Origin of the sequence: Chitinophaga sp. CC14 (genome assembly GCF_048957795.1) — a bacterium.
Classification (GTDB): Bacteria; Bacteroidota; Bacteroidia; order Chitinophagales; family Chitinophagaceae; genus Chitinophaga; species Chitinophaga ginsengisegetis.
Map to the genome: position 1 here is coordinate 2,076,174 of NZ_JARBFY010000001.1, position 57,671 is coordinate 2,133,844.

The window sequence follows — 57,671 nt, forward strand, 5'->3', positions numbered from 1 at the left end:
CATTAAAAATACGGCAGATGAAGAGCAGGTAAAACAACTAAACCTGGTACAGCGTAACGCAAAACGCCTGTTAAGCCTTGTTAACCAGCTGCTCGATTTCAGGAAGATGGAGGTACAGGAAGTAAAACTGCATCCTTCCATAGGCGATATTGTCCGGTTTTGCAGGGAAACCAGTTACTCTTTTACTGATATTGCAGAAAAAAAGAAGATCGGATTTTCATTCTCATCTGACATTGATAGCCTCGAAATTTATTTTGACAAAGACAAAATTGAAAAGATTTTATTCAACCTGTTGTCCAACGCTTTTAAATATACGCACGATGGTGGGATGGTGAGCGTTAACTTAGTGTATAGGCAGCCGGCGGATAATGGTTCCGATGGAACGCTTGCTATCGAAATAAAGGATTCTGGTATTGGCATCCCGGCCGATCAGCATGAAAAGATTTTTGAACGGTTTTTTCAGACAGACGTTCCGGAGAGCATGGTAAACCAGGGAACCGGTATAGGATTGGCCATCACAAAAGAGTTTGTAAGATTACACAACGGGATCATCACTGTAAAAAGCGAACCGGATCAGGGCACCTGTTTTACTGTATTGCTTCCTGCAAAGAAAGTGTATGTTTCTTCCGGCCGGACCTCAACTACGCCCACATTCCCGGAGGAAACGGAGCAAATAATAGTGGAAGAAAAAAAGAAAGGGGATAAGAAGAAGACAATAATCGTAGTGGAAGACAATGAAGACCTGCGCTTTTATTTAAAAGATAACCTGAAAGGGCAGTACCATATTGAAGAAGCCGCAAACGGGAAGGAGGGCTGGGAGAAAATAAAGCTGTTAAATCCTGATCTTGTGGTAAGCGACATCATGATGCCTTTAATGGACGGCGTTGAACTTGCGAGGAAAATTAAAACCGAAACACTCACCGCTCATATTCCCGTTATTTTGCTTACCGCTATGGGAAGTGAAGAAAAACAGCTGGAGGGATTGAAAGCCGGCGTGAACGATTATATTACCAAACCCTTCACCTTTGAGATCCTGGCTTCGCGGATCAATAATTTGCTGGCACAACAAAAATTATTGCAAAAGAGGTTCCAAAAGCAGATTGAAGTCAACCCCGGGGAAGTGACCATCACCCCTGTAGACGAAAAATTCCTTAAACAGGCATTGGACATTATCGAAAAACAAATAGACAATCCGGAATTTTCCGTAGATGAGTTCAGTAAAGAGATGTACATGAGCAGGGTTACCCTGTACAGAAAGATACAATCGTTAACCGGTAAGTCGCCGTTAGATTTTATCCGTTCAATCCGTTTGAAAAGGGCTATCCAGTTATTAGACAAAAGCGGCATGTCTATTTCAGAAGTTGCCTACCAGGTAGGATTCAATGACCCCAAAATATTCCGTAAACTTTTCAAAGAAGAATTCAAAACCACCCCTTCAGAGTACCTGGCAAATCTTAAAAATAAAGGCCTTTAATAACCCGCCTCCCGAAATCCTACCAGTGATATTCAGGTATTTGTAACATTTGAACCCCTTGGTTGAATCATTTGACGCCCCGGTTTCTGGCGCCATAGCAATAGTTTTACGGCATCTAATCCACGTATATGAAATTACGATTGCTGCTGCTTAGCCTGCTGACTTTTACGTTATTTAATAATTTATTGGCGGCGCCACCTGCTTACATTAAACTTCCGGATGGGGTTATAGTTTTTACAGACTCTCTGCTTACAGGCGCTACAAATGCTGTTAAACTTGAAGTTGTTTCGGATGATATTATAAGAGTGATCGCTGCTCCCGGAAAAGAAATAGTAGCCGGTAACAGCCTGGTAACCGTTTATCATAAACAAACAGGGCTTACCTGGGATATCAGTACTTCCAAAGAAACACTGACGCTCAAAACAAAGAAATTGATTGTCACCGTCGACCGGGGCACAGGAGCCGTTACTTTCACGGATCTGGCAGGCAAAAAGATCCTGGCTGAGAAACAACCCTTCGGGCGGGATTTTCAATCCGCCATATTCGACGGCAAACGGTATTACACGATTAGCCAAACATTTCAGACGGCTGCCGGAGACGCATGGTATGGGCTCGGGCAACACCAGGACGGGATTATGAACTATCGTGGCCAACAGGTTACCTTCTTCCAGAACAATACAGAAGTGGCCGTTCCTTTTATGATCTCCAATAAAAACTATGGTATTCTGTGGGACAACTATTCCCTCACCAGGGCCGGCGATATCAGGCCACTTCATCCACTTTCTTCTATGCAGCTTTTTTCAAAGAAAGGCGAAGCCGGCTGGCTTACTGCCTCTTATTCCAATGATGCGCATAAACCGCAGGAAATAAGTACCGAAAGAGCGGAGACCAATATTAATATGGAGTTCCTGGGAGATTCAAAAGTCCTCTTGCCACGGGAATTTACACCTGCCTCCGGCATGGTGACCTGGGAAGGAAGTCTTTCCAGTTATCTCTCCGGTCTTCATCAGTTCCGTTTCACTTATGGCGGCTCGGTGAAAGTATGGCTGGATGGAAAACTTGTTTTGGATCGCTGGAGAAAAGCATGGAACCCCGCATCTGCACTGGTTTCCTGGAACTTCAAAAAAGCAGAAAAAGTACCTGTCAGAATTGAGTGGATACCTGAAGGCGGCGAGTCCTATTTTTCTTTGAAATGGCAGGAGCCATTGAGCGAGGAGCAGCAAAACAGTTTTGGTTTCTGTTCCGAAGCCGGCAAACAGGTTGACTACTACTTCGTGTATGGCAATAATATGGATGAAGTGATTTCGGGTTACCGGTCGCTTACAGGTAAGGCGCCTATTGTTCCCAAATGGGCATTAGGCTTCTGGCAAAGCCGGGAGAGATACAAAACACAGGAGGAGTTACTGAACGCCGTTGCTGAATTCCGCAAAAGAAAGATTCCCATTGACAACATTGTGCTGGACTGGAGTTATTGGAGAGAAGCCGAATGGGGCAGCCAGGAGTTCGATGAAAAACGCTTTCCTTCTCCCGATAGCATGATTGATTTGCTGCATAAAAAGTACAACACTCAAATCATGATATCAGTATGGCCGAAATTTTATGATGGCATATCAGCTTACCATGAATTTGATAAAAAAGGATGGCTTTATAAAAGAAACATCGCTGATCAACAAAAAGACTGGATAGGTAAAGGATACGTTTCTACTTTTTATGATGCTTTCAACAACGCGGCCCGGAAAGGCTTCTGGGAGCTGATCAACGAAAAAATATATAGTAAAGGAATTGACGCATGGTGGATGGACGCCAGTGAACCGGACATTGTTTCCAATGTAAATCCGGAAAAGAGAAAGCTGCAAATGACACCCACTGCTTTGGGTAGCGCGGCAGAATTTCTGAATGCTTATCCCCTGCAAAATGCAAAAGGAATTTATGAAGGACAACGTTCAACGGATCCGGATAAAAGGGTCTTTTTGCTGACACGTTCCGGCTTTGCAGGTTCGCAGCGCTATGCTGCCGCGATATGGAGTGGTGACATTGGCTCTACCTGGAATGATATGAAAGCACAAATAGCTGCAGGCGCTAATTTCTCTATGTCCGGACTTCCTTACTGGACGATGGATATTGGTGGCTTTGTGGTGCCCCGCAAATTTGAAAACCCGGACGCAGCGGGACTGGAGGAGTGGAGGGAATTGATGACCCGGTGGTCGCAGTTTGGCGCTTTCGTTCCTTTGTTCCGGTCTCACGGGCAATTCCCTTACCGCGAAGTATTCAATACTGCTCCTGAAGATCATCCTGCTTATGAGAGTTTCCTCTATTACGATAAGCTGCGTTACCGTTTACTGCCATACATATACTCGCTGGCCGGGTGGACTTACCACAATGACTACACTATTATGCGGGGACTTGCGATGGACTTTGCAACAGATACCGCCGTATTGAATATTACTGATCAATATATGTTTGGTCCTTCGTTGCTAATAAATCCCGTATATGAATACCGACAAACGAAACGCGCCCTGTATCTACCCAGGAGCGCAGGATGGTATGACCTCTATTCCGGGAAGTGGTATGCAGGTGGTCAGAAAATTACTGCCGACGCGCCATACGAACGGATGCCTTTATTTGTAAAAGCCGGATCCATCGTTCCCTTCGGACCCGGGTTACAATACACCACAGAAAAACAGGCCGACACCCTGACATTGAACATCTACACCGGTGCAGACGCGTCTTTCAACCTGTATGAAGATGAAGGGGCCAATTACAATTATGAAAAAGGCGCCTTTTCCATTATCCCGGTAAAATATACCCAGGCAACAGGAACTGTTACTGTCGGAGACCGGAAGGGATCATTCAATGGCATGTTACAGAAAAGAACTATCCGTATCAATATTATTGCGCCCAATGAACCCAGGCGTCTGGATCTTGATGCAAAATGTGATAAGGAAGTAGTTTATGAAGGAAGAAAAATAGATATAAAAAAGTAGTCAGTTAAATCCACAATTATGAAATCAGCCAAACTTTTTTACTTGCGAGTATTGCTGCTGTGGGGCGCGCTTTGGGTCTTCGCCCCGGGCAAAAATGCCTATGCCCAAACTTCAAAGGTGAATGGAACGATCACCAGTCAAAGTACTTCCGTTCCGGTCCCTGCAGCATCAGTAACCGTTAAAAGCACCCGTGTCTCCACCATTGCGGATGATGCAGGAAAATTTACTATTGAGGCATCAATTGGTGATGTGATAGTAATTACATCCGTTGGTTTTGTTGAAAAAGAGGTAAAAGTTACCTCGCGCGAATTGAAAGTTCAGTTGCAGGACGCCGAAAGCCAGCTGGAAAATGTAGTGGTAATTGGTTATGGCGTACAGAAGAAAAAACTGGTTACAGGCGCTAACATACAGGTAAAAGGCGCCGACATCCAGAAACAGAATACTACCAGTGCAATGCAGGCTTTGCAGGGACAGGCACCCGGTGTGCAAATCACTTCCTATTCGGGACAGCCAGGTTCAGGAATGAATGTTATCATTCGTGGTAAAGGTACTGTTGGTAACTTTGCTCCTTTATATATTGTGGATGGTGTTCAGACAGGTGACATCGCCTACCTGAACCCGGCGGACATAGAATCCATCGACATCCTGAAAGACGCTGCATCTGCTGCTATTTATGGTTCCCAGGCCGCCAACGGCGTTATCCTTGTTACCACAAGAACAGGAAAAGCCAACCAAAAACCACAGGTCACCCTGGATGTTTTTTATGGCGCCCAACAGCTTGCCCGCAAAGCAAAACTGTTGAATGCAAAAGATTATGCTACCATTATAAATGAAGCCGCTGTTAACTCCGGTAAGGCGCCTTATTTCAGCAATGAGGTAGTCAACAACCTGCCGGTAAACACAGACTGGCTTGACCAGATGTTTAAAAAGAATGTACCGACTCAAAACTATGTATTGGGTGTACAGGGTGGCGGACCGGCTTCCACCTATTCCTTATCCCTGGGATATACCAGCCAGGGCGGCATCGTGGGCGGATCTGATATCTCTTACCTTGACCGCTACACGTTCAGAATAAATTCTGAACATAACTTATACCAGAATATCGTTAAGCTGGGAGAGCATCTTACGTTCAACTATCAAAACAGCCACGGAATTGCTGTAGACGGTCAGTATAATAATACACTACGTTCTGCTTTTACTACCAGCCCGTTCCTGCCAATGTATGATACAGATGGCAGTTATTTCAGCAGTGATAAAAAAGGCTGGTATCCGGGAAAACCTGATCAGGCATGGAATAATACAGAAGCCAATCCGTATGCAGTGATGGACTATAACACGCGCAACCGGAACAGCAGCCAGGGCTTATTTGGCGATGTGTATTTACAGGTGGAACCTGTTAAAGGTTTAAAATTCCGCTCCAGCCTCGGTTTAAATTATTCCGCTAACCAAAGTCATGGTTATACACCGGTTTATCATCTTTCTATTTATTCCTTGAATGATACCGCTAAGGTGAGTCAATCAATGGGTAATGGACGGACTATCCAGTTCGACAATTTAATCAGCTATGATTTTGATGTTGCGGCTGATCACCATTTCGGCGTAATGGCGGGTAGTTCTTCGCTGAAAACACAAACTGTTGGTATGAATGGTTCCAACTGGGATCTGCGTGTTGCCGACATGCAACATGCCTACCTTTCTGTTGCTCAGAATGTGACCAGGGGCGCTCCTTATATGAGTCTTGGCGGCGGTCCGTCCGAAAATGCATTGATGTCTTACTTCGGACGGTTGCAATATAACTTCCGGGAAAAATACCTGGTTAATGTAACATTCAGGGGTGATGGATCTTCCAAATTCGCTCCGGATCATCGCTGGGGATATTTCCCTTCCGTGTCTGCAGGATGGGTAACTTCTATGGAGAACTTTATGGAGGGCGTACAATGGTTGAATTTCCTTAAACTTCGCGGCAGCTGGGGCCAGGTTGGCAATCAGAACGTAGCGGCGTACCAGTTTGTATCTCCCATCAGTTTCAGTAATGCAGGTTATATATTCGGACCGGTAGAAGGAGCCAATACGCAGGGCGCTTATCCAAGCCGTATTGCCAATCCGGATGTAAAATGGGAAACATCCGAGCAAACCAATATCGGTTTTGACGCTACCATATTACAGCGCCTGAATGTGACATTTGATTATTATGTCAAAAAAACAAAGGATTGGTTAATTACAGTGCCTATTCTGGCTACTGCCGGAGCAGATGCACCGCTGATCAATGGGGGTGATGTGAAAAACACCGGCGTTGAACTGGCGCTGAATTACCGTAACAGCATCGGTAAAAACTTCCATTATTCAGTTGGTGTAAACGGCGCCTATAATAAAAACAGGATAGGAAATATTCCTACAAACGATCATGTGCTTCATGGCAATACCAATGTGCTGTATGCCAATGCCGGTGAGTTTTACCGGGCAGCAAACGGCGAACCGGTAGGTTATTTCTGGGGATTTAAAACTGCAGGCGTTTTCCAGTCGGATGATGAGGTAGCGGCTTATAAAGGCAAAACAGGAACTCCGATTCAGCCCACCGCTAAGCCCGGAGATGTTCGTTATATCGATTTGAACAACGATGGTGTTATTGATGCCAATGACAAAACCAATATCGGTGATCCCAATCCTGATTTTACCTATGGTTTTAATATATCGCTCGATTACAAAGGGTTTGATCTCCTGGTACAGGCCTCCGGTGTAACAGGTAATCAGCTTGTTCAGTCGTACAGAGGACCGGGCGGCTTTGGTAACTATACTTCAGAAATACTGGACCGCTGGCATGGCCCGGGAACTTCCAACAGAATTCCCAGGGTAACAGAAGATGGTGCTAACTGGGCACAGTTCTCTGATCTGTACGTTTATAAAGGAGATTATCTGCGTATCAACACTATTACCCTTGGTTATGATTTTTCTAACCTGATCAAAAAAAATTACCTGGGCAAAGTAAGATTATATGCTTCCGTGCTGAATGCTTTCCTGTTTACCAAATACAATGGTATGGATCCTGAAGTTGGGTATAACGAGGGCTTTTCATCGGGAGTGGACTTAGGATATTATCCCAGGCCCAGAACATTTATGGTTGGAGCAAACATCCGGTTTTAAATTAAAAATGAATTGGCGATGAAAAACTTGAAATTTTATATACTGGCTTCTGCATTGTTGACATTGATTGCCTGTAACAAGGACTTTCTGGATTCAGAAGATGTAACGGCTGCCACAGAGCAGAATTTTTACAAAACACAGAATGATGCCTGGAAGGCATTGGTGGGCGTATATGATGGATTACAGCGTGTTTGGTCAGGTGGCGTTGCTTTTCCTGTTGCGTCGGAAATCATGTCTGACGATGCATTTGGAGCCACCGGTAATGCTGACGGCTTCGGCTTTCAGATGATGGACGAGTTTGACAAACTCCGTTCGCCCTCAGATCAAAATATGTTTGGAGATAGCTGGGCGCTTTACTACAAGGCTATCTATCGCGCCAATATGCTTTTGTCGCACCTCGACGGAGTGGATTGGAAAGGAGATAACAATTTGCGTAAGACATATGAAGCGGAAACAAGGTTCATACGCGCCTATTGTTATTTTGATATGGTCCGGTTATGGGGAAATGTCCCACTGATCACCGTACCTACCACCGATAATGTGCCGCAGGCCAGCGCAGACAGCGTTTATAAACTCATTACTGACGACCTGATATTTGCAGCTTCCAATCTTCCTGCTACTGGTTATGGTGCACAAAGCCCCTCTACCCGTGGACGGGTAACCAAATGGGCTGCTGAATCACTGATTGGTCGTGTGTTCCTTTGCTATACCGGTTATTACAATAAGCCCGACCTGGTAGGAACTGTTTCAAAAGCCCAGGCGCTTGCTTACCTCGAGGATGTTATCAGTAATGGAGGATTTGGGTTGGTTGACAAATTTGCCAATTTATGGCCTGCTGCCTCTCTCAATAATTATGTAGGAGAAGATAATAAGGAAACGGTGTTTGCCATCAAGTACACTTACACCAGCGATTGGAATGGAAATGTGGATGGTAACCAGTGGATGGTGATGTTCGGTATTCGCGTTCAAAGTATTTATCCGTATGGAATGGGCTGGGGCGGCGCCACCGTGAATCCAAAACTTTGGAAAGCTTTCCCTGCCGGCGATAGCCGGAGAAATGCCTCTATCATTTCAATAGTGGACGAGGGGCTTGATTTTCAGAACATAAAGGATCAACGGGAGTATACCGGCTACTGCATTAAAAAATATACCCCCATGGCTGATGAGGCAGGAAGAAGTCTTGCAGAAAAAATGGGCGGCGCGAGCTTCATGATCAGCCAGTACCAGGATTATGTATCTATCCGCTACGCTGATGTTTTGTTAATGGCGGCTGAATTGGGCGCCGGCGGTGCGCAGGGTTACTTTGATGATGTGCGCAGAAGGGCGCTGGGAACCAGCTTTGTGCAGGTTCCGGTGAGCCAGGCAAATATTATAAATGAAAGAAGGCTGGAATTTGCGGGAGAAGGGATCCGTTACTGGGATCTTCTTCGCCAGGGGCTGAATGTTGCGGCATCAGCTATTGCCGAGTCGGTGACCCTTCAAAATGGCGGTGTGAATACCACCAAAACCATTTTGGCATCGAAGGTAATAGAAACAAAGGGCTTCGTGCAGATCCCTTATTCACAAATTACATTATCGAATAACGTATTGAAGCAAAATGCAGGATGGTAATAGGCTAAACCATTCTATAATATTATCAGGAAGACCGGGTAGGTAGAAAATGTGGTTGTTGGATGAATGCAAGATGGTGGCCCCGGTTTTCCTGGTTTTAAATTCAAGCGCTGTCAAATCATTGACAGTGATATTCACCGAATTGTAACATTCGGGTCTCATGGTTGAATCAAATGGCCCCCTTGATTCAGGCAACATAGCAATAGCTTTACAATATTCAATCCACGTATATGAAACTACAATTGCTGCTACCTTGCTTGCCGGCCTATGTCTCGTATGGAGACTTATTGGCAAGTCCTTCTGCTCATAGTGCAGATCCTGACCACCTGTTTACTTTTTCAATCCCTCTACTTAGTCATTCACCTCAGGCTGTTAAACCTGAGGTCGTCACCAATTACATTAAAAAAGTGACTAATAGGAACTATAGAAGTTACTGAAAAAGAATTGGCGCTTAACAATTGCCTGGTTCCTGTTACGAGTATTCTGGCCTTATGAAATATCATCCTCGCTGAAAATGCCGCTGAGGATCATCTTCCGCACACGTTAAAATGAAAAAAATGAAGTCAACCAAAATGATTCGCTTGCGAATACTACCGCTATTGGGTATCCTTTTGGGATTCCTTTCCAGCACAAACCTCTCCGCACAAACAACAAAAATAAGTGGTAGAATCATCAATAAAAGTAATTCCTCCCCGGTTCCGGGTGCAACTGTTACCTTAAAAAACACCAGCCGCTTCACTATTACCAATGGAGAAGGAAAGTTTACGATCGACGCTCCCACCGGAAGCGTATTGGTAATTACCATGATAGGTTTTCAGAAGAAAGAAGTGGTGGCCAAAACACCGTCCCTTGAAATAGAAATGAGTGAGAATATTTCACAACTGGAAGATGTGGTGGTGATTGGTTACGGTAAAGCCAAACGGAAGGACGTTACCGGCGCCATATCTTCTGTTTCCGGTGATGAGCTCCGTAAAACACAGCCTGTAACCTTTGACCAGGCTTTGCAGGGAAAGGTTCCCGGGTTAGTGGTACAACAAATATCAGGTCAACCAGGTGGAGCTGTATCGATACAGATCCGTGGCTTGTCTTCTTTTGGGGGAGGTTCGCCTATGTATGTAATAGATGGAATCATTATTGGTGGCACCGCCACATTGGGCTCAGGCGTGAATCCATTGGCAGGTATCAATCCTTCTGAAATTGAAACCATTGATGTATTGAAAGACGCATCAGCCACGGCCATTTATGGTTCACAGGCAACAAATGGTGTAATAGTAATAACCACCAAGAGGGGGCAGGTCGCTCCGCCAAGCATTTCCTATGATATGTATACAGGCTACCAGCAAATACCTAAAAGGTTGCCTGTAATGAATTTAAGGGAATACGCCACTTTTATAAATGAAAGAAATACCGGGTTAGGATGGGGATTTGATACCCGCCCGGAATTTGTAAATCCAAAGTACCTGGGCGAGGGCACCAACTGGCAGAAAGAACTTTTCAGAAATGCCCCGATGACCAACCATACATTATCCATTAATGGAGGAGATACAAGAACACAATACCTCCTGTCGGGCTCCTATTTCAACCAGGAAGGCATTGCGCTCGGTTCCAATTTCCGCAGGCTTTCATTAAGACTCAATCTCGATAATAAAACAACCAACTGGTTAAAGATCGGTACCAGCCTGCAATTGGTTAATATCAAGGAGAACGTGAATTCAACCAGCTCGAATGTAATTAATACCGCATTAAGCCAAACGCCGGATATAGCCGTAAAGAATGAGGATGGCAGCTGGGGAGGAGCCTATAATCCGAATGGATGGGTGAACAGCACCGTGAACCCATATGCGATCGCCCTTATTAATAAAGATGAGGCAAAAAGAAACCAGCTCTTTGGTAATATATATGCGGAAATTGCTTTTACCAAAGACCTGACCCTCCGGAATGAAGCAACAGGAAGTTTTTCAATGGCAACGCAGGACAGGTTTAATCCTTCCTATACATTTGGCCTTGTAAAAAACAATACCAACAGCGGGTCTTATGAATTTTCGCAAAATTTATTTACAACTTTAAGAAACTTCCTTACCTATTCACATCTGTTTAAAGAGAGATACAATGTAAACGTATTACTGGGGCATGAGGCACAGCTAGGCACCAGTGAAGGTTCCAGCGCGTCCAGGTCAAATTTCCCTTCAAATAGTGTGCAGGTAATCAGCAGTGGTGATCCTACCACCGCCACCAATAGCGGCAGTAAAGGACAAAGTGCCCAGGAATCGTACTTTGGCCGTATTAATTTCGGCATCAACGACAAGTACCTGTTTACCGTTAATCTCAGGGCAGATGGTTCTTCAAAGTTTGCTCCTGAAAACCGCTGGGTGAATACCTACTCAGGTGCATTTGCCTGGAAATTGAATAACGAAGAATTCCTGAAAACGGTAAAGGAGGTTAATGAGTTAAAGCTGCGCCTGGGTTATGGATTAACCAATAATCAGAATATCCGGGATTATGCCTATACCTCCACACTGGCCACTGTGGCTACCGGGTTAACGGGTATCGCACAACTTACCCAGAATGTGGGCAACCCTTACGTACAGTGGGAAAAAACAAAATACGCCAACATCGGACTGGAAGGAACGCTTTTTAACTGGAGATTGAATTTCTCTGTTGATTTTTATAACCGAAAAACTGATGGTCTTGTCCTGCAGATCCCTTTACCTATGTATTCCGGAACGGCGATTGGTTATTCGCCAGGCGCGATGGAAGCCCCATATGTCAATGTTGGTACTGTTAATAACAAGGGCTTTGATTTCAGAATCAGTTCCACCAATATTAAAACCAAAAATTTCAGCTGGAAAACTGATGTGACGGTTTCCCGCAATATTAATGAAGTGCTTAAGCTCAATACCGATGGCGCTTCACTGAACAGGCAATATAGTAAAACGGTTGTAGGCAGATCTATCGGCGAGTTTTATGGCTATGTCATTGACGGTGGCGTATTTGCAACGAAAAAAGATTTTGAAACCCACGCATTACCCACTAAAAATGGTGTGCCTTTGCCAGTAGGGGCTGCAGGTGGAAGTATCTGGTATGGTGATCTGAAGTTTAAAGATTTTAATGGCGACGGCGTTATTAATGAATCCGATCAAACCTTTCTTGGTTCACCCATACCTAAATACCAGATTGGTTTCAATAACACTTTCTCCTATAGAAATTTTGATGTGAATATATTTTTCGCAGCAAACATTGGCAATAAAGTATTTAACCAACTTCGCGTAAATGGGGAATACCCAGGTACCAGCTTTGGTTATTTCAAGTCATTAAATGACTATGCGAAACTAACCCTGATTGATCCGAAAGGAAGTGCCACTGATATTAATAATATACAGGTCACTAACCCGGAAACAAGGATAGTCGGCATTAGGAATGATAACACTAATGATAATAACAGGAATTCTGACAAGTTCGTAGAAGACGGAAGCTTTTTGAGATGTAAGAATATTTCCTTAGGATATACCCTCCCCGAAAAGCTGCTTGCTAAAGCCAGCATTAAATATCTGAGAGTTTATTTCAATGTTTCAAATGCATTCATTATTACAAACTATAAGGGAATGGACCCGGAGATTGGATCATGGGACCCGCTGAGTGCTGGTGTTGACGGCGGTTTTTATCCGCAACCCCGTGTGTTTACCATTGGTGCGAACATTAAACTGACTAAATAAAATATTCATCTGTTAATATAAATAGTTATGAGATTAATATTGGATAAAATAATTGCCTTCCTGCTGGTTACGATAGCTATAACAGGATGCTCCAAAAGTTTTTTGGATCGTCCGCCCTTGTCGCAGATAAGTGCTGATAATTTTTATCAAACTACGGGTGATCTCAGGTTGGCAACAGCTGCATTGTATGCTGGTACACCCTGGGCCGACTGGAACTATACTTGTTATTTACCTGTTGGCGAAGTGCTGAGTGGAAATATGGCGGTTGGTTATTGGGGAGATGCTGTGCAGCTGAATACTTTTACAGTTACCGGTTTAAATGGTATCATGATTTCCAATTGGAAAGGAATGTATAATATCATTGCACACTGTAATGTTACCATCAATGCCATCGCGCAAAAAGCGCCGGCTTCCATCACTGATAAGGACAAAAATGCTGCTATCGCTGAAGCCCGCTTCATACGTGGATTTGCTTATTATAACCTGGCAGTATTATGGGGGGCTGTACCCGTTATTGAAGATAACAGCCAGCTGATTGTATCTCCATTGATTAACCGTATAAAAACGGAGGACGTATATAAATTCGCCATTAACGACCTGGCTTTTGCAGCTGCAAATCTCCCGCCTACCGATGCTGCCGGAAGGGTTACTACCTGGTCCGCACAAGGTATGTTAAGTAAGGTGTACCTGACAGTAGCCGGATTAAATCAGCAGGGAGGTACCAGAAACCAGGCTTACCTGGATAGTGCAAAAAAATACGCCGGGAATGTGTGTAAAAACAGTGGCCGGGCACTGGTAAATAATTATGCCGACCTCTTTAAAACCCAGTTTAACGACAATCCGGAGTCATTGTTTGCATTGCAGTGGGCCCCGGGTGGAGGTTGGTTGGAAGGAAATATGCTGCAGATCTATTCTCCGGGAGGTGTAGAAATATCTGCCAATGGCTCGGCTGGCTGGTTTGCTATTAGCCCAACCATAGATATGTACCAACTTTACAAAGCAAAGGATTCTGTAAGGCGTAAAGCCACTTTTATGATTAACGGGGATTATTACCCGGAGTTGAACGCAGCAGGCGGAGGATTTAAGTATACAGGCAGTTCTGGATTGAAGAAGCATATTATCGGCACGAACAAGGATAATAGTGCCCCAACTATGACGCTGACTTCCTCCACAGAGCATAATGCATTATTAAGACTGGCGGATGTTTACCTCATTTACGCTGAAGCCATACTCGGTAACAGTGGTTCTACTGCGGATGGCGAGGCGCTTCACTACTTTAACGAAGTTCGTACAAGGGCCGGGATGGCTCCTGCCCCCAGAATAGATATTGACTCCGTAATTATTGAGAGAAGAATTGAACTGGCGGGAGAAGGACAATATTGGATAGACCTGGTTAGATTATCTTATTATAATCCAGTCAAGGCAATCAGCAAATTAAATGGAGAAAGGCGTGCACCATTTACCATTTCGAATGGTGTTATAACACCAGGAGATCCATATGGTATTGTTACGCCTGCAACTATTCAAAGTTTCACTTTTCCAATACCTTCTTCTGAGGTTACGGCCAATCCAAAATTGTTGGAAGCTCCGGTGTCATATTATTAAGAACTACTAAAAACATTATACCGTGAATAAAATACTATTCAACCAACGCTATTGGAGGTTGCCGTTTTTGGCGCTTGCTGCTGTTTTTGCACTGATGCAATCAGCCTGTAAGAAAGATGTAACTGAAGCAGCTCCTGTTATAACCAGCGTTAGAAATTATGCAGCTTCTCCTGCCGATACGCTTGTTAATTCAATCATTACCGGGCAATGGGTGGTGCTCGTCGGGCATAACTTAAAGGATGCGGTACAGATCTCTTTCAACGGCGTACCCGCTACTATCAACAGCATCATGTTTTCAGATACCAGTGCTACCGTATTGGTACCGGCTGTGATACCATTTCCGTCGGTACCTGCAGAAAGTCTGAATACCATCCGTTATGTTACCAGGCATGGGGCTACTACTTTTACATTCGGCATCGTGGCTCCAGCACCTACTATTACCAGCATTTCCAATGAAAATGCCAAAGCAGGCGATTCCGTTTATATCTATGGGTTAAATTTATTTTTTATAAACGAATTGACTTTTGCCGGCACGCCAATAACCGATTATGCTGCCGCCGGCGATGGTACGTCCATCGGATTTAAACTGCCAACGCTTACACAAAGCGGCCCCGTAGTGATCAACACAAAATCCGGCACAGTTTCCACCGCCTTTAATGTAAACGATCCTACGACTGGTGTTCTCTGTAATTTTGATGATATCAATACTTTCAGTTGGGGCACCGGCACTGATAACAGCAGCACCAATTTCCCCGGCAACAAGGGCTATTATGCAGTGTTAAATAATGACGTGCTGCCTGCAGGCGATGGTAACTGGTGGAACTGGCAGCGGAGTATAAACACCAACGACGTGCAGTGGATTCCGGTTGATAGTTTAAACGTTCCTATTGATCAATATGCCATTAAGTTTGAAATCAGTGTTCCCACTGCATGGACCGGCACTTCTATTTATGTACTAAAAGGTAACTCATTTGATTATATGGCCCGTTATGAGCCGTGGCAAGGCGCCGATGGCGTTATTCCCTTTGTCACGAAGGGTTGGCATACAGTAACCCTTCCGTTATCAGAGTTCAGGGGCAGTGACGGTAAAGGTACGGCAGCGGCAAGTTTGACCACTTTACTGGGTAGCTCAGCTAAAGGTTCTGTAAATATTCATACTAAAAACTTTTCTGCCTCTCCTTCGGCTTCCGGTTTAAAAGCCGCTATAGATAATATCAGGGTGGTAAAAATTAAATAGCAGGAAAAATTTTTAACCAAATATCATGATTATGAAAACCAGAAACTTGTATGGACTTATCGGACTTGTGGTGTCCGCCGTAATGTTTGCTTATTGTAGTAAGAAGAGCGTCGTCACGCCTGAATTGTCGGTTTCTTCATCTGAAATTGCTTTTCAGGCAGATGGGGGCGCTTCCGATGTAACCATTGCCAGTAATGTGGAATGGAATATTAATAACCCGGCTTCTTCCTGGTTGCAGGTAAGCCAGTCGACCGGTAAGGGCAGCACGGCTGCTATCCGGTTGACCACCGTTCCCAATACCACAGGCGCAGCGCGCTCTGTTGTACTGGAGGTGAATGCCGGAAGTAGCCAGCTGCGCAGGGTTAAAGTAACGCAGGCCGCCAGTATATACCCGGGCTACAATACATCGCCGGCGCCGGCCAATTCAACCGGCATGGGAAGTAACGCCGTGCAGTTGGCTGCTAAATTTAAACTGGGCTGGAATATTGGCAACACCCTGGAAGCTATCGGTGGGGAAACCGCCTGGGGAAATCCTTTGATCAGTGAAAGTTATATACAGTCTGTAAAACAGCAGGGATTTACTGCCATCCGCCTTCCATGTGCATGGAACCAGTACTCCGACCAAACTACTGCTAAGATCCAGGATACCTGGCTCAACAGGGTAAAACAGGTAGTTCAGTATTGTGTGAATAACGATATGTATGTTTTACTCAATATCCACTGGGATGGTGGTTGGCTGGATGCCAATATCAACAGCGCAAAGAAGGATTCCGTTAATGCCAAACAGAAAGCATTCTGGGAACAAATTGCTACTACCATGCGTGATTTTGATGAGCATGTGATGTTCGCCAGCGCCAATGAACCTCCCGCTGAAAATGCGGAGCAGATGGACATCCTCAACAGTTATCATCAAACCTTTATCAATGCAGTCCGTTCCACCGGCGGACGTAACAGCTACCGTGTACTGGTGGTGCAGGGACCGTCAACCGATATTGATAAAACCAATAACCTGATGAATACGCTCCCCACAGATGCAGTGAGTGGTCGCATGATGGTGGAAGTACATTATTACACGCCATACCAGTTCTGTTTAATGGATGCTGATGCTTCCTGGGGTAAAATATTTTACTACTGGGGCGCCGGACATCATTCTACCATTGAACCTGACAGGAACGCCACATGGGGAGAAGAAGGTGATGTAAATACCGCCTTTGGCAAAATGAAAACCAAATTCACAGACAAACAGATTCCTGTTATAATGGGTGAATACGGCGCTTACAGACGTGGCGGCAGCAATTATGTGCCCAAAGATCTGGCCACCCACAACGATGCCGTGGATTATTGGTTGACCTATGTAACCAGGCAGGCAATCGCCAATGGTATTAAACCCTTTTTCTGGGATACAGGTGGCGCTTTGGACAGACGAAATAATACCGTGCGTGATCAACGCACCATTGATGCGCTTGTAGCTGGTGGCAGATAATTCACCGGCAGATAAATTGTTTCCGGAATGTATAAGGGATGAAGTTTAACGAATCCCTTATACATTTCTTTCGTAAAAACAGGTATGGTTGCGATTGAACGTATTGAAACAGGAAATTAACATAAATGAAAAAAATAGCAAGGCAGTTAGCACTCGGTTTTACCGGCATAATGATGACAGGTATAGCCAGTGCGCAGCTGGTGGTAAACGACAAAATGCAGGAGGAGAAGATCCACTCATTAATCAGCCGGATGACCCTGGAGGAGAAAGTTAGTCTCCTGCACGGGAATTCAAAATTTTATGTATCAGGAGTAAAAAGATTGGGTATTCCTGAATGGGCATTGAGCGACGGGCCTCATGGCGTGCGGGCAGAAATAAACCGGCACGACTGGGCTTATGCAGGATGGACCAATGATTCGGCCACCTGCTTTCCTCCGGGCACAGCGCTGGCTGCCACCTGGAATCCCAGGCTGGCTTATGAGCGGGGAATTGTATTGGGTGAGGAAGCGCGCTTCCGGAAAAAAGATATTTTACTCGGACCGGGTATCAACATTATCCGTTCGCCGCTTTGCGGAAGAAATTTCGAGTATATGAGTGAAGATCCGTTTCTTATCTCAAGAATGTCGGTTGCTTATATCAAAGCGTTACAGTCAAAAGATGTGGCGGTAAGCGTAAAACACTGGCTGGCCAATAACCAGGAGGAGCACAGGGATTCTATCGATGTATACATGAGCGAAAGAGCATTGCGTGAAATTTATTTGCCAGGATTTAAGGCATCCGTAACGGAAGGCGGCGCCTACACAGTAATGGCGGCGTACAATAAATTCAGGGGCGACTGGTGTTCTGAAAATAAATACCTGGACAGGGAACTCCTTCGTAAAGAATTTAATTTTAAAGGGGTGTTAATGACGGATTGGGCGGCTGCACATTCCACTGTAAAGGCCGCGTTAGCCGGGCTTGACCTGGAAATGGGCACGGATAAAAAAGATTACAACGAATGGTATTTTGCGAATCCGCTGATCAGGGCAGTAGAGGAAGGAAAAGTGCCTGTTGCTGTTGTTGACGAAAAGGTTGCCAATGTGTTGCGGGTAATGATAAAAACAAAAATGTTTGATGAAGGAAACCGGGAGAAAGGGAAAATGAATACGCCGGAACATCAGCAGGCGGCATATAACGATGCAGCGGAAGCAGCTGTATTGTTACAAAACAACGGAAACATACTTCCACTTAATTTCAGTAAAATAAAATCAGTGGCAGTTATTGGCGATAACGCCACCCGCAGGCATTGTGACGGAGGGCTTAGTTCCGAAATAAAATCGTTGTATGAAATTACCCCGCTCGAAGCCATCCGGGAAAAATTTGGAGCTACCGTGAAAGTGAATTTTGCACAAGGATACGCCAGACAATCCACTTTCAAAGAAGGCAGTAATGCCGGCCAAACAAGCGCAGATAGGATTGATTGGAAATTGATTGAGGAAGCTGTTGAAGTTGCAAAACAGTCGGAAGTAGTGATCGTTTTCGGAGGATTAAATCATGATTTTGATACAGAATCTTTCGACAAGCAGAATATGGATTTACCTTATGGACAAGATGTTTTGATTCGTGAGGTTGCCAAAGCCAATCCTAATACAGTGGTTGTTATTATTGCCGGATCACCGGTAAAATTATCAGGCATTGTTCAGCGGGTACCTGCTATATTGTGGTCGTGGTTTGGTGGCATGGAAGGCGGCAATGCAGTAGCCGATCTGTTGAGTGGTAAAATAAATCCCTCCGGTAAACTCCCTTTCACATTACCGGTATCGCTGGACCAGTCACCTGCACACGCATTGGGTAATTTCCCTGGTAGAAATCTTATTGTAAATTATGAAGAAGATATCCTGGTAGGATATCGTTGGTTTGATACAAAGAAAATTGTTCCCCAGTTCCCATTTGGTTTTGGTCTTTCTTATACAGGCTTCTCGATCAATAATTTTTCTACAGACAAAAGTAATTACGGGAAAGGAGAAACTATTCATGCAAAATGCACGGTGAAAAATACGGGTTCCCGCGCCGGAGCAGAAGTGGTACAGCTGTATGTCAGTGACCCGGTTTGTTCTGTGTTGCGGCCTGAAAAGGAATTGAAGGGTTTTGAGAAGATTTTCCTGCAGCCTGGCGAATCAAAAACGGTGGAGCTGATAGTGAAAATTTCAGATCTGGCGTTTTATGACGAAACAAAAAAAGCCTGGAATGTAGAAGCAGGCGATTTTGTATTACACATCGGGAATTCATCACGTGATATTTCAAAATCGGTGAAAGTTTCGGTTAAGTAGTTAAATACAATGGCCCTAAATAAAAAACAATGAATCTTCAGATGAATAAACGTGCAATACTTGTTATTATAACCATTTTAATCTCAGGATTGAATGCAACCTCGCAGGTGGCCAATCGATTTTTTCCTGAGAAGGATCTCACCACTACCGGCATCTATTACTATCCTGAACACTGGAACGAAAACCAGTGGGAACGGGATATAAAGAGAATTGCAGATATGGGCTATGAGTTTGTACATCTGGCCGAATTTGCCTGGTTTAAAATGGAACCAGAAGAAGGGAAATTTGAATTTGCCTGGCTCGACAAAGTGATAAGCCTATGCGCTAAATACAATTTGAAAGTACTGATGTGTACTCCTTCCGCAACTACACCGGCCTGGATGAGAGCGAAGTATCCTGAAACTTTTGTGATGGATGGCCATTACATCCGTGGTGAGCACGGCACACGCGGATTAGGATCTATCGTTAATCCGGCCTATCGCAAATTTGTAGAAATAGTGGTGGCTGAAATGGCCCGCCGTTATGGTCAGAACAAAAATGTAATTGGTTGGCAACTCGATAACGAGCCTGATGCCAAACCAGATTATAGTCCGTCTTCGCAGGAGGTATTCAGGCAGTGGCTGCAAAACAAATACAAAACGGTAGATGCGTTAAATGCTGCCTGGGGAACCGCTTTCTGGAGCCAGTGGTATAATAATTTTAGTGAGGTTATTATTCCCAATACCAACCTGGTAGGCTGGTGGGGCAATAATCCGCATGCCTTGCTTGATTTTAAAAGATACTCGGCAGATGCCCAGGCGGAGTTCCTCGATTTTCAGGCAGCCACATTACGGCGCTCCATTTCGAAGGACCAGTTTGTAACGACGAATTATACGGCCGTTTCCACAGGTGCTGATCCGCGGCGGACAAAACAGCTTGACTTTGCAACCTATACGGCCTATCCCAACGGAGGTACCAACAATATCGGTGACGTCGGATTCAGGCTGGGAAACAGCAGGGTTATCCTGTTTGCTGCCGAATATTATAAAGCAGTTGGCGGCGTATCCGGCGTCATGGAAATCCAGCCGGGCCCGGTAAACTGGGGCAATTACAACCCGTTGCTTTTACCAGGTACCGTACGTATGTGGCTGTACCACACATTTGCAGCAGGCGGAAAGCTTGCCAGTTCCTACCGGTTCCGTCAGATCAATTATAGTTCGGAGCAATATCATGCCGGCGTAATGCAAACAGATGGTGTAAGTCCTTCGCAGGGCGGTGTGGAGTATATGCAATACATGAAAGAAATAAAAGAGCTGCGGAAACAATACAAACCCGGCGCTTCAATGCCGGAAAAACTGGCTGCACGGTCAACGGCTATTCTTTGGAACCTGGAAAATTACTGGACCATCGACCGGCAAAAACAGACCTGGCAATGGGATACCTGGAATTACCCGATTAAATTCCTGGAGATAGCAAAATCATTTGGTGCGCCCGTAGATCTGGTCGCGGAAACGGCTGATTTGTCGAAATACAAATTTGTGATTGTCCCGGCGTACGAAATGGTTGATAGTGCTTTGGTGAAGAAGTGGAAGGAATATGCCGCAAACGGAGGACACCTGATTATTACCTGCCGCACAGCCACCAAAAACCGCATGGGACATTTCTGGGAGGCAGAATGTGCCGCTCCCATATCCACGCTGATAGGAGCGCAGGTGAAAGCAACCGATATGCTCTCAGGCAGCGCCAAAGGAGATATCCTTATGGGATCTACCCATTACAGCTGGAACAACTGGGCCGACTTACTGGCGCCGGATAAAAACACGGAAACCCTTGCCGTATTTGATAACCAGTTTTATAAAGGAAAAGCAGCGGTGGTAAAACATAAGGTTGGTAAAGGGGCTGTTACCTATATCGGCGTGGATACAGATGATGCTAAACTGGAAGCGGACATACTGAAACAGATTTATACCAGCGCAGGTGTTACCACTGAAAATTATCCGCCCGGCGTATTTGTTTACTGGCGGGATGGTTTTTATGTGGCCGTAAATTATTCCTCGGATAATTATGAAATGAAAATACCCGCCGGAGCCAAAATACTGATCGGGAGCAAAGTACTGGAACCAGCGGGTGTATTGGTTTGGAACGAATAAAAGTAACATTATGAAAAATAAAATGAGTAACAGGTATTTATTTGTTTTGATTGTATTTATTGTGGCCGGTCATATCTGCCTGGCACAAACAGGTAAGGGTTCTTTTAAAACGGACTCTGTTCCCACGTTTCCTGATCCGCCAGCCGGATTTAATGTGCAACGTAGTAATGTACCTCACGGAAAATTAACCATCGTTCAGTACGATTCAAAAACGCTTGGGAAACGCCGGGAAATGAATGTATATACGCCTCCGGGATATTCTGCTGACAAGAAATATCCTGTGCTGTACCTGTTGCATGGTTTGGGAGCAGACTATCGTCAATGGACGGAATGGTGCCAGGCAGATAACATTATGGATAACCTGATTGCAGATGGTAAAATTCAGCCTGTAATAATGGTTTTCCCAAACTGTGATTCAAAGCTGACAGTGACAGATACATCAACAGCAAACCGTTCCGGGAGAGCGGATGGTTTTGAAGGGTACAGGAAACCATTTGAAGAGGATTTATTGAAAGATATAATTCCTTACATCGATGCACATTATTCCACTATTAGTGACGCTGAACATCGTGCTATAGCAGGTTTGTCGATGGGTGGAGGACAGTCGTTGAATATAGGTTTGTACCACCTGGGAACTTTTGCCTACATCGGCGGATTTTCTTCTGCACCCAATACGAATATGTTCGGTGGCATGTATACCGATGTGAGATTTGTGCCAGATACTAAAGTGGCCCGGGAAAAGTTGAAACTGCTATGGATAGCATGTGGCAACAAGGATGGTCTTTTTGGGATTAGTGAAAAGGCCCATCAATATCTTAATGAAATAGGTGTCACCCATGTTTGGAATGTAGATACTAACGGACATGATAACACGGAGTGGGATCGTAACCTGTATCTATTTTCTCAGCACATTTTTTAACGGTTATAAGAAAGGTAAATATACTTAAAGATGAAAAGAATTTTATTACTGTTAATGCCGCTGCTTTTATCCATTTCAGGAATACTGGTAGCTCAAACCACAAAACAAAAGAAGCCGGCCACACAGGAAAGGATTATCAATATTGACTTCAACAAAACATCCGGAAAGCTGAACAGGATGTTTAATGATTGTGTTGGCGCTGGCCGTGCCAATGAAGGGCTCCGGGCAGATTGGCAACAGCAGCTGGCATATGTAAGAAAGGAATGCGGTTTCAGATACATCCGTATGCACGGTCTTTTAACAGATGATATGGCTGTATATACAGAAGATAGTAAAGGCAACCCGGTGTACAGCTATATGTACATTGATGCTTTATTCGACTATTTACAAAGTATAGGCATGAAACCCTTTGTTGAACTGGGTTTTATGCCTTCCGCACTGGCCAGTGGTTCTAAAACAATCTTCTGGTGGCGCGGTAATGTAACTCCACCAAAGGATTACGAAAAGTGGGCAGCATTGGTGCGGGATCTTACCAGGCATTTTACGGAACGTTACGGCGCAGAGGAAGTGAAAACCTGGTATTTCGAAGTTTGGAATGAGCCAAACCTGGGTGGTTTCTGGGCCGGTACGCAGGAAGACTATTTCAAGTTATACTCCTATAGTGCAAAGGCCATTAAAAGCGTTAATTCATCTTATCGCGTTGGAGGTCCAGGAACAGCCGGGGCTGCCTGGGAACCTGAAATGATTGCCTACTGCAATAAAAATAGTGTACCGATAGATTTTATAAGCACGCACGCCTATGGCGTAAAGCAGGGATATCTGGATGAATTTGGCAACTCGGGCACAGTACTCGACAAAAATCCCATGAGCGTTAGCGGTGATGTGCTTCAATCACGTAAGGAAATTGCCGGTTCTGCTATGCCAAACCTGGAGCTTCACTACACCGAATGGAGTGCCTCTTATACCCCGGCAGATCCTATCCACGACAGCTATCACGAAGCTGCGTATGTTTTGCAGAAATTAAAACAGGTGGGTAAGGCCGCCAACTCAATGTCGTATTGGGTTTTTACGGATATTTTTGAAGAACCCGGTCCCCGTTTTACACCGTTCCACGGAGGCTTTGGCATGCTGACTACGCAGGGTATTAACAAACCTGTATTCTACGCCTACCAGTTTTTGAACAGGCTGGGAGATATGGAACTGGTAAATAGCGATTCCACTTCATGGGTATGCAGGGATGCTGCAGGAAATATCCAGGCACTGGCCTGGGATTTTACCCATACTCACCCGGGAGATTCCGTACATAATCAGCAATACTATATCCGTGATCTTCCTTCAAAATCAAAAGGAAAGTTGAAGGTCAATATTGCAAATGTACCGGATGGTACCTATACCCTGGAAGTATACAAAGTAGGTTACCATAGCAACGATGCTTATTCCACTTATCTCTCTATAGGAAAACCGGCACAGCTTAACAGGCAGGAAGTTGAACAAATTAAGAAGCTAAATGATGGTTCGCCCGTTACCAGGGAAATTATTACTGTAAAAGCCGGGGTCCCTTTCACAAAGGAGCTGGAGATTCGGGAGAACGATGTTTTCTTCTTGAATATTATCAAACTGTAATGATTGCAAACAACTACTAAAAACAAAACCAATGATCAGGAAAACCCTTTTGTTTTTGTTGTGCCACATCATCCTTTATACAGCCGTTGCACAAAACGTTACTATTTCAGTTAATCCTGCTCAAAACAAACGCCTGATTTCCCCATACATATATGGCCGGAACGAAGGCTTTGATAAGCCTGCACAATTTTACAAGGATGCAGGTTTACGTTTCGCCCGTATGAATGGAGGTAATAACGCAACATGTTATAACTGGCGCAAAAAAATTACGGTCCATCCCGATTGGTATAATAATGTTTATGGTACCGATTGGGATGCTTACGCACAAAATATTGCGACCAATTATCCTGGTATGCAGGGAATGTTTGCCTTTCAATTACTGGGCAGGGCTGCATCCAACACCAGTAATAACTTCGATGATTGGGCTTTCAACCAGGCCCAGTATTGGGCGGGGGTTGGTCAGAATTTAGCTGGTGGCGGCGTACCCAATACTGCCAATCCTTCCGGTAAGGCGCTGGTGGAGGGGAATACCGATTTGTTTACGCAGACATGGCCTGCCGACTCCTCAGTGGGCATTCTTAATCATTGGTTTGGAGCCAATGGTTTAGGGCTAAACAGAAGTCAATTTTTATACTGGAATATGGACAATGAAGTAGATATATGGAATGGCACACATGACTATGCTATGCCAACACAAATATCGGCTTCTGTTTTTATGGATCACTACATAGAATTAGCAAAGAAAGCAAAAGCTCTATATCCCGGCATCAAGCTCTGCGGGCCTGTTACCACCTCGGAATGGCAATGGTATAAATGGTCAAATGAAAGTTTATACATTAATGGCCGGTATTATTCCTGGATTGAGTATTTTATAAAACGTCTTGGAGATGAGTACAAAGCAACCGGTATCAAGCTGGTAGATGTTGTAGATATTCACAACTACCCCTGGTATAATAATGACGACGCTGCGGCATTACAAGGACACCGGATTTATTATGATACGACATATGATTACCCGGGTTCAAACGGTATCAAAACAAGTACCGGCGGATGGGATGCGTCACTTACCAAACAATATATTTTCAAACGTATCGAGGGTTGGTTAACTGAACATTTTGGCGTCAACAACGGCATAACATGTGGTATAAGCGAATGGGGTACCATGTCAAGCAGTAACCCTAGCCTTGAATCTGTTATATATGCTTCGCATCTTGGTACATTTGCCAACAATGGGGTTGAATTCTTTTCGCCATGGAACTGGTCTGTTGGCATGTGGGAAACATTGCACCTTTTTAGCAGGAATGCAAAAAAGTATAGTGTTTCAAGTATTTCTTCTCTCGAAAACACGGTGTCAGCTTACTCTTCAGTAAATGAAAATGCCGACTCGTTAACGGTGATGCTGGTAAACCGGGATAGAACTGCTTCCCGCACTGTTACCATCAATCTAAGTAATTTTACTGTTGCTGATGGGAATTATCAAACATTGCAGTTGTCGTCGTTACCGGCACAGGAAACTTTTGTGTCGCACACGCAGAATGCGCTGAGTCAAAATACAGTGGCGGTAAATTCAAATTCACTTACTATAACTGTACCGGCTCTTTCTACAACGGCAATTCTGCTGGTGAAAGCCGGAGGTGTTGCCACTTACATTACGCTGACCAACCGTGCTACTGGCTTACTGCTTGATGGTATGTACCGGTACTCCGATGGCGCCAATGCGGGGCAATGGAGTAGCAGTGGCAGTGATGCACAGCAATGGACGCTGGAAACAAACGGAAGTTATGTAAAGTTGAAAAACCGCGCTTCAGGTTTGTATCTTGATGGTATGGGAAGAACCACCAGTGGTGGCCTGGCTGGTCAATGGAGCAATAGCAGCAGTTATAACCAGCAATGGCAACAGGAAACAGCCGGCAGCTATGTGAAACTAAAGAACCGTGCCACCGGGTTGTACCTGGATGGTTTGGGTCAGATTACCAACGGCGCCGATGCCGGCCAATGGCCGGAAAGCAGTAGTTATAACCAGCAATGGACAACAGGGACTGTTGCACTGGCACTAAGATCAACGGTCATAGATACTTTATCATCATCACTGAAAATGCCTGAGCCTACCAGTAACAATGTGTCAGTATATCCAAATCCTTTCTCATCAACCTTTAATATAATGATTGATAAACCTGCTGAGGTAGAACGGATTGTTATATTTGACGTTATGGGCAAGCAGGTTGAAATGGCGAAACGTATCTCAGTTTCAAGCTTAATGTCAATGGGAGGAGCCCTGAAAGCCGGTACGTATATAGTCCGGGTAGAAGCGGCAACATGGTTAAAGACATTTAAAATTGTTAAGGTAAATTAGCAAGGAATAGGTTCTCAAAATAATATTAACAATATGGTTCTTAGTACGATGAGGTATTTGCTGTGTGGAATCGTTTCTTTCCTGTGTTCAATCAGTATTAGCTATTCCCAGGTGAAGGCTCCCGGTCCATTTGGCCCGGTACCAACGGAAAATCAGATGAGATGGCAGGAAATGGAATACTATGCTTTTGTCCATTTTTCTTTAAATACTTATACAGATCAGTCGTGGGGATTTGGCAATGAAGATGTCAAATTATTTAACCCGCTAAAGCTGGACTGCCATCAGTGGGCCCGTATATGCAAAGAAGCGGGTATGAAAGGAATAATACTTACGGTAAAACACCACTGCGGTTTTTGCGTCTGGTCGTCTAAATACACGGAGTATTCTGTAAAAAATGCTCCCTGGAAAAATGGGCATGGAGATGTGGTGAGGGAAATGGCGGACGCCTGTAAAGAATACGGCTTAAAACTGGGAATATATTTGTCGCCCTGGGATAGAAACCACCCGGATTATGGAAAGCCTGAGTATATCACCTACTTCAGGAATCAGCTTACAGAACTGCTCACCAACTACGGACCGATTTTCGAAGTGTGGTTTGACGGGGCTAACGGCGGTTCCGGATATTACGGCGGCGCTAATGAAACCCGTACTATTGACCGTACTACTTACTACGACTGGCAGAATACATATAAACTGATCCGCAGGCTGCAACCGGATTGCGTGATATGGAACGATGGCGGCGACAGGGCAGACCTGCGCTGGGTAGGTACCGAAGGTGGTTTAGTGGGTGAAACGAACTGGAGTTTACTAAACGGTAAGGGCGAGGTGGAATGGAATATGTTGCATCATGGCCTGGAGAGCGGGGATTCCTGGGTGCCGGCCGAAGTAAATACTTCTATCAGACCGGAATGGTTCTATCATCCACATGAAGATAACCACGTAAAAACAGTACCGCAATTAATGGAAACGTACTATAATTCTATAGGTCGCAACGGCACCTTGCTGCTAAATTTCCCGATTATGCCAAATGGGCTGATTCATCCAAATGATGAAAAAGCTGCGCTTGGATTGGCCAAAGCCGTAAAGGAAGCATTTGCCGTGAATCTTGCCACCAATAAGAAGGCGGAAGCCTCCAATGTTCGCGGAAATGCGAGGCAGTTTGGAGCAGATATGTCCATTGATAACAATAAGAATACCTACTGGACAACTGATGATGAGGTGACTAATGCGTCGCTAACGATAGATTTGGGTAAACCAACCACGTTCAACCGTTTCCTGGTTCAGGAATACATCCGGTTAGGACAACGTGTGAAAGCCTTCACGGTGGAGGCTTTTGTTGATGGAAACTGGAAACAGCTGGCAACAGCCACCACAATCGGATATAAGCGAATCCTCCGTTTCCCGGCTGTAAAGGCAACGCAGGTTCGTCTCAATATCACCGGTTCAAAAAGTAGCCCTTTAATTTCCAATATCGGCATTTATAATGCACCACAGATTCTCGCCGCTCCTTCCATTATCAGAAATCAGTCCGGTGAAATAACTATCACTCCGGCGGATATGGAGTCGGTGGTTTACTACACGTTAGGTAGCGCGCAGCCTACTTCTAAATCAAAAAAATACACTGGTCCCTTTCAATCAGAAGGGAAACTGGAAGTAAGCGCTATTGCTTACGAACCAGCTACTGGTAAAAGCAGCCCTGTGTCCCGGGAGAAATTTGATATTTCCCGGAAGAACTGGAAAGTTATAGCACAAAATGATGAAAAGGCCAATCTGATCCTGGATGGAAATCCATTTACTGCATGGCATCAAAACAAAAACAAAGAAATGCCTATTGATCTGGTGCTCGATCTGGGAAGCGAGCAAAAGCTATGCGGTTTCAAATATCTGCCAGACCAGGGAAATGCCTCCGGTGCAATTGCAAAGTATCAGTTTTTTGTTTCGCAGGATAATAAGGAGTGGAAGCTCGTAGATGAAGGCGAATTTGCCAATATAAAAAACAATCCATTATGGCAAACGAAAAGCTTTACAGCAGTAAAGGCCCGTTATATAAAGCTTCGCGCGGTGCGTGAAGTGAATGGTAACAACGATGCCGGGTATGCGGAAGTAGATGTGATCACTCAATAGCTGATGTCTGCCCATATACCTTATATGCCGATTTAAATAAAATTTACAGGGATTGTAACGAATGAAAAAGATCAAAGCACGTTAATATTTTTCCTGAGAATCCCTGTTTATATTAAAGAGGATGTATCAAAAGTAATTTAACAGGTTTGAGAAACCGGGTAAATTACTTTTGATACATCCTTTTTATATATTCACTTATTTTGCCTGGATACTTTTAAAAAACGTATCCACCTCTTTCACCCACAATTCGGGCGCTTCCAACGCTGCAAAGTGGCCGCCTTTTTCCATGATGGCGAACCGTTTTAGGTTTGTTTTTCTTTCCGCCCATTCCCGTGGTGTTGGGGCGTCACCGGGGAATATTGCAACGCCGGTGGGGGTATTAACCTTTTGGCCTGAGGCCAGTTGCTGAAAGGAGCCTACGGCATAAGTGCGCATGGAGGAGTTAATCGTTTGGCTTACCCAATAGATCATGATATTGGTGAGTAGTTCGTCTTTTGTGAAATGATCCTCGATAGTGCCGCCCGGAGTACCCCAGGTATTGAACTTCTCAACGATCCAGGACGCCAGGCCTGCAGGGGAGTCATTCAGGCCATAGGCCTGCGTTTGCGGTTTGGTGGCGTGCAGCATGGCATATGCACCTTCCCGGTACCACCATTGCTGTATAACCTGTCCGAATTCCTGCTCAGCTTTGGACATGGTGCTCCAGTCTTCCGAACCGTTGGGATATCCCACGTCCGTCAGGTGGATGGCTGTTACGTTTTCAGGATAAAGATTGGCGATTGATTTGGCGATGCCGCTGCCTACGTCGCCTCCGGCCACCAGGAAAGTCTGATAGTTGAGTACATCTTTCATCAGCGTAGCAAAAATTTTTGCAGAACCGTCGTCTGTCATGGCTACATGACCGGAGAAACCGAAGCCGGGAATGGAAGGCACTATTACATCGTAATCGTCTGTTAACAGGGGAATGACTTTGTAAAAGCGATAAAAACAGTCGGGCCATCCGTGTAAAAGGAGCAGGGGCCTGGCATTTGGATTTTTACTTTTGATGTGCAGGAAATGAATGGGGAGGCCATCTATTTCCACTGTGAACTGTGGAAATTGGTTAAGGGTGGCTTCCTGCCTGCGCCAGTCGTATCCATTTTGCCAGTAGGCTACGAGGCTTTTGAGAAATTCAGGGTCAGTGCCGTATTGCCAGCCAATGTTTTCAGGCGCATCGGGCCAGCGGGTTTGGCGGAGGCGGTTTTGGAGGTCGTCCAGTACAGTTTGTTGTACATCGATTTTGAAGGGCTTTACAATGAACATATTGTTATTTTTTTTGGTTTGCGCGTGGGAGGTTACTGTTATCGTTGCGATGACCAGCAAAATAATGAATTGTTTCATATCTGTGTGTTTGTTGAAACAAAATTATATACGGGTTGTGACAACAGTATGTCAGTTGCAAACCGGCAATTTTTGTATTTTTTTTGACTGCTTTTTAATGATTTTAGAAGATTGGCCCGGTTTGCTCCCTTAGCCCTGATCACATTGGTATCGGGGCTTAAGGGAGGCGTCAAATTCCCGGGATTTTAGGGGTTGAATATCTTATGGTTTATTATTCTGCTGCTATAACAAACCCTCCATTTGCATTTATGGAAACGGAGAGCATGCCGTTATCGGGGATAGCTGTTTTTTCCTGTTTCAACAGGTTTTTATCATCATCAGAGATCAGTATTGCTTTTTTCTTTTTAAGGAAGGATAAATTAAGAGGAAGGGTCTTTGCCGTAGACTCTCCATTCATTCCGGCAATAAACCATTTCGTGCCTTTCCGTCTGGCAATCACAACCAGTTTCCCGGGGTAGCCGTCTATAAAGCGGGTTTCGTCCCAGGTATCAGGCAAGGTGCGCAGATAGTTTTTAGCAAAATCAGGCACATGTTCCATTCCTTCGGGAGACTCCGCCAGGTGTTGAATGCCGGATAGGAAAACAATGGTAGTGGCCAGCTCAAAAGCTGCGGTGGTTTTACGGACACTGGTTGATGGGATTTTGTACAGATTCATCGGAGTGAAGTCCATCGGATCAAATGCATTCCGGGTAAAAGGCAGCATGGTGGCATGGTTTGCCTCCAGGTCCGCATCCTCCTGGCTGAATGTAATGTACTCAAAACCCCTTACTGCTTCGGCAGTCAGCAAATTTGGATACGTGCGTGCCCATCCTCTTGGCAGTGTTGCCCCATGAAAATTTACCATCAGGTTATAGCGGGCTGCATCCTGCAGAATATCGTGGTAATACTTTATCATTGACTGGCCATCGCCTCCAAAAAAATCGATCTTAACTCCTTTTATTCCCATCGACTGTATAGTGGAAAATTCCTTTTCCCTTGCTTCTTTGGTAAGGAGTATATTGCGGGGAGTATATTTTACCGTGTTCCAGTCGCCGGCAGAATTGTACCAAAGTATCAACCCAACATTTTTTTGCCTGGCATAATCCGCCAACTCCTTTATCTTTTCATAACCGATTTTCTGGTCCCAGTTTACGTCTATCAGGCAATACTGCCAATGCATATAGGAAGCAAAATCAATATATTTCTTCTGCTCATCGTAAACAATAAAATCATCTTTACTATTGATCCAGCTCCAGCTTGATTTTCCGGGCTTTACAAACGAAGTATTTGTAATAACGGAAGGAGTGGCAACGTCAGTACCCAATGTTGATTCCACGATGGTTTTTAATGAGCCAATGGTAACAATGCGCCAGGGAGAGAAACCATTCATTTGCTGCCGCGGCAATAAACCATCGTGATACATCACTTCCCGGGGATCGGGGAATTTTACCTGGTAGAGAGGGCTTCCTGCTTCACAATTGAGACGGGTAGCGCACCAGTCGGCTCCCACTGCGGCTTCCGTGATCAGCAACCAGGTATTGTCCACCTTAAATAGTGCAGGATATATAAAGCCGGCGCCCAGTTTTGATGTTGTACCTACGGGAACATCCTGGTAATAGTGTTCTTCATATGATGGGTTTGCCTTTTCCCAGCCGGATTGGGCAACGGCTATTGGCTGTATGAAGGCCTTGGCAGAGGAAGGAAATTTAAAAGAAGTGTTTTCGGAGCGGACAATCTTAATTTCCGGATCGTCTGAAAACTGGTACCTGAATGCAAGGCCATCATTTGAGACCTGGAATATAATAGTAAACTTCTTACCATCTTTATTCTGAAAGGTGAAACTGGTTTTTCTTGCCTCATACTGAATGGATGATCTTTTACCACTCAGCATGTTGTAATGATCGTGTACTGTACTGGTAGCCGATACGGTAGTTAATTGTAAGCCATTGGAGAAATTGATTCCATCAAGATCAATTCCTAATGGAGAGGGCTCCAACACCGTGGTCTTATTATATGTGATAGAGTATTGGGGAACACCGGTGTTGTCCACAAACACGGTCACTGCAATCTTTCCATCGGGACTGGATATTTGATTCGTTGCGAATAGCTGCAGGCAAAGCAATATTGGCAATGCCATCAGTATTATGGTTTTTTTCATCAATTGATTATTTTAATATTTATATCTAAAGAAGCAGGATGTTAGTTTCTTGGTTGGAAGAACTGGTAACGGTTTTTTCATGACGAAGAATTATTTGTATGGAACGATGCGTCAAAATTATGCAGTTCCATTGAAAAGAAGGAGTGCAGATGTTTAGAATTAGGGTATGAAATGTTACAATTGTGCGAAGAGTGCCAAATAATGGGGCGATACCCGGTTTTATAAAGAATATGGTTTGTTCTTAATTTTTACTCATAAAATGCTCCTGCAATTCCCGCTTGTAGGTTTTACCAACCGGCAATATCAAGCCGTTTTCCAGATGCACCTGTGTTCCTTCCAACTGTTGTATTCTTGACAGTGCAACGATATACGACCGGTGTATCCGTTTAAAGTACCGCTTATCTAACTGTTGTTCTATTTCGATGGTAGTTGATGCACTCAGGTACATTTTCTCATCTGTAAATACCTTGACATAGTTACCATAGCTTTGTATATGTGAAATAGAGCCGGTTATTATCCTGATTATCCCGCCATCAACTTTCAGCATTAAGGAGTTGTTAGCCATCTGTCCTATTGTTGATGCAGTATTGCTGGCAACCGGCGGCTTATAACGGGCAAACACTTTATCTATTGCGGCCATAAATTTGGCAAACTCAAACGGTTTAACAAGATAGTCTACCACCTGATATTTGTATCCTTCCAGTGCATACTGGGTGTAAGCAGTGGTTAACACAATTAATGGCGGATTGGACATTGCCTCCAGCATTTCCATCCCTGATAAACCTGGCATGTTTATATCCAGGAAGAGCACGTCGACGGGATTTTTAAAGATGAAATCCATAGCGTCAACGGCGTTATAAAAATTCCCCGTTAGTGCGAGGCTGCTTGTTCCTTTTATATAATGACCAAGAACCAGGTGCGCTCCTTCTTCGTCATCGACGATAATACAACGTAGTGATTCCATAAACTACTGGTGATTTAATAGTATTTTTAAAACGACCCTGAATTCGCTTTCATGCTGAAAAGTATCGAGTTGATAATTTCCTGCGTATAGCAACTCCAGTCGCTCCCGGATGGTTGCCAGCCCAATTCCTGTAGAATCTCTTTTCAGTGCTTCATCTCCTAGAGAATTTACAATATCAACGATTAATGTCCGTTGTTCCAGTTGTATGTTAATATGTACATACCATTTCCGGGTGATGGTAATACTGTGTTTAAATGCGTTCTCAATTAACGTGATGAGGATTAATGGCGCAATGGAAAGCTTATCCGGTTCCAGACCCCCTTGTTGTACAGCATAAGAAATTTCGCAACGTTTTCCAATCCGTTCTTTTTCTATGGCTATATAATTTTCGATGAAAGCTATTTCTGCCTGCAGCGCAACGAGGGGCCTGCGCCCATCTTCAAGCTGATACCGTATCAGGTTGGATAATTTCAGAATTAAATCAGGCACCCGTTCAGGCTCTGCCAAACTCACACCATAAAGATTATTGAACATGTTGAAAAGAAAATGCGGGTTCAACTGAGCATGCAGCAGCCTTATATTCATTTCAGCAAGCAGCAGCTTGTCTTCGGTTCTTTTTCGGATTTGCGATGCGTGTTGCCTGATTAAAAACAGGAACATGATGGTACTTATGCTGGCGATACTGATAACAAAATGATAAAGTAAAACAGACATGACACTCTCCTGCTGTAAAATATCCGGTTCAATCCAGAAACAATCTACCGGAAAAAGTACCAGTGTTCCTATGAGCAAGGCACCGAATGTTACGATGGCATATGTTCCATATTTCCTGTTCCAGAATAATGGCAGAATGAAATGCCAGTGAAACTTTGCCTGTGCATATAGAATTACAAAGAAAACCAACCCCTTTATAATGGCATTGAATGAATCCAGCTGGAACCACTGATTCACCATAGTCAAAATGAACATGGCTGCAAAAATTCCGATTTCCTGCAGGTAACGCTTATTAAACCAATTTATCGTATATGCCATCTTCTGTGTTTTTTCCGGGATACCCAAAGGTCATTCTTTCACGTAAACAGGAAAAATTCAAATGACGAACGTCGTTCGTCATTTGAATGGCGGTTTTGCTCATTCTCTTTTCCCGCTGAAAAATTAAACTTTTTCCTTTGCCTGTAGTAAGATAAAACTTCATTATTAAAAACTAACAATTCCGATGGCTGGAAAATTTCTTGCTTTATTATTGCTGATACTCGCTTCAGTGGCAGTTAAAGCCCAATCTATACTCTCCGGCGAAAAAGCCATCTTTCAAATCAAAGGTATTGTGATGGACACCGCAGAGAACAAGCCCCTGGACCTGGCCACAATCATCCTGCGATATAAAGATAGCGCTGTAGCTAAAACTGCTGTAACCGGCAATGATGGCCGGTTTATTTTGACGGCGCCTGTAAGCGGAACTTATGTGTTGAGTATTTCACACACCGGTTATGAATTATATTCAGGAATTATAGAGATAAATGTGCCGGACCTTGACCTCGGCAAATTTATCCTGATGAGGCAAAGCAAACAGTTAAATGAGATAGTGGTGCAGAGCCGCAAAGCTTTGCTTCAGAACAAAGGGGATAAGCTGGTGTACAATGCTTCCGCCGATATCGGAAATAAGAGCGGGTCGGCAGCGGATGTTTTGCGCAAGGCGCCGATGGTAACCGTGGGTTCAGATGGCGTTGTAAAACTTCGGGGAGATGCCAATGTCAAAGTTTTGCTCAATGGCATTCCATCCGGGATTCTCGCTAAAAATCTTAAAGAAGCGCTGAAAGTAATCCCGGCCAGTTCTATACAGTCTATTGAGGTGATCACCGCGCCTTCTGCCAGGTATGAAGCGGAGGGTGCAGCCGGCGTCATTAATATCGTTACGCGGAAAAAAGTACAGCACACATCCGGCAGCCTTAACCTGGGTGCCGGCAACCTGGAACAGTCTGCGAACCTCGGTTTGAACATCTCCCGGAATAAATTTGATGTTAGTCTCATGGCGGGTGGCAATGTTGAAAAAGAACGGAGAAAAACTGACTTAAGCAGGGGGTTACTATACAACGGACTAAATACCGGCAACCTTGTTCAGCGTTCCGACGCGACACAGAAAACCAAAGGGGCAAGTATAGAACTGGGAACGGAGTACCGTCCTGATTCATCACAAAAGATAGGCGCTACACTTTCTTACTGGCGTGAACAATGGCCCATAAAAAGCAGCTTATATAATTATTATAAGGATGCCAAAGGCATTACTGAGTATAATCAAAACGCTGACCAGCAAGGAAGTTATCACTACTATGATCTTGCACTCAATTATCAGAAGCGTTTTAAACGTAAAAAACAGGAGTTGCAGTTATTGGGAAATCTGAGCCGTTCCACAGATCGCTCTGACTACAGCACAGATCAGTTTAGCCCTGATGGCAGGCATTTCTTTCGTGAGCTGAGTCCTAATAAAGGACGCAGCAGGGATTATAGCTTCCAGTTGGACTATACCCATCAGCTCAGCAAAAGCGGCAAGAATTTCCTGGAAACCGGTATGCGTTGGAGTAAAAATAATGCTGCCAGTAACTATACGGTGTTCAATAACCGTAATAACCCCGGTAGCAGTGATCTGCAGCAGGACCTGGAGCGTAGCGATTCGATGACTTATTTCCAGGATATTATGGCGGCTTACCTAAGCACGGCATTTGAAACCCAAAGCGGGTGGCGCTTCCGGCTGGGCGCCCGTTATGAATATACCCGGCTTGGTGCCCGCTTCAGAGGAACAACCCCTTCTTTTGAAACTGGTTTTAGTAACCTGGTGCCCAACATCCTGGTTGCGAAGAAAGTAAGTGAGGAACAGGAGTTTAAATTCAATTATACAGAACGTATTCGCCGGCCCTTTATCTGGGATCTTAATCCCTATGTAGATGCAAGTGATCCCCGTAACCTCATGCAGGGGAATCCCCGTTTGCGTCCGGAAATTACGCGTATGCTGGAAGTTTCTCACGCTTACAATATGCCATCTGGTTTTACCCTGATCAGCAGTATCTACTTCAGTTTTAACTCAAATTCAATAGAGTCTCTTGCAACAGTTGACAGCAACGGTATATCAAGGACCATTCCCCGGAATATTGCCTCCAACAGGCGTTTGGGCGCAAATGTCAATGCATACACTGTAGTGAACGACAACTGGACCATCAACGGTGGCCTGGAATTTTACCAGGTATGGTTTAAAAGCCAGGCTTTACAGGTTGGTAATAACGGCTTCTTTCACTCTTTTAATATCAACACTTCTTATACTGCTCCCGGTGGTTACATATTCGAACTATCCGGTGATTATAGTAATGGCTTTATCACGCTGCAAGGAAAAAACACTGCTGACTATACCTACCGTCTGGCCATTCAAAAGGAAATCTTGCAAAAGAAGGGAAGTATTACCCTCTCATTCAACAATCCTTTTCAGCATTACGTAAAACAGCGAAGTATGGCTACCGCCCCTTCTTTTCAAAGTGAAACCACTGCGCGGTATTATAACCGCTCCTTGTCGGTAGCCTTTAACTGGCAATTCGGAAGGGTTCATAAAAGTGATGAAGAGAAGACGCCAATTGAGCAGGCAGAGTATCCTGGTCGCCGGAGAAGGAACAGGTAGTGGTTAATCAGAATGGAGGCGGATCCGTTTCCCGTTCATGAAATCTCAAAGGGGTACATTCGGGCTAATTTAAATTCGAAATTAATCAGCTGGTCTTTCTAGCAACAAATATTTGAACCTTTCAGCAATAAATAGCAATTGTAATTGGTAGAACTTTGCTCTGTACTTTTAAATGAATATAAAATGAGCAAAACAATTTTGATTACAGGTGCGGCAAGCGGTTTTGGGAAAATCGCAGCATTTGATTTGGCGAAAAAAGGACACAAAGTCATCGCAACAGCAGAAGTTTATCCTCAAATGAGTGATTTGATCCGCGAAGCAAAAGAATCGGGTATCGAATTAGTCGCGGATAAATTAGATGTAACCAATTCCCGTGATATTGAATACATCGTAAACAAATACAACATTGATATCCTTATCAGCAATGCCGGTATCATGGAAGGCGGTCCCATCGCGGAGCAGCCTTTGGATTTAATCCGCTATATGTTTGATGTGAATGTTTTCGGTGGATTGCAGTTAGCACAAGGATTTATAAGAAAATGGATAGATCAGAAAAAAGCTGCTAAAATCGTTTTCACTACGTCCATGGGCGGTCTTTGGACGGTTCCCTACGTTGCGGCGTATTGTTCTTCCAAACACGCCATGGAAGCCATTGCAGAAGGTTTGAGAACTGAATTGAAAGAATTTAATATCAAAATCGCTACCTGCAACCCGGGCGTCTTTGGTACAGGATTTAACGACCGTGGTGTGGATTCCATTTTCCGTTGGTACAATCCGGAGAAAAACTTTACACCGCCAGCAGCGTTTGACGGCGCGGCAGCATCACTGAAAGACCAGTTAGACCCCCAATCCATGGCAGAAACGATTGTGAATGTGGCATTGGATGATAACTCTTATTTCAGAAATGTACATCCAAAAGAAACGGAAGATTATGTGAAACAATTGCAAGCGGAAGCCTGGACTGCAAAAAGCTAAATGAAACTTGAAGCACTCTACTAAAAATTACAATTCAAACAAGATGAGTATAACTTATAGCGAGGCAATACAAGTATTGAATGCTTCGATTGAGAAAGCCAAAGAATTGAATATTCCTGTGAGTATCGCGGTGGTAGACACAGGTGGTCATTTGGCGTCTTTTGCGCGATTGGACAGTGTTTATGGTGTAATTGATTTCGCCGTAAAAAAAGCAAAAACAGCTGTGATGTTTGGTGTTGACAGTGATATGATGGGCGCTATAATTGCAGGCGCAGAACTTCACAGCTATGGAATGATTAATTCAAACGACGGACTTTTGACTATTGCCGGCGGTACTGTGATAAAAGATAAAAACGGAAATATCATTGGTGCAGTCGGTTCTTCAGGAGGAACACCCCAGCAGGATAAAGAAATTGCTGAAGCAGGCGCAAAAATGTTTGCTTAATTTTTTAGACATTTGCTTAATGGGAGAAAGTAGCGAAATCATATTTGATAAATTGGTGTATTCCTGTGCATTTGAAAAACGCAGAGGGGACGAAGAGTTTATACCGGAACATTTTTTGGGATTCCAGTTGTCGGGAGAAACCCACGCTTTTTATGCGGGCGGCAATACGATTATTTCCGAAAATAAAATTGTCCTGGTTAGGAAAAACCAGCTCATCCGTACTGTGAAGTATCCCGGAAAGTCAGGCAAATATCAATTCCTTTCGATTTCATTGGATAGTGAAACCCTTCGTCAGTATGCATTGGAGTTCAAAATAACAGTGGGAAGCAGTAATAACAAACAAAAACTGTTTTTTGAACCTGATGAGTTTCTAAATGCTTATTTTCTTTCACTCAGTCCGTATATCAACAAAACGAAAGAAGCTACACCCAAGCTGGCAAACTTAAAAATCAGGGAAGCCATTGAGCTGATCCTTCAAAGCAACCCTGATTTGAAAAACATTTTATTTGATTTTTCCGACCCTTATAAAATAGATTTGGAAGAATTTATGAGCCAAAATTATATGTTCAACGTTTCGGTGGAAGCCTTTGCAAAATTGACAGGAAGAAGCATTTCAGGCTTTAAACGTGACTTTGCAAAAGTATTCAACACCACACCTAAGCAATGGTTGAAAGAAAAACGACTGGACGAAGCGATGTATCGCATCAAACAAAAAAAGGAAAAGCCAGCAGATTTTTATCTCGACTTAGGATTTGAAAACTTGTCTCATTTTTATTTTACGTTCAAACAAAAATTTGGACTCACTACTACCGAAGTATAATGGATTTTAGCCTTAATGAGGTAACATAAAAACGGGAGAAATTTAACCGGAACCCGATTAATACCCAGCTTAAAATATAAAACCCGCGACTAGCGCGGGTTTCTTCGTATTTCTGCGGACCGGAAGGCCCCCCGGTTATGAAAGAAACCGGGAATGCTCCAGCAAAGCATTCCCGGTCATTGGCGAAAAAATTGTCAATTGATGACGAGTTTCTTAGTGGAACTAAATCTTTTCGATTCTATCGTGATAATGTAGAACCCTGGATTGAGCCGTGAATCGATCTCTATCTTTTTATTCCCGTGAGTTTTCTTTTCATAGAGCATTCTGCCCTGGTTATCATAAATTCTTACGAACGCATTTTCCGGAATTTCCGGAAGAAGAATCGTAAATTTTCCTGTACTGGAAGGATTCGGATATAGGCTAACGGCATCGTCATCAATACTTACGTTCGATGATAGTTTGGCTGCCAAAGTACCGCCTGTTCCCGGAATGAAGGGGGAAAGGTAGTTTCCGGCGATTACCTGTTGTGAGATACCAGGTCCCTGCCAGGCTACAGATATATTATCTCCACCACTACTTTCTTTATGAAGGACCTCAATGTAGTATCTCTGACCGGCAACCAGGCTAATGGAAGTGGATTGCTGTGTGCTGTATTTATTCCATTCTCTGGAATTGGTCCACCCATTCACATAAGCTATCCTTGAGCTATTGGCTGCGTTGTCGCCGGAGCTCAGGTATAAATCGGCGTTGTCATCTCCCGCTACCCAGAAGGTATAGCTGCCGCTTGCAGGCGGATGAATGTATCCACGGATCCTGGTTCCATAGTTATCCGACGAGTTTGTGGGGCCTTCCAGGCTGGTGATCTGATCTCTGCCTGTAGGGTTGTTTGGATAATTGGTAGTAGAGGTCAGGTTACTGACAGCAGTTCCGCTGATTCCGGTCCAGGATTCCCTCAGTATGGAGCCAGTCAGGGTAATGCTGAAGGTTTGGGTGCTCTGGCATCCGCCGCTATTGGTATAGGTGGCTACATAGTTCCCTGCCTGGTTAGCCTGGATATTTGAAATGAATACTTCACGGGTAGCAGCACTAAAATTATTTGGCCCGCTCCAACTCCATGATCCTCCCTGCGTAGGCTGAGGGCCCAACTGAATGGTGCCGCCTGCAGTTAAAGAGGCACTGGCTGTTTGCTGCCAGGTTCCGCCATTAATCTGTAAGTACGGGGTAATGGCAGTAGGTGTACAGGTGGATGGATCTCCATAAACGATACCTCTGCCTGCTGTACTCATATATACTCTTCCGAAGATGTTCATATCTCCCTGTACGAATTGCCCGTTACCCGGACCTCCGTATTCATGCGTATCATCATTTACACGAACCCATGAAGCACCCTGGTCTGTGGAGCGATAAACGCCTCGGACATTATTGACGGTACCCCAAATGTAAATCGCAGGATAATTTGCCCCGGCTGCAGCCACCCCAAAACCAACGGCTCCACAATTACTGACGCTGCTTATGGTGGAAAATGATTGCCCTGAATTAGTTGAACGTGCCAGTCCTCCATTGTTCAAAGCTATCCAAACATGACCTTCCCTTCCAGGCGCCAGGCGGATGACTTTGGAGCCACCGCCCGCAACTGAACCAGCCTGGGAAAAAGAAGATCCACCGTTGGTGCTCACCATTACCGCTCCATTTCCGGGATTATAGGCATAAAATTTATCGGAATTGACCGGATCGCCAACCGGCCGCGCTTCATTAAAACTCAAACCACTTACCGCAGACCAGGAGGATCCATTATTAGTTGACCGGTATGTAGCAGAAGATTCCTTCGGAGAGTGCAGCACAGTATTACCATTAGCTGATAATGCCACCTGTCCGTGAGAACCATTCATACTATTTTGCGTCCAGGTTAACCCCATATCATTGGAATAATACATAGCGTTTCCTACCCGGACGATTTTGTTTGTATTTTGAGCAGCTACTGCCAATCCGCTGGTGGTCCCCATTTGCGGATTATGAATGGGTGCATATTGGCTAACATTGGTGGTGTGTCTGAACCCATCGTAGTCGCCAATAACAGACATTACAGGACCATTGGGGATACTTTCCAGGCCAAGCGGTACCGTTTCTTCCAGCCCTCTTACTGCAAACCGCCAGGTGCCGCTGGAGCTGATATTATCATTTCTAAAAACACCATTACCTGAAGTGACCCAAACCTTTTCAGTATTGAAAGGGTCGAATTCTATTGAGCCTGCCCAATGGATGGCATGACCGCTAACCCAGGTGATACCATCCGGATCCATGGTAAATCCCCTGTCTACTACATCCACCCAGTTTGAACCACCGTTTGTACTCAGTAACATCCTGTCGCCCCAGGCGCCATTTTGGTTCATATAGGTGTTGATGGTACTAGCCACAATCCTGTTGGGATTATTGGGATCAACGCTGATGCCTCCGAATGCCCTGTTGAAACCGGAAGGTGTAATGTTTGTCCATGCGCCGGTGGAAATGCTGTACTTCCAGATCTGTCCGTTATCCATAGGTTCCGGTAGCGACCAATGCCCGCTTGGGCCCGCACCATTGGCATAAGTGAGATACAGGTTTCCGTTACTTGCTAAAACAGCCCGGTGTGGCATATAAGTGGTGGTAGCGCCGGAAATAGCAGAAAAAGATTGTCCGCCATTATCACTTCTGTACAGGTTGGTACTCCCGCTGCGTGAAACTCCGACAATGATCCTTTGGGTAGCTCCTCCTGAAACACTGCTTCCGTCTAAAACCACAAAGCTTATCCCGTTTTCATTAGGGGTTGTGGTTACATCCAGTGAGTTCAGCCTGCTCCATGTAGCACCAGCGTCGGTACTTCTGAATAATCCATTCCAACGGGTACCACAATATAGAATATTGCTGTTGTTAGGGTCTACTACAAGCTTTTCTCCGGTTTGCCGGCCCATACCATTGCCATGGGCCTTGAATTGTGTAGTAACGTTTGTAACGGCAAAGGTATTGCCGTAATCGGTAGACCGGAGTATAGCTGTTTTCCCGCCGTTGAAATAAGAGATACCTACCAGCATATAGACCCTGCCGGGCGATTGAGGATCTATCGCCAAAGACTCGACACCGAGATACCCCACTTCATCGTCCGACACCCAATCTAACAACGGCACCCAACTTGAAGTGGATGCATTCCAGCGGTAGGCTCCTCCCACATCTGTCCTGGCATAAACCAGGTTTTGCTCAGTTTTACTCGGAATTATAGCGGAAACAAATCCGCCACCACCAATAGCTACATTCTTCCAGGTATAGCTGGCTGTGGATTGGGCCTTCAGTTCATAGGCATGAAACATAATAACAACGGGAAGTAAATGGAGGATGGCAAGTGATTTTTGCCTGACCTTTGAAAATGTTCCGATGGATTTAAAAAATCCGAAATCCAAAAGAAGCATAATCGTTTGTTTAAAAGGTGTCTGTGATTTTGTTTTCATAAAGGTTAATGGTTTAAGTAAATTAAGCCCGGAGAAGGCAAAATTGAAAAGATAGTGTTACCCTTTACCTGCCGCTTTTTATCCTCGTCTAAAGTGCCATTTACCAACCCTGGATGGAGTAAGAGTATCATCGCCAGTGATGAAAAGTAATAAAGTACTGATAACAGCAGTATTCGTAAGCGGGTGGTTTGGTTGACTCATATTTACAGATTAATTGAGTGCATAATGGCTACAGAAACACAGCATCCCATCGGTTTAGAATGAGGCTGCAATTTGGAATGGAAAAGAGAAATTGACTTTGTGCGGAGAAAAATTGGTAAAACGATTAGGGCTAACCTTTGTTTGGGTGCATGACGATGGTGCTGACAACATGTCAATACACAAGGGCGTGCCCTGAAGGGTTAGTCGCAACAGACATATTTTCATAACTGGAATCTTTCTCTATAATCGAATACTATAAAACTACAGAGATTATCTTTGGGGCAGGGTACTCAAATGTCACAAATTAGGGGTGGAAATGATACAGATGCGGATTACATGCTGATAGTTATATTCCGGACTGCAACAATCATTTCTCTGACTGTCATACCCGTATTCATGTACCATCCAACAATCTTTCCGCTGGCGAGTCCATGATCGTAATCAGATAAAGCCAGTCGCTTTTTATGATTACGGATATTTAAGTGTCAAAGTGACATGTGTTTCGCCTGTTACATGTGAAGCCGGTGGAATGCCGGACATCGTAGGGCATTTCCCCGATAGTTATGACATCATTTTATATATTTTTCAGAAATATTGGCTATTCTTTTTTTCTTTTTATAATTTCAGCAGAAATTAATAATAAGGGAAGTGGATATCATACAAACCACCGATGAGAAGGACCTGTTACGCAGGTTGCAGGAAGGGAATGAGTTTGCTTTTAAAGCCCTTTATGAAATCTATGCCCCCCGCCTGACTATGAAGTTACTTCAATTGCTGCGGTCTGAAGAATTAGCAGAGGATATTCTCCAGGATCTGTTTATTAAGATCTGGGAGGTCCGTCATAGTATCAATCCGGAACTTAGTTTTGGTGCTTTGGTATTTAAAATGGCTGCCAATCTTTCAAAAAACGTATATAGAAGAAGTGTATATGATCAGTTAATGCGCAAGCAAATTAATGCGGATGGTAGTCATAATCCCATAGAAGAATCCCTTAATCAATCTGAAGCCAAAGAGTTACTGTATGCTGCGTTAAATAAACTTACACCAAGGCAGCGGGAGGTATATACCATGCATAAGATAGATGGCCTCAGCTATCAAGAAATAAGCAGCCGGTTAAATATTAGTGCCTCTGCTATCAATCATCACATACAAGAGGCTAATAAGCAGCTAAGAAATATATTGAGATCCAACTACATTTATTTGTTCGCGGTACTGGTTCCGGTTTTTTTTGAAAAATAATTTTTTCCAGGGGTGCTATTTTTTATTTCCCGTGTGTATTTATCTGTAATCATGCATTAACAGGGCTGTTTGCTAAGATGGAAAACATTAATATAGAAGAACTTTTCAAAAAATATATTGAAGAAACAATTACCGATGAGGAATTATCCCACCTGTATGATTTTTTCCAGCGTAAAGAAAATCAGGCAGAACAGGATGCCCTGCTCATATCCCATTTTTTAGGGGAGAACAGCATGTCATCATTACCGGATACAAGAGTCAGGATAGTTAAAGATCAGGCGTGGAATGGTATCCGGGAACAACTAGGTATAACACATGCGCCAAAATATAAGCAAATATCATGGTGGAAGGGGGTAGCCGCCGCCGCAGGCTTACTACTGGTATTGTCGTCCGGATTTTATTTCTATAAAGAGTTTGCACATAACCGATATGCCACCTCGCAGTTGGCCAGCCGTGATATTCCACCTGGTACAAATCGTGCAACCCTTATCGCATCAGATGGAACGGTATATCCATTGAATGGTGAGAAGCAGGAAATTGTGGTAGACAGGGAAAGTATTCATTACAAAGATGGTGATACCCTGTCTGTAAAAGAATCTATCCAACGGGTCACCTTAAGTACGCCAAGGGGGGGACAATACCGTGTTACCTTAAGTGATGGCACACGGGTTTGGCTGAATGCAGCGTCTTCGCTTTCATATCCAACGGTATTTAATGGAAAAGACCGGCGGGTAATCCTGAATGGGGAGGCGTATTTCGAAGTAGCACATAATGCCTCCCAGCCATTTATCGTGCATACATCCAACCAGGATGTAACAGTATTGGGCACTGGTTTTAATATCAACTGTTATAAAGATGAGAACAATACAGTGACCACACTTGTAAGCGGCAGCGTAAAATTAGACGGCAGAGAAGGAGCCGCGTCGGTACAATTGCATCCGGGGGAGCAGGCAATACTGGATAAAGCAAATTTCGATGTAGCAGTTGTTGATGTATCATTGTACACTGCATGGAAAGATGGTGACTTCCGGTTTAAAGCTACGCCATTGGCTGAAGTGTTGCGCCAGGTAGCACGATGGTATGACCTGAAGGTGGATTACACCGGAGTTCCGGAAGATATTAAAGTTCACGCATCTATCAGGAGAGATAAAAAATTGTCAACTGTGCTGCACGCACTTGAAAAAATAGGAGATATAAAATTCGAAGTAAAGGAAAGGAATATTAGCGTAGTGCATTAGTAAATTACCAAAATCATTTATTGGCTGTCATTTGGAGTTGCATGTTGATAACATGCCAGCTGGTGGGAATCTTATATTTATAATCAACCAAAAACCAACTATTCACTTATGGGCGCTTCCCTTTTTCGCAAAGGCAAAGGAAGGTATGTACTTTACCGTAAGCATTCGGCAAAGAACAAAGATGGTAGCACATTATCCTTTCCGCACAAATTTTTTTCTATCCTTTTTCCTGTTCTGTTCTTACAACTGTTCACGTCTGTATGGGCGCAAACAGTTACGTTGAATGTGAAGAATGCTCCCTTTGTGAAGGTGGCAGAAGAAATCAGTAAACAAACGAAGTATGATTTTTCTTACAATGACCGCATTCTGAAAAAGACCAGGCCCGTTACACTGAAGCTGGTAAAAGAGCCGCTTACCGGCGCGTTGCAAAAACTTTTGTCAGAACAACCGTTGAGCTATGAAGTCAGAGACGGTTTGATCATCATTACGGAGAAAAATCAAACCGTTGCAGATCAGAATGCCGGTTTATTATCTGATGTTAACGGCCGTGTTACCAACGACGCCGGAGTACCACTGGAGGCAGCTACCATAAAAGTCAAAAATACCAACTTCGGTACCAGAACGAATAAAAACGGTGAATTTATCATTCCGGGCAAGTATGCTAATGATATCCTTCAGATACATCTGCTCGGATATGCAGATTTGGAGATAGGCGCCCAGAGAGCCCGGATAGTAACCCTTGCACTGACTACCGCTGACCTTAACGAGGTAAACGTAGTGGTTAATACAGGTTATCTGAAAATAGACAGACGTCATCTTACCAGTGCTGTCACTACTATCAGGATGGACGATATCAGAACCCCCGGAGTGAATACTATTGACAAATTGCTGGAGGGTAGGGTACCTGGAATGATATTCATGCAGAACTCCGGCCAGGTAGGTGCAGCTCCCAAACTAAGAATACGCGGAACATCCACCATTCTTGGCAACCGTGAACCTCTCTGGGTGCTCGATGGTATTGTACTGACTGATCCTGTGAATGTAGATCCGCAGCAGATCAATGACCTCGATTTTGTGAACCTGCTGGGTAATGCAATTGCAGGCCTGAATCCTGACGATATTGAGCAGATCGATGTGCTGAAGGATGCTTCTGCAACTGCGCTATACGGGGCAAAAGCCGGCAATGGTGTGATCGTGATCACTACCAAAAAAGGAAAGCCCGGAAAGCCTATGATATCTTACTCCTTGTCATCCGGGTATACACGACGCCCGAGATATGCTGATAGAAGCATGTATATGATGACTTCCAGGGAGCGCATGGACGTATCCAAAGAAATGGTGGAACGTGGTATGCATTATAACAATATAACACAATGGTCAGGATATGAAAGAGCCTTGCAGGATTACTACGAAGGCAAGATTCCCTATGATGAGTTCAAACGCTTAAGTGATTATTATGCGAATGTGAACACAGACTGGCTGGGACTCATTACACGAGACGCTTTTACCCAAAATCATACGCTAAACCTCTCAGGTGGATCAAATGATATCAAGTATTATTCCTCGATCGGTTATCTCAACGAAAATGGCGTGATCAATGGAGAAAATAACAAACGTTACTCTTCCATGCTGAATATCACCGCTGACTATAAGAAGTTCATGGCCCAGATTGCATTCAATGGTAGCTACCAGGTGAGGAATTATACGCCATCGGATCTGGGTATCATGAACTATGCCTATAATACCAGCCGTACGATCCCGGCTTATAACCCGGATGGAAGTCTCTTTTATTACCCGCAAACCAATGGGTTGCTCAATTATAATTACAATATCCTGAACGAGCGTGATAACAGTAATGATCATACTGACCTCATTTCTGCCAACATCAAGGCCCTGTTAAAATGGCGGATAACAAAGGGATTGGATGTGGAAGGCACTTTCGCCTTTGGCATCAGCAACAACAACAGGGAATTGTACTATACCAAAGATTCCTATTATATATTTAAGCTGCGCGCTGATCAGACAACCAGGTGGGACATGGCCCCGGTCGGAGGTGAACTGCAGAAGTATGAAACGCGGAATAAAAATTATACCGGCCGTTTGCAGGTAAATTACATAACAACATTGGATAAATCCGGTAGGCACTCTTTAACAGCTACTGGTGGTGTGGAAGTAAAATCTAATGGATACGATGGGTTCAATATTACCAGGAGAGGTTATTTCAGAGAGATGGGTGGGTACTTTGATATTGTACCTACCACCTACACAGGATATTATCAGCAATGGATGTCAACAAAACCTGCCTTGGGCTATTTTAACCGCCAGCTCACCAATGATTTTGCCTGGTTTGGTACAGCGGGTTATTCGTATGATAACCGCTATCTGCTGAATGTCCATATCAGGGGGGAACAATCCAACCTTTTTGGATCCAGGACCAACAACCGCTTTCTGCCTATCTGGGCGGTTTCAGGCCGGTGGAACATGAAGAACGATGTACTTAGTGATGTAGCCTGGATCAATGACCTTGCGCTCAAAGGATCCTGGGGCTGGCAGGGGAATATGTTGCCTGGCCAGTCTGCCAACATGGTGATCCGCCAGAACCTGAATACAAATCCCTACTATAATGAAACATCTTCCAATATTATAAACTACCCTAACCCGGATCTTAAATGGGAAAAGACGTCATCGTTTAATGCCGGCCTGGAATTTTCGATCTTAAAAGGAAAACTCAGCGGATCGCTTGCCTATTTCTATAAGAGAACCAAAGATGCATTTCTTAACAAAACAGTATCTGAGATCAATGGGGTAGAAAAGTATGTTATCAATAGCGGGACCCTTGAAAATAAAGGTATAGAGGTAGCATTGTCGATAAAGGCTATTGATAACGCCTCTTTAAGTAGTTCCCGCCGCGGATTTGTATGGCGTATAGATCCGCAATTGGGACAGGTATTGAACAAAGTTTTGAACAGGGCCATCAATAACAGGAACAATGTGCTGGTAGACAACATTACCTATGATGATTTCCTGAATGGTACTGTACAATTGTCCGGGAAGCCGATCAATACTTTTTACTCCTATAAATTTAAAGGTCTGAGCCCTGTTGATGGTTCTCCCATTTTTTATGGTGCAGAACCAGGACTGGCAGATGAATACAACAAGAAATACTCCCAGATGAAAAGGGAGGATGTATATCTGTCCGTGATGAGTGAGTCCGGTCGCAGAGAGCCTTTTATACAAGGTGGTATCTCCAACTATTTCGGCTGGCGTAATTTTGGTCTGTCCTGCAATATTACCTATTCTCTTGGCAACAAGATCAGGATGTTGAAAATAGCGTCCGGATATGCTTCTGCTATTACTTATCCACAGCAAAACCTGCGGAAAGAATTTGTAGACAGATGGCGCCGGCCGGGTGACGAGAACTATACCAATATTCCCGGTTTACAGGCCACTAACGCTCTTAACACTCCCTGGTGGAATATTTATCCGGCAAGTGCTTATTCTTTTGCAGGCAGCGTATACGACATGTATGACAACTCGGATGTAAGGCTGGTAAGCGCTGATTATGTGAAACTTCAGTCTGCCTCGTTCAGGTACAACTTCAATGAAAGAATAATGCGGAAGTTAGGATTTGCTTCGGCCTATGTCAGCATTACCGGAACAAACCTGTTCACCATCACCAACAGGCTGTTAAAAGGTCAGGACCCGGAACAGTCAGGCGGCTCTCCCAATATCAACCTTTCGATAAGACCTACCTATACCGGTAGTATTAACGTTTCATTTTAAAATATAAGCACCATGAAAAATGTATTTGTTCTGCTTACGTGCTTACTGTTGTTGTCATCATGCCGCAAATTCCTGGAGGAATATACTACAGATCAAAAGTATGCCTCCACCACGGCAGATCTCGAGAGTCTGATGATCGGCGAAGCTTTTATAAATAATATACAACTATCTATCTACAGCCAGTCCACCCTGTCGGATATATCATCAGAATTAAGTGTTTTTGCTCCATGGCTGCATGTAATGGATGACGACAGTGAAGCATTTGTGGCGGACGTCGTGGAAACAAGTCAGGCCACCCCACTTTACAAACTGTCCGGTTTTCATAACTGGGGCCAGCTGCCTGCGGTTGATATTCTGAACGCCACATGGGAAGAAACTGCCTGGCGTAGATTGTACAAACGTATTGGAGCTTTGAATGCAATTCTTTTCCAGGCGGCTAAAATGGCCGACGGTTCAGCCCAAAATCTGCAGTTAAAGCATTTACGCGGCGAAGCTTATTTTCTCAGGGGATATTATTATTTTATGCTGCAAAATATTTATGGAGCTCCCTACCGGAAAAGTACTGCTACAACAGACCAGGGTGTACCTGTAAAAGTTTCTGAAAAGATAGACGACCAATATTTTACCCGTGATAATAATGAGAAGGTCTACAATCAGATCATAGCAGATCTTAATGAAGCGGCCACCTACCTGGAAGGGTATAATCCAGACAACAGGATAAGGGTGGGCATTGCGGCTGTTAAGGCTTTGCAAAGCCGGGTATACCTGTATACAGAACAATATGATAAAGTTGTTGCAACAGTGAAGGATTTTGAAACAATGGGCTACAACCTTACTGACCTCAATCAGTATGTAGCGGGCAACAGCTTCACCTACCGGGGCGCTGGTGAGTCTATTTTCACCATGGGCTCATATGTTATTCCTGCCGTTTTTATGAACGATTCACTTTCTCAGTGGAGCGGCAATGATAACCGGGTTTCTGCCTTCAAAGCTTCTAATGATTTAGTGAGTATTTATGATACGGCGGATCTGAGACGTGTTGCTTTCTTCAGCAGGGCTGCTAAAAGTAAGTCCTGGTTACCGGCCAAATACCGCGCCTGGAGCACATATAATGATCCTGACCAGGTATCCTGCATTTTTTCTTTCCGCTACGCAGAAGTAATATTGAATCGTGCAGAAGCATTGGCTATGACGGGGGCGGACGGCGAGGCACGGGCTGAATTACAGCTTCTGCGCATGAAACGCTTCAGGAATGCCGGTACAGACCAGCTCCCTTCATCCAATGAGGCGCTTGTTAATTTTATCCGTGCTGAACGGCGTCGTGAACTGTGTTTTGAAGGACATCGCTGGTTTGATCTCAGACGTTATGCGGTGAATTCAAAATATCCATTACCATCTTCCTTTGTTATCAAACATCCTGTCTACAGTTATGATGCGCCATCTAACACGTATACGCTGGTGGGTAATTATGTACTTAAATCCGTTGCGGAGGACGGGGCTGGCTGGCAGGTGCCGATTCCTAACTATGCCATAGAGTTCAATCGTGGCGCTCTTACTAATCCAATTCGTCCTGTTCGTCAGATTCAACCACTATAATCCAGTGCACATGAAAAATAAAATATCTCTGATCGCCTTTTCTTTATTGACTTTGGCGGCATCATGCAGAAAGGAGGAAGAAACAGTTTTTCCTGACTATGATAAAAACTGGCTTGTGGTGGCGGATGATCCAAATGATGCAACGATTCATGCCAATTACCTTTTCTACAAGGAAACCGGGATACCTATATACATCAACGATACCATTGGTTCCCAGCAGCGGCGGGATGTGTTTGGACATGATTATACTTATTATGAAGTTTTGTCGATGAGCTACTCATTGGGTGGCCTGCAATCCGGAGCGCCACCAATAGTGCAGTCATTTACTTATTGTTCAAAAGCAGATGCGCCTGCTGCATTGGATTTTCTGAGGACGGAGATCATACCGGCACTGCCGAAGGGAGTGCATATACCCAGTATCCTGCTTGTAGATACACTGAACAGCAATGCATTTGGTAAATATGCCTTTAAGGGATTCAATACAATTGTTATAGGCGCTGTGCCACAAATTCCTGGTATGAACGAAGCCACCAGGGCTGCTTATAAAGGAGCTATCCTGCGTGCATTTCTTACCAATGCAGTACTCAGTGATAAATACAGCGCTACCCTGGAAAAATTTTACAATGCCTCCAGAAAATTTGTGACCTCGCGCGATGTATATGGTGTGTATCAATTCCAGCTTGCCAGCCTGGTAACAGGTCTGCCACCAGGGGTGGCGGCTACACCACAGGCCATTGGATTCCTGGGTACCGATCCAAGAAATACGTATTACACGCCGATTTCAACATGGATGGATGTGTGTATGTACCTGGAGGCCGCGCTGGGCAATTCAGAGGCGCAGTTTAAACAGCTTTATGGAAACCAGGATAATATCATGATTAAATACAGTTATATCAAACAGATACTTACTGATATGGGGGTGCCTCTTAAGTAGCCGGTAAGGAAGCAGATCCCGGCAAAAACATACTATAAATAATAATTAAAATCAAATATGAAAAAGACAGTTTTATCTATCCTGCTGCTGGGTATTTCAGCGGCGGCCTGGGCGCAGCATGCCGTGATCAAAGGTAAGTTTGTGAAAGAAAATACCATTACAATGGGTACCAGCCAGATGTACCTTTTCAAGGCAGCTGATGGTGGTATGGTACCTGTGTCTATGATCCCGGTAGCCAGGCAAGACCATTCCTTTCAGGCGCAGCTGGCAGACAGTGATCTGAATGTGATCCGCTATATCGGATTCGCTGATGAAGTATATCCGGTATATATGCGGAAAGGCGATTCACTGACGATCGATGCAGGCTTAGGGAAGATCACCTACTCCGGCAAAGTAAATGCGGAGAATAAGGTGTTTGCTGATTGGAATAAAATAGTAGCGCCACTTAGAAATTTTAACTATGCCAAAGACGGCTGGAAACGGGCAGCGAACGATTATGCCCCTACACTTGATTCCCTGGTAAAACCGGCAGAAGCATTTGTGAACAATATCAAAACAGGCAACACAAAATTTGACCACTATCTAAAATTGATGCTGCCATACAGTTTCAGATACGATGCCTTAGGTCCGTTTTTACAAGGGTTGGGATATGCCCGGCATGATCAATACCCGGCTTTTATTTCCAACATGTTTAAGACCGAGAATTATTCAGATCAGCAGATATGGACACTCCCTTTTGGTTATAGTTATATCCAGAATTCAGCATTTGTAAAACACTTCGTTTATAATTTAGAGAATGGATACCTGGAGAACGTCATTGTTCCTGAGATCACTAACCCAAAGATGAGAGCCGACTATGTGCTCACAGTATTAGCTCGCAAGGAATATCAGAAAATGGCTGCTTTTGTAAGTAAGAACAAACAATATATGGTCACAGATCAGCAGAAGAGCAGGATGAAAGTTTTTGAGAAAAGAGCCATTTTGAAGGAACCCGGCGGCGAGTCAATTGATTTTGCATATCCTGATAGAAATGGTAAAGTACATCATCTCAAAGATTTCCGGGGCAAGGTAGTATTGGTTGATGTTTGGGCTACCTGGTGTAAGCCTTGTCTTGCAGAACAGCCGGCGCTGGAAGCACTCGAGAAATCATTCGAAGGGAAAGAGGTTGTTTTCCTCAGTATTTCAATAGACACCGAGAAGGATAAATGGAAGAATATGGTAGAGACAAAGAACTTATCAGGCATCCATTTATACTCTAACAATGAGGGAAGTTTGATCCAGGATTACGAAATAACAGAAGTGCCACGGTTCATCCTGTTTGACAAAAACGGTAAAATGGTGAGTTATGATGCCATCAGGCCCTCTGATCCGAAATTAAAAGAGCTAATCGAGTCAAAAATTTAATACTTAACAGCATATGAAATTTTTTTTCATTTCCATTCTGTTAACAATAGGCGTTTTGGGTAAACAGCATACTATTGCACAGGGAATAATATTCCAGGAGCTGACGCTTCAACAGGCCATGTCGAAAGCTGCTGATCCGGCAACGCCAAAACTGATCTTTGTTGATTGCTATACCAGCTGGTGTGGACCTTGTATTGAAATGGCCAAACAAGAATTCCCTAAAAAAGTATCAGGAGACTTCTTCAATCCTAAGTTTATTCCTGTCAAATTCGATATGGAAAAAGGAGAAGGCATTGATATCGCTAAGAAATATGATGTCAAAATGTTCCCGACATTTCTGATCCTCGATGCAAAAGGGGAGGAAATTAACAGGGTAGTAGGAAAAGCGGGTGCAGAGGAGTTTATTGAAAAGGTGAAGGTGGCTTTAAACCCTGATAATTCAATGGCAAAGTTGAAGGCAGCTTACGAGAAGGATAAGAATTTTCGTACAGGATTGCCTTATGCAAAGGCACTATACGAAAATGCAAAAGATCCGTCTGTTGTGCTGAGTGAGGTTTTTGACAATGCGATGGATTATGAGCGATTCAGTGTTGACTATTTAGAATTGACGCTGGGAGCAGTGGAATTTGGCAGTCCTTTCTTCAGAAAGCTGATGTTAGATAAAAGCAACATTGACAAGGCATTGGGTACGGAGGTTGCCAACAGGATGATCTTTGACAAAGTCCGTAAGCATATGTATCTGATCGCAAATGAAAATGGCGCCAGGTACAATGTGTTTTACACGCCCCGGCAGGTGGAGGATATAGCATATACCATTGCATTGCTGAAGCTGGATCCGATGAAGCAGGAGGCCCACCTCTGCAGGGTTGCGTTGTATGTTGTTAACAAGGACCTGGATGGGATGATTGATTACTATAAGCGGTATATAGTGTATTTACCTGATAATGATGTCTTTAAAGGTATACTGGATGGTATCCTGGCGGGTAAAGTATCTAAGGCTACAGATGCCCAGAAAACTGCTATCAGGGAGTATTTTCAGATGGGAAGCAGGAATGCTGAAAGGCAGGCAAAGCATTATAAGTCCCAGTTAGAGAGCATCAGTAAATAAGGGGAAGCATTGAGGTACCCGGAACTTTAAAAAGAAGTCAAATGAGTTTTTTTTCGAAAGGATATGCAATCAAATGGACCGTTTTATTGGCAGTGAATATTTTATTTATAGCTGGTATAGCGGTCGGACAGACGTTTACGGACGATGCAAAGATAGCTGCCGGCTTCCTGAAATCTTTCGATTCTTTATCTGCAAAAGAAGGGGGCATTAGTGCAGAAGACGTACAAAAGGCACTTATTGCAGAACGGAGTGGGGTAACGGCGGACCTGGTGAAGCCGGTTTCAAAAGAGCTGTCAGCCCATACCCTGTATGAAAAGGCAAAAAACGCAACCGTTATTACCGGGGTGGCCTATCTGTGTCCCAGGTGTGAAAACGTGCATCTGAGCGAATCAACGGGATATATCATTGATCGCAAAGGAATCATGGTTACCAATTACCATGTTGCGGCTTCCTATGCCTTTATGAAAGACGGCAATAAACCAAAAGGGTTTGTAGCTCGTATGGCTGATGGACGTACCTATGCAGTAAAGGCCGTTCTTGCATCGTCTAAAAAGAATGATCTTGCCGTCCTTCAATTGGATACCCATGGTGACGTCTTACCCGCTCTTTCGCTGGCTGATTCAGTTGAAGTTGGCGACAAGATCTATATACTTGGTCATCCCAAAGGAATACATTATTTCTTTTCCCAGGGGAATGTGAATAATAGGTATTTGGAAGAAGTTGGTGAGGGCGACCATAAGTTCTTCCGCGAGATGATATCTGTATCAGCTGACTACGCCACTGGTTCCAGCGGCGGACCTGTAATGGATATTTACGGTAATGTGGTTGGCACGGTAGCCAACACACGTATGTTTTTGCATAGTGATATAAATGCAGGTGTACAAATGGTGCTGAAGAATACGGTGCCTGTTGAATCACTGTGGAAGCTGATACGGAAATAGTTTTTACGCGTGGGATTTTTATTGGCCCCTCTGGTTTATTGGAGGATCGTTTTTTAAAAACGATCCTCCAATTTTGTTAAAAAGTATCGTTCAATACTCGGAGCAGGACGGGGTGCGTCCTGGGAATTTGAGAAGATTTTTAATTTTCTGAATGAAATTGAAACAACTTCTGCAGCGCAATTTTCAATTATCAGGTATGGGTGTTATATTTAACCCCCAAAAGTATTAAGCGCGATTATGAAAAAACTCCTTCTTTACGCCATTGTGTTGCTGTTGCCTGCGGTACTTCATGCCGCCATCAGGTTACCGGCACTCGTTGGCAGCAATATGGTGCTGCAGCAAAACGACAGTATAACCATCTGGGGATGGGCAAGCCCTTCAGAAAAGATTACGGTATTTACGGGCTGGGATAACAAAACGGCGACTGTTACCACCAGCGGAGATGCGAAGTGGGCTTTAAAAGTACATACTCCGGCAGCAGGAGGACCTTATGAAATAAGACTGAAAGGATCCAATGAGATTGTACTGAAAAATGTCCTGATCGGCGAGGTATGGCTATGTTCAGGGCAATCCAACATGGAATACAGTTACTATAACGGTATCCGGCAGATAGCTGCCGAATTGCCTGTTTGCAGTAACAATAACATCAGGTTCTTTAACATACCCAAAACTACCGCGCCATATCCACAGGACGATTGTCCGGGAGGCTGGGAAGTATGCGACAGCAATAGCCTGAAGCCTTTCAGTGCAGTAGGATACTTTTTCGGGGTACGACTTCAGAAATCGTTGGGAGTACCTGTTGGCCTGATCAATGCCAGCTGGGGAGGAACACCAGCAGAAGTATGGGCACCGGAGCATCTTGTAGCCGATCAGCAACAACTTTCTGCAGCCGCTGCCAAGCTGGCCCCGGCCGCATGGTGGCCACATAAACCAGGTTATGCTTACAATGCGATGATAGCTCCTCTTATCAATTTTAACATAAAGGGAGTTATCTGGTACCAGGGAGAAGCCAATGTGAACACCGCCGATACCTACATGCCATTGTTCACCGGTATGATACAGGCATGGCGTGAGGCGTGGCATAAGCCGCTGCCCTTTTACTATGTTCAGATTGCACCATTTACCTACGAAAAGGAGTATCAGGCTGCACTCCTTCGGGAGGCACAGGCACGCAGCAGCGTCCTTCCCGGAACCGGTATGGTTGTAGTATCTGACGTTACAGAAAATGTGAAAGATATTCACCCGCAGGATAAGAGATCAGTTGGTAACAGGCTGGCCGCCTGGGCCCTGGGGGAGAACTATGGCAAAACAGGGTTTACCTGGAAAAGCCCTGTATTCAAAGAAATGGGCATCAGCAAAAACAAAGCAGTACTTCGTTTCACCAACGTTCCCACTTCTCTCCGGATCAATGGCAAAGCACCGGTTGCCCTGTATATAGCAGGAGCGGACCATATTTTCTATGAAGCATCCGCAAAGGTAGAGAAAGATGCACTGATCGTTTGGAGTAAAAAAGTAGAGAAGCCAGTATCGGTGAGATACGCTTTCTCCAATGCTGCTATCGGTAATGTTTTTTCTTCTGAAGGTTTACCTGTTGGTCCTTTCCGGACTGATAGCTGGCCAGTTGCACAGTAAATGAAAATAGGAATTGGGAAAAGCTGAAAGCTTGTTTTTCAAAGCCGGGGTGAAGAAGTCGTTGATGCCGATTATTGATGCCATGAACCAATGAGGTGATGCTAATCACAGCTTTTGGGAGAATGTTATTAAGAATGATCCTAAGATTGGCTAAACTTCAAAAGCGACGTGCCAGAATTATAAGAGCATGAATATAGAGCGTAAGATCGGATGAGGGTTTCTCAAATTCTTCAGAAGAAAAAAGCCTTCAAATCTTTCGACTTGAGGGCTTTAAAGCTTGCGGCCCCAGGTATGGTAACCTCGAACAAATTATGCAGGATTGGGTGGATTTGGGAGGTGTTGTAGTTTAGCCATGCTGATATGCTTCCTGCAAAAACGTTGTTATCGGAGTTAGTTTTCTGCCGATAAGTTTTTCCATATCATCACTTACCATCTCTGCATCGCCCTGCGCTTGTGCCAAAATAATGCTAATGTATTCTTCAGGAATGCTTACGCCTTGTTGCTGCAATGTTTTCCTGAATTCTTCTTCCGTCGGGGAGATATAATTAATGGTCTTTCCTGTGAACTCAGAAATATATCTTGCTATATCTTCATATCCGTAGGCTTCCGTATTCACAAAATGATAGGACTTATTTTCATGTCCTTCCATAGCAAGAATGGTTGCGGTTGCCTCCGCCATTTCTGAACGTAAGGCCACACTTATTTTCCCGTTGCCTGCGGGCAGATAAATTATTCCAGTTTCCAGCACATTACCAATAAAGTAGGGTATATACTCCATATACAAACCGTTTTTCAGAATGGTATAGGTTAATCCGCTTTCTTTTAACCACTTTTCAGTTTTAATGTGCGCTTCAACGAAGTTCCATAGTGGAGAATCCTGACCTTCTATCCTAAACTCGCCGCTAGTGTAAATGATATGTTTAACACCTGCATCCATCGCTGCTTTTAGAACCTGTTCATGTTGGGAAGTGCGATTGGGTATGTCAGTTCCAGAAACAAATAGTAACTTATCGATACCTCTGAAGGCTC

33 protein-coding genes (2 of these 33 cut by a window edge) are annotated in these 57,671 nt (G+C 44.2%); 27 read left to right on the top strand and 6 right to left on the bottom strand.

Features of this window, described 5'->3' with window-relative positions; all coding sequences use genetic code 11:
* The 14 genes from PV783_RS08535 to PV783_RS08600 all read left to right on the top strand — a co-directional run.
* A protein-coding gene (locus tag PV783_RS08535) for a two-component regulator propeller domain-containing protein (protein ID WP_420987714.1) crosses the window boundary here: on the top strand, positions 1 to 1,474 show its final stretch. 2,624 nt of this gene lie to the left of the window's left edge; only the last 1,474 of its 4,098 coding nucleotides appear in the window; its start codon lies off the left edge, out of view; the stop codon is at positions 1,472 to 1,474.
* A 128-nt stretch (positions 1,475 to 1,602) separates the two neighbouring features.
* Positions 1,603 to 4,458, top strand: a complete 2,856-nt coding sequence (locus tag PV783_RS08540) for a TIM-barrel domain-containing protein (protein WP_420987715.1) — start codon at positions 1,603 to 1,605, stop codon at positions 4,456 to 4,458.
* 42 nt (positions 4,459 to 4,500) lie between these two features.
* On the top strand, positions 4,501 to 7,599 hold the full coding sequence (locus PV783_RS08545) for a SusC/RagA family TonB-linked outer membrane protein (protein ID WP_420987716.1): 3,099 nt from the start codon (positions 4,501 to 4,503) through the stop codon (positions 7,597 to 7,599).
* An 18-nt stretch (positions 7,600 to 7,617) separates the two neighbouring features.
* Positions 7,618 to 9,210 (top strand): RagB/SusD family nutrient uptake outer membrane protein, encoded by a 1,593-nt coding sequence (locus PV783_RS08550; RefSeq protein ID WP_079469164.1) that lies wholly within the window; start codon positions 7,618 to 7,620, stop codon positions 9,208 to 9,210.
* A gap of 557 nt (positions 9,211 to 9,767) precedes the next feature.
* Entirely contained in the window at positions 9,768 to 12,923 is a 3,156-nt protein-coding gene (locus PV783_RS08555) for a SusC/RagA family TonB-linked outer membrane protein (RefSeq protein ID WP_420987717.1), read from the top strand.
* A gap of 27 nt (positions 12,924 to 12,950) precedes the next feature.
* Entirely contained in the window at positions 12,951 to 14,528 is a 1,578-nt protein-coding gene (locus PV783_RS08560; protein ID WP_079469162.1) for a RagB/SusD family nutrient uptake outer membrane protein, read from the top strand.
* Positions 14,529 to 14,550: 22 nt separating this feature from the next.
* Positions 14,551 to 15,765, top strand: a complete 1,215-nt coding sequence (locus PV783_RS08565) for a glycan-binding surface protein (protein WP_420987718.1) — start codon at positions 14,551 to 14,553, stop codon at positions 15,763 to 15,765.
* A 31-nt stretch (positions 15,766 to 15,796) separates the two neighbouring features.
* Positions 15,797 to 17,248, top strand: coding sequence for a cellulase family glycosylhydrolase (locus tag PV783_RS08570; protein ID WP_420987719.1), 1,452 nt, complete (start codon positions 15,797 to 15,799; stop codon positions 17,246 to 17,248).
* Between the two features lie 125 nt (positions 17,249 to 17,373).
* Positions 17,374 to 19,557, top strand: coding sequence for a glycoside hydrolase family 3 C-terminal domain-containing protein (locus tag PV783_RS08575; protein WP_420987720.1), 2,184 nt, complete (start codon positions 17,374 to 17,376; stop codon positions 19,555 to 19,557).
* An 89-nt stretch (positions 19,558 to 19,646) separates the two neighbouring features.
* A complete protein-coding gene (locus tag PV783_RS08580) occupies positions 19,647 to 21,686 on the top strand; it encodes a beta-galactosidase (RefSeq protein WP_420987721.1) in 2,040 nt (679 codons plus the stop codon).
* Positions 21,687 to 21,696: 10 nt separating this feature from the next.
* Positions 21,697 to 22,605 carry an alpha/beta hydrolase gene (locus tag PV783_RS08585; RefSeq protein WP_420987722.1) on the top strand — a complete coding sequence of 303 codons (909 nt, stop codon included), beginning with the start codon at positions 21,697 to 21,699 and terminating at the stop codon, positions 22,603 to 22,605.
* A gap of 30 nt (positions 22,606 to 22,635) precedes the next feature.
* Positions 22,636 to 24,228 (top strand): GH39 family glycosyl hydrolase, encoded by a 1,593-nt coding sequence (locus tag PV783_RS08590; RefSeq protein WP_420987723.1) that lies wholly within the window; start codon positions 22,636 to 22,638, stop codon positions 24,226 to 24,228.
* 31 nt (positions 24,229 to 24,259) lie between these two features.
* Complete coding sequence (locus PV783_RS08595) at positions 24,260 to 26,581, top strand: RICIN domain-containing protein (protein WP_420987724.1); 2,322 nt, start codon at positions 24,260 to 24,262, stop codon at positions 26,579 to 26,581.
* A gap of 156 nt (positions 26,582 to 26,737) precedes the next feature.
* Positions 26,738 to 28,705, top strand: a complete 1,968-nt coding sequence (locus PV783_RS08600) for an alpha-L-fucosidase (RefSeq protein ID WP_420987725.1) — start codon at positions 26,738 to 26,740, stop codon at positions 28,703 to 28,705.
* A 195-nt stretch (positions 28,706 to 28,900) separates the two neighbouring features.
* On the opposite strand, the gene PV783_RS08605 is transcribed toward PV783_RS08600, so the two are convergent.
* The 4 genes from PV783_RS08605 to PV783_RS08620 form a co-directional block, all read right to left on the bottom strand.
* A complete protein-coding gene (locus tag PV783_RS08605) occupies positions 28,901 to 30,085 on the bottom strand; it encodes an epoxide hydrolase family protein (protein ID WP_420987726.1) in 1,185 nt (394 codons plus the stop codon).
* 211 nt (positions 30,086 to 30,296) lie between these two features.
* Complete coding sequence (locus tag PV783_RS08610; RefSeq protein ID WP_420987727.1) at positions 30,297 to 32,222, bottom strand: glycoside hydrolase family 97 catalytic domain-containing protein; 1,926 nt, start codon at positions 32,220 to 32,222, stop codon at positions 30,297 to 30,299.
* Between the two features lie 241 nt (positions 32,223 to 32,463).
* Entirely contained in the window at positions 32,464 to 33,186 is a 723-nt protein-coding gene (locus PV783_RS08615) for a LytR/AlgR family response regulator transcription factor (protein ID WP_420987728.1), read from the bottom strand.
* 3 nt (positions 33,187 to 33,189) lie between these two features.
* Positions 33,190 to 34,218, bottom strand: a complete 1,029-nt coding sequence (locus PV783_RS08620) for a sensor histidine kinase (RefSeq protein ID WP_420987729.1) — start codon at positions 34,216 to 34,218, stop codon at positions 33,190 to 33,192.
* 184 nt (positions 34,219 to 34,402) lie between these two features.
* Between PV783_RS08620 and PV783_RS08625 the strand changes: the two genes are divergently transcribed.
* The 4 genes from PV783_RS08625 to PV783_RS08640 all read left to right on the top strand — a co-directional run bounded on the left by PV783_RS08625 (position 34,403) and on the right by PV783_RS08640 (position 39,087).
* The gene (locus PV783_RS08625) at positions 34,403 to 36,847 is read left to right on the top strand and encodes an outer membrane beta-barrel protein (RefSeq protein ID WP_420987730.1); all 2,445 of its coding nucleotides are present in this window, start codon (positions 34,403 to 34,405) and stop codon (positions 36,845 to 36,847) included.
* A gap of 183 nt (positions 36,848 to 37,030) precedes the next feature.
* The gene (locus PV783_RS08630; protein WP_420987731.1) at positions 37,031 to 37,822 is read left to right on the top strand and encodes an SDR family oxidoreductase; all 792 of its coding nucleotides are present in this window, start codon (positions 37,031 to 37,033) and stop codon (positions 37,820 to 37,822) included.
* Positions 37,823 to 37,865: 43 nt separating this feature from the next.
* Positions 37,866 to 38,267 carry a GlcG/HbpS family heme-binding protein gene (locus tag PV783_RS08635; RefSeq protein ID WP_420987732.1) on the top strand — a complete coding sequence of 134 codons (402 nt, stop codon included), beginning with the start codon at positions 37,866 to 37,868 and terminating at the stop codon, positions 38,265 to 38,267.
* Positions 38,191 to 39,087: a helix-turn-helix domain-containing protein gene (locus PV783_RS08640; protein ID WP_420987814.1), complete on the top strand. Its 897-nt coding sequence runs from the start codon at positions 38,191 to 38,193 to the stop codon at positions 39,085 to 39,087. The genes PV783_RS08635 and PV783_RS08640 overlap by 77 nt, the downstream gene beginning before the upstream one ends.
* A gap of 194 nt (positions 39,088 to 39,281) precedes the next feature.
* Here the strand turns inward: PV783_RS08640 and PV783_RS08645 are convergent, their stop codons facing one another.
* Entirely contained in the window at positions 39,282 to 42,566 is a 3,285-nt protein-coding gene (locus PV783_RS08645; protein WP_420987733.1) for a T9SS type A sorting domain-containing protein, read from the bottom strand.
* Positions 42,567 to 43,415: 849 nt separating this feature from the next.
* Between PV783_RS08645 and PV783_RS08650 the strand changes: the two genes are divergently transcribed.
* The 9 genes from PV783_RS08650 (at position 43,416) to PV783_RS08690 (ending at position 56,642) form a co-directional block, all read left to right on the top strand.
* On the top strand, positions 43,416 to 44,006 hold the full coding sequence (locus tag PV783_RS08650) for an RNA polymerase sigma factor (protein WP_420987734.1): 591 nt from the start codon (positions 43,416 to 43,418) through the stop codon (positions 44,004 to 44,006).
* Between the two features lie 77 nt (positions 44,007 to 44,083).
* Entirely contained in the window at positions 44,084 to 45,244 is a 1,161-nt protein-coding gene (locus PV783_RS08655) for a FecR family protein (RefSeq protein ID WP_420987735.1), read from the top strand.
* 108 nt (positions 45,245 to 45,352) lie between these two features.
* Entirely contained in the window at positions 45,353 to 49,027 is a 3,675-nt protein-coding gene (locus PV783_RS08660; protein ID WP_420987736.1) for a SusC/RagA family TonB-linked outer membrane protein, read from the top strand.
* 12 nt (positions 49,028 to 49,039) lie between these two features.
* Positions 49,040 to 50,623, top strand: a complete 1,584-nt coding sequence (locus PV783_RS08665) for a RagB/SusD family nutrient uptake outer membrane protein (protein ID WP_420987737.1) — start codon at positions 49,040 to 49,042, stop codon at positions 50,621 to 50,623.
* Between the two features lie 10 nt (positions 50,624 to 50,633).
* Entirely contained in the window at positions 50,634 to 51,557 is a 924-nt protein-coding gene (locus PV783_RS08670) for a hypothetical protein (RefSeq protein ID WP_079469143.1), read from the top strand.
* Positions 51,558 to 51,614: 57 nt separating this feature from the next.
* Positions 51,615 to 52,961 (top strand): TlpA family protein disulfide reductase, encoded by a 1,347-nt coding sequence (locus tag PV783_RS08675; RefSeq protein WP_420987738.1) that lies wholly within the window; start codon positions 51,615 to 51,617, stop codon positions 52,959 to 52,961.
* A 13-nt stretch (positions 52,962 to 52,974) separates the two neighbouring features.
* Entirely contained in the window at positions 52,975 to 54,069 is a 1,095-nt protein-coding gene (locus PV783_RS08680; RefSeq protein ID WP_420987739.1) for a thioredoxin family protein, read from the top strand.
* Positions 54,070 to 54,110: 41 nt separating this feature from the next.
* Positions 54,111 to 55,010: a S1 family peptidase gene (locus PV783_RS08685; RefSeq protein WP_420987740.1), complete on the top strand. Its 900-nt coding sequence runs from the start codon at positions 54,111 to 54,113 to the stop codon at positions 55,008 to 55,010.
* 237 nt (positions 55,011 to 55,247) lie between these two features.
* Positions 55,248 to 56,642: a sialate O-acetylesterase gene (locus tag PV783_RS08690; protein ID WP_420987741.1), complete on the top strand. Its 1,395-nt coding sequence runs from the start codon at positions 55,248 to 55,250 to the stop codon at positions 56,640 to 56,642.
* Positions 56,643 to 56,988: 346 nt separating this feature from the next.
* Here the strand turns inward: PV783_RS08690 and PV783_RS08695 are convergent, their stop codons facing one another.
* Positions 56,989 to 57,671, bottom strand: the 3' portion of a protein-coding gene (locus tag PV783_RS08695; protein WP_079469137.1) for an SDR family oxidoreductase. 184 nt of this gene lie beyond the right edge of the window; 683 of the gene's 867 nt are visible here — the last part of the coding sequence; its start codon lies off the right edge, out of view; its stop codon occupies positions 56,989 to 56,991.

Coding starts and splice junctions, on each gene's coding strand:
- PV783_RS08540 (WP_420987715.1), top strand. CDS start 1,603: ATGAAATTACGATTGCTGCTGCTTAGCCTGCTGACTTTTACGTTATTT.
- PV783_RS08550 (WP_079469164.1), top strand. CDS start 7,618: ATGAAAAACTTGAAATTTTATATACTGGCTTCTGCATTGTTGACATTG.
- PV783_RS08555 (WP_420987717.1), top strand. CDS start 9,768: ATGAAGTCAACCAAAATGATTCGCTTGCGAATACTACCGCTATTGGGT.
- PV783_RS08560 (WP_079469162.1), top strand. CDS start 12,951: ATGAGATTAATATTGGATAAAATAATTGCCTTCCTGCTGGTTACGATA.
- PV783_RS08570 (WP_420987719.1), top strand. CDS start 15,797: ATGAAAACCAGAAACTTGTATGGACTTATCGGACTTGTGGTGTCCGCC.
- PV783_RS08575 (WP_420987720.1), top strand. CDS start 17,374: ATGAAAAAAATAGCAAGGCAGTTAGCACTCGGTTTTACCGGCATAATG.
- PV783_RS08585 (WP_420987722.1), top strand. CDS start 21,697: ATGAAAAATAAAATGAGTAACAGGTATTTATTTGTTTTGATTGTATTT.
- PV783_RS08590 (WP_420987723.1), top strand. CDS start 22,636: ATGAAAAGAATTTTATTACTGTTAATGCCGCTGCTTTTATCCATTTCA.
- PV783_RS08595 (WP_420987724.1), top strand. CDS start 24,260: ATGATCAGGAAAACCCTTTTGTTTTTGTTGTGCCACATCATCCTTTAT.
- PV783_RS08600 (WP_420987725.1), top strand. CDS start 26,738: ATGAGATGGCAGGAAATGGAATACTATGCTTTTGTCCATTTTTCTTTA.
- PV783_RS08605 (WP_420987726.1), bottom strand. CDS start 30,085: ATGAAACAATTCATTATTTTGCTGGTCATCGCAACGATAACAGTAACC.
- PV783_RS08610 (WP_420987727.1), bottom strand. CDS start 32,222: ATGAAAAAAACCATAATACTGATGGCATTGCCAATATTGCTTTGCCTG.
- PV783_RS08615 (WP_420987728.1), bottom strand. CDS start 33,186: ATGGAATCACTACGTTGTATTATCGTCGATGACGAAGAAGGAGCGCAC.
- PV783_RS08620 (WP_420987729.1), bottom strand. CDS start 34,218: ATGGCATATACGATAAATTGGTTTAATAAGCGTTACCTGCAGGAAATC.
- PV783_RS08625 (WP_420987730.1), top strand. CDS start 34,403: ATGGCTGGAAAATTTCTTGCTTTATTATTGCTGATACTCGCTTCAGTG.
- PV783_RS08630 (WP_420987731.1), top strand. CDS start 37,031: ATGAGCAAAACAATTTTGATTACAGGTGCGGCAAGCGGTTTTGGGAAA.
- PV783_RS08635 (WP_420987732.1), top strand. CDS start 37,866: ATGAGTATAACTTATAGCGAGGCAATACAAGTATTGAATGCTTCGATT.
- PV783_RS08645 (WP_420987733.1), bottom strand. CDS start 42,566: ATGAAAACAAAATCACAGACACCTTTTAAACAAACGATTATGCTTCTT.
- PV783_RS08655 (WP_420987735.1), top strand. CDS start 44,084: ATGGAAAACATTAATATAGAAGAACTTTTCAAAAAATATATTGAAGAA.
- PV783_RS08660 (WP_420987736.1), top strand. CDS start 45,353: ATGGGCGCTTCCCTTTTTCGCAAAGGCAAAGGAAGGTATGTACTTTAC.
- PV783_RS08665 (WP_420987737.1), top strand. CDS start 49,040: ATGAAAAATGTATTTGTTCTGCTTACGTGCTTACTGTTGTTGTCATCA.
- PV783_RS08670 (WP_079469143.1), top strand. CDS start 50,634: ATGAAAAATAAAATATCTCTGATCGCCTTTTCTTTATTGACTTTGGCG.
- PV783_RS08675 (WP_420987738.1), top strand. CDS start 51,615: ATGAAAAAGACAGTTTTATCTATCCTGCTGCTGGGTATTTCAGCGGCG.
- PV783_RS08680 (WP_420987739.1), top strand. CDS start 52,975: ATGAAATTTTTTTTCATTTCCATTCTGTTAACAATAGGCGTTTTGGGT.
- PV783_RS08685 (WP_420987740.1), top strand. CDS start 54,111: ATGAGTTTTTTTTCGAAAGGATATGCAATCAAATGGACCGTTTTATTG.
- PV783_RS08690 (WP_420987741.1), top strand. CDS start 55,248: ATGAAAAAACTCCTTCTTTACGCCATTGTGTTGCTGTTGCCTGCGGTA.